Annotated in this window: 45 protein-coding genes (2 of these 45 cut by a window edge); 14 read left to right on the top strand and 31 right to left on the bottom strand. The window is 70.0% G+C overall.

Annotated features, from left to right (window positions below; translation table 11 throughout):
• Both ACFZDE_RS33330 and ACFZDE_RS33325 read left to right on the top strand, forming a co-directional pair.
• Nucleotides 1-46, top strand: the final stretch of a protein-coding gene (locus ACFZDE_RS33330; protein WP_391206415.1) for a DUF6082 family protein. The gene continues 512 nt to the left of window position 1, outside the view; only the last 46 of its 558 coding nucleotides appear in the window; its start codon lies off the left edge, out of view; the stop codon is at nt 44-46.
• Nucleotides 47-321: 275 nt separating this feature from the next.
• On the top strand, nt 322-549 hold the full coding sequence (locus ACFZDE_RS33325) for a hypothetical protein (RefSeq protein ID WP_391206647.1): 228 nt from the start codon (nt 322-324) through the stop codon (nt 547-549).
• Nucleotides 550-632: 83 nt separating this feature from the next.
• Here the strand turns inward: ACFZDE_RS33325 and ACFZDE_RS33320 are convergent, their stop codons facing one another.
• Nucleotides 633-1,793: a citrate synthase gene (locus ACFZDE_RS33320; protein ID WP_391206412.1), complete on the bottom strand. Its 1,161-nt coding sequence runs from the start codon at nt 1,791-1,793 to the stop codon at nt 633-635.
• Between the two features lie 110 nt (nt 1,794-1,903).
• On the opposite strand from ACFZDE_RS33320, the gene ACFZDE_RS33315 reads away from it, so the two are divergent.
• The 4 genes from ACFZDE_RS33315 (at nt 1,904) to ACFZDE_RS33300 (ending at nt 6,773) form a co-directional block, all read left to right on the top strand.
• The gene (locus ACFZDE_RS33315; RefSeq protein WP_391206409.1) at nt 1,904-3,172 is read left to right on the top strand and encodes a citrate/2-methylcitrate synthase; all 1,269 of its coding nucleotides are present in this window, start codon (nt 1,904-1,906) and stop codon (nt 3,170-3,172) included.
• A 53-nt stretch (nt 3,173-3,225) separates the two neighbouring features.
• Nucleotides 3,226-4,170 (top strand): sucrase ferredoxin, encoded by a 945-nt coding sequence (locus tag ACFZDE_RS33310; protein WP_391206405.1) that lies wholly within the window; start codon nt 3,226-3,228, stop codon nt 4,168-4,170.
• Nucleotides 4,171-4,419: 249 nt separating this feature from the next.
• Nucleotides 4,420-6,093 (top strand): ATP-binding protein, encoded by a 1,674-nt coding sequence (locus ACFZDE_RS33305; RefSeq protein WP_391206402.1) that lies wholly within the window; start codon nt 4,420-4,422, stop codon nt 6,091-6,093.
• On the top strand, nt 6,093-6,773 hold the full coding sequence (locus ACFZDE_RS33300) for a response regulator (protein ID WP_390994986.1): 681 nt from the start codon (nt 6,093-6,095) through the stop codon (nt 6,771-6,773). The genes ACFZDE_RS33305 and ACFZDE_RS33300 overlap by 1 nt, the downstream gene beginning before the upstream one ends.
• A 73-nt stretch (nt 6,774-6,846) precedes the next feature.
• Here ACFZDE_RS33300 and ACFZDE_RS33295 read toward each other — a convergent pair whose 3' ends face one another.
• The 6 genes from ACFZDE_RS33295 to ACFZDE_RS33270 all read right to left on the bottom strand — a co-directional run bounded on the left by ACFZDE_RS33295 (nt 6,847) and on the right by ACFZDE_RS33270 (nt 13,809).
• Nucleotides 6,847-8,439 (bottom strand): cation acetate symporter, encoded by a 1,593-nt coding sequence (locus ACFZDE_RS33295; RefSeq protein WP_391206399.1) that lies wholly within the window; start codon nt 8,437-8,439, stop codon nt 6,847-6,849.
• Nucleotides 8,436-8,996, bottom strand: coding sequence for a DUF485 domain-containing protein (locus tag ACFZDE_RS33290; protein WP_391206396.1), 561 nt, complete (start codon nt 8,994-8,996; stop codon nt 8,436-8,438). The genes ACFZDE_RS33295 and ACFZDE_RS33290 overlap by 4 nt, the downstream gene beginning before the upstream one ends.
• A gap of 68 nt (nt 8,997-9,064) precedes the next feature.
• The gene (locus ACFZDE_RS33285; protein ID WP_391206392.1) at nt 9,065-9,751 is read right to left on the bottom strand and encodes a response regulator; all 687 of its coding nucleotides are present in this window, start codon (nt 9,749-9,751) and stop codon (nt 9,065-9,067) included.
• Nucleotides 9,748-10,899 carry a histidine kinase gene (locus ACFZDE_RS33280; protein ID WP_391206389.1) on the bottom strand — a complete coding sequence of 384 codons (1,152 nt, stop codon included), beginning with the start codon at nt 10,897-10,899 and terminating at the stop codon, nt 9,748-9,750. The genes ACFZDE_RS33285 and ACFZDE_RS33280 overlap by 4 nt, the downstream gene beginning before the upstream one ends.
• Entirely contained in the window at nt 10,896-11,420 is a 525-nt protein-coding gene (locus ACFZDE_RS33275; RefSeq protein ID WP_391206386.1) for a DUF1453 domain-containing protein, read from the bottom strand. Before ACFZDE_RS33275 ends, ACFZDE_RS33280 begins: the two co-directional genes overlap by 4 nt.
• A 265-nt stretch (nt 11,421-11,685) precedes the next feature.
• On the bottom strand, nt 11,686-13,809 hold the full coding sequence (locus ACFZDE_RS33270; protein WP_390994755.1) for a DNA gyrase subunit B: 2,124 nt from the start codon (nt 13,807-13,809) through the stop codon (nt 11,686-11,688).
• 441 nt (nt 13,810-14,250) lie between these two features.
• Here ACFZDE_RS33270 and ACFZDE_RS33265 point away from each other — a divergent pair, with 441 nt between their 5' ends.
• A complete protein-coding gene (locus ACFZDE_RS33265) occupies nt 14,251-14,481 on the top strand; it encodes a hypothetical protein (RefSeq protein ID WP_031103326.1) in 231 nt (76 codons plus the stop codon).
• Between the two features lie 305 nt (nt 14,482-14,786).
• Here ACFZDE_RS33265 and ACFZDE_RS33260 read toward each other — a convergent pair whose 3' ends face one another.
• The 7 genes from ACFZDE_RS33260 to ACFZDE_RS33230 form a co-directional block, all read right to left on the bottom strand.
• Nucleotides 14,787-15,635 carry a trypsin-like serine protease gene (locus ACFZDE_RS33260; RefSeq protein ID WP_391206383.1) on the bottom strand — a complete coding sequence of 283 codons (849 nt, stop codon included), beginning with the start codon at nt 15,633-15,635 and terminating at the stop codon, nt 14,787-14,789.
• A gap of 143 nt (nt 15,636-15,778) precedes the next feature.
• Nucleotides 15,779-17,320: an RNA polymerase sigma factor gene (locus ACFZDE_RS33255; protein WP_184908320.1), complete on the bottom strand. Its 1,542-nt coding sequence runs from the start codon at nt 17,318-17,320 to the stop codon at nt 15,779-15,781.
• Nucleotides 17,321-17,747: 427 nt separating this feature from the next.
• Nucleotides 17,748-18,635 carry an FCD domain-containing protein gene (locus ACFZDE_RS33250; protein WP_390994760.1) on the bottom strand — a complete coding sequence of 296 codons (888 nt, stop codon included), beginning with the start codon at nt 18,633-18,635 and terminating at the stop codon, nt 17,748-17,750.
• A gap of 161 nt (nt 18,636-18,796) precedes the next feature.
• A complete protein-coding gene (locus tag ACFZDE_RS33245; protein WP_391206379.1) occupies nt 18,797-20,863 on the bottom strand; it encodes an ATP-binding cassette domain-containing protein in 2,067 nt (688 codons plus the stop codon).
• Between the two features lie 146 nt (nt 20,864-21,009).
• Entirely contained in the window at nt 21,010-21,768 is a 759-nt protein-coding gene (locus ACFZDE_RS33240) for an NUDIX domain-containing protein (RefSeq protein ID WP_030845456.1), read from the bottom strand.
• A gap of 129 nt (nt 21,769-21,897) precedes the next feature.
• Nucleotides 21,898-23,817 carry a glycogen debranching N-terminal domain-containing protein gene (locus ACFZDE_RS33235; RefSeq protein WP_391206375.1) on the bottom strand — a complete coding sequence of 640 codons (1,920 nt, stop codon included), beginning with the start codon at nt 23,815-23,817 and terminating at the stop codon, nt 21,898-21,900.
• 635 nt (nt 23,818-24,452) lie between these two features.
• Nucleotides 24,453-26,093: a DUF4192 family protein gene (locus ACFZDE_RS33230; RefSeq protein WP_391206372.1), complete on the bottom strand. Its 1,641-nt coding sequence runs from the start codon at nt 26,091-26,093 to the stop codon at nt 24,453-24,455.
• Nucleotides 26,094-26,234: 141 nt separating this feature from the next.
• Between ACFZDE_RS33230 and ACFZDE_RS33225 the strand changes: the two genes are divergently transcribed.
• Nucleotides 26,235-28,400: a RecQ family ATP-dependent DNA helicase gene (locus tag ACFZDE_RS33225; protein ID WP_391206369.1), complete on the top strand. Its 2,166-nt coding sequence runs from the start codon at nt 26,235-26,237 to the stop codon at nt 28,398-28,400.
• 311 nt (nt 28,401-28,711) lie between these two features.
• Nucleotides 28,712-29,323 carry a hypothetical protein gene (locus tag ACFZDE_RS33220; RefSeq protein ID WP_391206366.1) on the top strand — a complete coding sequence of 204 codons (612 nt, stop codon included), beginning with the start codon at nt 28,712-28,714 and terminating at the stop codon, nt 29,321-29,323.
• A 306-nt stretch (nt 29,324-29,629) separates the two neighbouring features.
• On the opposite strand, the gene ACFZDE_RS33215 is transcribed toward ACFZDE_RS33220, so the two are convergent.
• The 3 genes from ACFZDE_RS33215 to ACFZDE_RS33205 form a co-directional block, all read right to left on the bottom strand.
• A complete protein-coding gene (locus ACFZDE_RS33215) occupies nt 29,630-30,247 on the bottom strand; it encodes a hypothetical protein (protein ID WP_391206362.1) in 618 nt (205 codons plus the stop codon).
• Nucleotides 30,248-30,315: 68 nt separating this feature from the next.
• On the bottom strand, nt 30,316-31,017 hold the full coding sequence (locus ACFZDE_RS33210) for a ribonuclease HII (protein ID WP_391206358.1): 702 nt from the start codon (nt 31,015-31,017) through the stop codon (nt 30,316-30,318).
• Nucleotides 31,018-31,166: 149 nt separating this feature from the next.
• Nucleotides 31,167-31,787 (bottom strand): TetR/AcrR family transcriptional regulator C-terminal ligand-binding domain-containing protein, encoded by a 621-nt coding sequence (locus ACFZDE_RS33205; RefSeq protein WP_391206355.1) that lies wholly within the window; start codon nt 31,785-31,787, stop codon nt 31,167-31,169.
• A 185-nt stretch (nt 31,788-31,972) separates the two neighbouring features.
• On the opposite strand from ACFZDE_RS33205, the gene ACFZDE_RS33200 reads away from it, so the two are divergent.
• Nucleotides 31,973-33,520 carry a DHA2 family efflux MFS transporter permease subunit gene (locus tag ACFZDE_RS33200; RefSeq protein WP_391206352.1) on the top strand — a complete coding sequence of 516 codons (1,548 nt, stop codon included), beginning with the start codon at nt 31,973-31,975 and terminating at the stop codon, nt 33,518-33,520.
• Between the two features lie 352 nt (nt 33,521-33,872).
• Here the strand turns inward: ACFZDE_RS33200 and ACFZDE_RS33195 are convergent, their stop codons facing one another.
• The 3 genes from ACFZDE_RS33195 to ACFZDE_RS33185 form a co-directional block, all read right to left on the bottom strand.
• The gene (locus ACFZDE_RS33195) at nt 33,873-34,778 is read right to left on the bottom strand and encodes an ADP-ribosylglycohydrolase family protein (protein WP_391206349.1); all 906 of its coding nucleotides are present in this window, start codon (nt 34,776-34,778) and stop codon (nt 33,873-33,875) included.
• Between the two features lie 12 nt (nt 34,779-34,790).
• Nucleotides 34,791-35,450 carry a histidine phosphatase family protein gene (locus ACFZDE_RS33190; RefSeq protein WP_390994789.1) on the bottom strand — a complete coding sequence of 220 codons (660 nt, stop codon included), beginning with the start codon at nt 35,448-35,450 and terminating at the stop codon, nt 34,791-34,793.
• 193 nt (nt 35,451-35,643) lie between these two features.
• On the bottom strand, nt 35,644-36,249 hold the full coding sequence (locus ACFZDE_RS33185) for a DUF4937 domain-containing protein (protein ID WP_391206345.1): 606 nt from the start codon (nt 36,247-36,249) through the stop codon (nt 35,644-35,646).
• Between the two features lie 154 nt (nt 36,250-36,403).
• On the opposite strand from ACFZDE_RS33185, the gene ACFZDE_RS33180 reads away from it, so the two are divergent.
• Nucleotides 36,404-36,937: a TerD family protein gene (locus ACFZDE_RS33180; RefSeq protein WP_391206342.1), complete on the top strand. Its 534-nt coding sequence runs from the start codon at nt 36,404-36,406 to the stop codon at nt 36,935-36,937.
• Between the two features lie 504 nt (nt 36,938-37,441).
• On the opposite strand, the gene ACFZDE_RS33175 is transcribed toward ACFZDE_RS33180, so the two are convergent.
• From ACFZDE_RS33175 to nrdR, 5 genes are all read right to left on the bottom strand, one after another.
• Nucleotides 37,442-38,005, bottom strand: coding sequence for a hypothetical protein (locus ACFZDE_RS33175; protein ID WP_391206338.1), 564 nt, complete (start codon nt 38,003-38,005; stop codon nt 37,442-37,444).
• A gap of 260 nt (nt 38,006-38,265) precedes the next feature.
• Nucleotides 38,266-39,198, bottom strand: coding sequence for a hypothetical protein (locus ACFZDE_RS33170; RefSeq protein WP_391206335.1), 933 nt, complete (start codon nt 39,196-39,198; stop codon nt 38,266-38,268).
• Between the two features lie 113 nt (nt 39,199-39,311).
• A complete protein-coding gene (locus ACFZDE_RS33165) occupies nt 39,312-40,100 on the bottom strand; it encodes a DUF1883 domain-containing protein (RefSeq protein WP_391206332.1) in 789 nt (262 codons plus the stop codon).
• A gap of 210 nt (nt 40,101-40,310) precedes the next feature.
• A complete protein-coding gene (locus ACFZDE_RS33160) occupies nt 40,311-43,202 on the bottom strand; it encodes a vitamin B12-dependent ribonucleotide reductase (RefSeq protein WP_391206329.1) in 2,892 nt (963 codons plus the stop codon).
• 164 nt (nt 43,203-43,366) lie between these two features.
• Complete coding sequence (nrdR, locus tag ACFZDE_RS33155; RefSeq protein WP_391206326.1) at nt 43,367-43,927, bottom strand: transcriptional regulator NrdR; 561 nt, start codon at nt 43,925-43,927, stop codon at nt 43,367-43,369.
• A gap of 619 nt (nt 43,928-44,546) precedes the next feature.
• Between nrdR and lexA the strand changes: the two genes are divergently transcribed.
• Nucleotides 44,547-45,326 (top strand): transcriptional repressor LexA, encoded by a 780-nt coding sequence (gene lexA / locus ACFZDE_RS33150; protein WP_390994805.1) that lies wholly within the window; start codon nt 44,547-44,549, stop codon nt 45,324-45,326.
• A gap of 204 nt (nt 45,327-45,530) precedes the next feature.
• Here the strand turns inward: lexA and ACFZDE_RS33145 are convergent, their stop codons facing one another.
• The 4 genes from ACFZDE_RS33145 to ACFZDE_RS33130 all read right to left on the bottom strand — a co-directional run bounded on the left by ACFZDE_RS33145 (nt 45,531) and on the right by ACFZDE_RS33130 (nt 52,276).
• Complete coding sequence (locus ACFZDE_RS33145; RefSeq protein ID WP_391206323.1) at nt 45,531-47,522, bottom strand: helicase C-terminal domain-containing protein; 1,992 nt, start codon at nt 47,520-47,522, stop codon at nt 45,531-45,533.
• 226 nt (nt 47,523-47,748) lie between these two features.
• Complete coding sequence (locus ACFZDE_RS33140) at nt 47,749-48,378, bottom strand: GNAT family N-acetyltransferase (protein ID WP_390994989.1); 630 nt, start codon at nt 48,376-48,378, stop codon at nt 47,749-47,751.
• A 170-nt stretch (nt 48,379-48,548) separates the two neighbouring features.
• A complete protein-coding gene (locus ACFZDE_RS33135) occupies nt 48,549-50,495 on the bottom strand; it encodes an IucA/IucC family protein (RefSeq protein ID WP_391206321.1) in 1,947 nt (648 codons plus the stop codon).
• A 230-nt stretch (nt 50,496-50,725) separates the two neighbouring features.
• Entirely contained in the window at nt 50,726-52,276 is a 1,551-nt protein-coding gene (locus tag ACFZDE_RS33130) for an aminotransferase class III-fold pyridoxal phosphate-dependent enzyme (RefSeq protein ID WP_391206318.1), read from the bottom strand.
• A 332-nt stretch (nt 52,277-52,608) separates the two neighbouring features.
• Here ACFZDE_RS33130 and ACFZDE_RS33125 point away from each other — a divergent pair, with 332 nt between their 5' ends.
• Both ACFZDE_RS33125 and ACFZDE_RS33120 read left to right on the top strand, forming a co-directional pair.
• Nucleotides 52,609-53,832 (top strand): trypsin-like serine peptidase, encoded by a 1,224-nt coding sequence (locus ACFZDE_RS33125; protein ID WP_390994815.1) that lies wholly within the window; start codon nt 52,609-52,611, stop codon nt 53,830-53,832.
• 282 nt (nt 53,833-54,114) lie between these two features.
• The gene (locus ACFZDE_RS33120; RefSeq protein ID WP_391206315.1) at nt 54,115-55,314 is read left to right on the top strand and encodes a trypsin-like serine peptidase; all 1,200 of its coding nucleotides are present in this window, start codon (nt 54,115-54,117) and stop codon (nt 55,312-55,314) included.
• 136 nt (nt 55,315-55,450) lie between these two features.
• On the opposite strand, the gene hflX is transcribed toward ACFZDE_RS33120, so the two are convergent.
• Both hflX and ACFZDE_RS33110 read right to left on the bottom strand, forming a co-directional pair.
• Entirely contained in the window at nt 55,451-56,944 is a 1,494-nt protein-coding gene (hflX, locus tag ACFZDE_RS33115; RefSeq protein WP_391206311.1) for a GTPase HflX, read from the bottom strand.
• A 126-nt stretch (nt 56,945-57,070) separates the two neighbouring features.
• On the bottom strand, nt 57,071-57,671 hold the final stretch of the coding sequence (locus tag ACFZDE_RS33110; RefSeq protein WP_391206308.1) for a M1 family aminopeptidase. The gene runs 1,028 nt beyond the window's last position; 601 of the gene's 1,629 nt are visible here — the last part of the coding sequence; its start codon lies beyond the right edge, outside the window; its stop codon occupies nt 57,071-57,073.

Below are 57,671 nucleotides of genomic sequence, written 5' to 3'. Positions count from 1 at the left end.
GGACATCGACGAGTGGTGGGTGGTCGGGGACCCGCCGGTCGAGTAGATCGGGGCTCCGGCCGTAAGCTCCGCACCTCACGCGTCACCCTCCGGAACGGATCACACGGCTGGGCGGTAACGAACCCATAAAGCGGCGCGTTTGCCCAGGTGCCAACAAGGTTGACTACTGCGCATCCCGCGAACCGGGTCGACCACCGCCGAACCGCCGCTCCACGCCGCCCGGTTGTCGAGGCCGCGGCCCCACAGGGCCGCATCGCACCGCAGGCGCAGTGCGCACCACGCCTCGAGATCAAAAGGAACGCAAGAACAGTGAGCCACATCATCCGTCGGATTGGCACCCCTCCCAGCGCGCGGGGCAGTGCAACTGGTGCCAACTGCCCCGATATCTTCGAGCTGTCCGACGGCAGGTTCGCTGTGATCGGCACGGACCTCACCGAAGAGCTGGACGGGAAGCTCCCCGCCGACGCGTCCAGGGCGGACTACGAGCGCATCGTCGTGGTCTCACGCAGAACCCTGATCGACGCCAAGGTGGACATCCCCGACGCCTGATCCGGTCGGTCACCGACGGGATCCGGCATGAAGGCCCGGCACCTTTCCGGTGCCGGGCCTTCATGCCCCGCCGGCCTCCTCGGTCAGGCAGGCAACGGCGCCGGAGCCTCCGGTCCCACATACCGGGCCACCGGCCGGATGATCTTCGTGTCCTCCGCCTGTTCCAGGATGTTGGCGCTCCAACCCACCACGCGCCCGGCAGCGAAGGTCGGGGTGAACATCTCGCGCGGTAGACCGCACAGTTCCATGACCACGCCCGCGTAGTACTCGACGTTGGTGTGGAGTTCCCGGCCCGGCTTCAGCTCCGCCAGTATCGCCTCGATGTGACGCTCGACCTCGACGGCGAAGTCCACCCGCGGCCCGCCGAACCCCTGGGCGACCTCGCGCAGCATCCGGGAGCGCGGGTCCTCCGTGCGGTAGATCGCGTGCCCGAAGCCCATGATGCGCTCACCGGCGAGCACTCGCTGACGCACCCACGCGTCGATACGGTCCGGCGTCCCGATCGCGTCCAGGGTGTCCAGCGCGCGACTGGGCGCACCCCCGTGCAGCGGCCCCGACAGCGCCGCCACCGCCCCGGCGAGGCACGCCGCCACGTCCGCACCCGTCGACGCGATGACCCGGGCCGTGAAGGTTGACGCATTGAATCCGTGATCAATGGTGGAGATCAAGTACTGCTCGATCGCCCGCGCACGCGGTTCGGAGGGCTCCGAACCGGTCAACATGTACAGGTAGTTCGCCGCATAGGACAGGTCCTCGCGCGGCTCCACCGGATCCCGCCCCTCGCCCAGCCGGTGCAGCGCGGCGAGCAGCGTGGGCACCGCCGCGGCCGCCTCGATCGTGTCCTGCCGACGCCGGTCCGCGTCGATGTCGTACACGGGCCGGAACCCCTTCGCCGCCCCCAGCAGCGAAAGGGCCGTCCGCATCCCGGCGAGCGGACCGGAACGCCCGCCGGCCGCGGCGACGGCCGGCAGCGCCGCCCGCACCTCGTCGGGCAGCCGTCGCAGCGCGGCGGTCTCGGCCGCGAAGGCCGCACCGCGCGCCGGGTCCGGCAGTTCGCCGTGGACGAGGAGATGCCAGACGTCCTCGAAGCTGCGGGTCCGCGCGAGGTCGACGGCCGAGTACTGCCGGTAGTGATAGAAGCCCTCCAGACCCCGGACGTCACCGATGCGGGTGTCGGTGACGACCACACCGGCGAGCCCCCGAGGCACTTCGAGAAGAGTGGCTGCTGACCTGTTCACGGACATAACTTCCTCCCTGGACTTGATTCGACTGTCCATGATTGACTCAATGTCTGTCAATATTGATTGAATCAATACATCGGTCAATGGACCAGCAGACGGATACGGTGACCCCCATGCGCGATCAAGAGCCCGCCCCCTTCGACGCGGAACGGCGGTTGAGCACCCGGGAGGCCGCCGAGCTGCTCGGTGTGAAGCCGGAGACCGTGTACGCGTACGTGAGCCGCGGGCAGCTCACCAGCCGACGGGTGAGCGGCGGGCGGGGCAGCACCTTCGACGCCGGGGAAGTCGAGGCGCTCGCGCGGCGCAACCGGCGGGACGGCTCGGGCGGTTCCGGCGGGGGAAATGCCGGGGGCGAGCTGTCCGTCCGTACCCGCCTCACGCTCATCGAGAGCGACCGCTTCTTCTTCCGCGGCGTCGACGCGGTCGACCTGGCCACCCGGCACACCTACGAGGAGGTCGCCGAGTGGCTCTGGACGGGCCGGATGGTCCCGGGCATCACGTTCACCGCGCCGCCCGGCTCCGTGTCCGTCGCCCGCCGCGCCGTCGAGGCGCTGCCCGAGCACACCGCGCCCGCCGACCTGCTGCGGGTGGCGACGGTCGCCGCCGCGACAGCCGACCCGCTGCGGTTCGACCTGTCCGAGGACGCCGTGCTCGGCACCGCGCGCACCCTCATCCCCACACTCGTCGCCGCCCTGCCGCCGAGGGGACACGACCGCCGTGACGAGGGCCCCCTGGCCCACCGTCTGTGGACCAGGCTCTCGATGCGCAAGGACCCCGACGAGGCGTCCCTGCGCGCCCTGGACGCCGCGCTCGCCCTCCTCGTCGACCACGACCTGGCCGCCTCCACCCTCGCCGTGCGCGTCGCCGCCTCGGCCCGTGCCCACCCCTACGCGGCGGTCTCCGCCGGGCTGGGCGTGATCGAGGGCCCGCTGCACGGCGCGGCCAGCGGGCTCGCCCACCGGCTGCTGCAGGACGTACTCGAACAGGGCGACGCGGCCCCCGTGATCGCGGACGAGCTGCGCGCGGGCCGGCGCGTCCCGGGCCTCGGCCACCGGCTCTACCCCGGCGAGGATCCACGCGCGCGTGCCCTGTTCGCCCTCCTGGAGCGCATCCCGCGGGCGGAGTCCGCTCTGCTCGCGGCCCGCGACATCGTCGAGACCACCGCCCGGCACGCCCCGCTGCACGCCAACGTGGACCTGGCGCTCGCCGTGCTGACGGTGACCTGCGGCATGGCGCCGACCGCGGGCGAGACGATCTTCGCCGTGGCGCGCACGGCGGGCTGGATCGCCCACGCCCTTGAGGAGTACGGCGAACGCCCCCTGCGGATGCGCCCGAGTGGTCTCTACGCAGGTCCGAGGCCTCCGCAGCCACTGCCGGAGTAGCGCGGGGCGGGGCCGAAATTCGCGGCGGCCGAAGTCAGGTTAGGCTCACCTCTGTGAGTACGTGCTCAAGCGTCTCCCGGGACTTCGACGAGCCTGTTTCGGGAACCGCGGCCACCGCGAGGACCTGGCTGTTGATCGAACAGCCCGGTCCGTGGGGTGCCAAGGCGCTCACTTCGAGCCACCTGGACCCCGCCCTGGGACGTGCCCTGGAGGCCGCCGCCCAGGACACCGGCGTTCGGATCGCGCTCATCCGCCGCCCCGGACGCCACGCGGACCGCCGCATGCCCGCCACACGCCGCGTGTACGTCGCACACGTCGTCCCGGGGAACGTGTGGCTGCACAGCGCCTCGACCTCCGACCCGGGACAGCTGCTCGGCCTCGACTTCGCCGCACTCGGCCGGGGCGACCACCGCACGTTCGACGCCCTGCTCGGCGGCCGGCCCCACGACGGCGACCCGCTCGCCCTCGTCTGCACCAACGGCAAGCGCGACCGCTGCTGCGCACTCCTCGGCAGGCCCCTCGCGGCCGAGCTGGCGTCGTCCGGGGTCGAGGGCGTCTGGGAGGTCACCCATCTGGGTGGTCACCGCTTCTCCCCCACGGTGCTCGTGCTGCCGTACGGATACGCGTACGGCCGGGCAGAGGCCCACTCCCTCAAGGAGGTCCTGCACGGCGCCCGGGAGGGGCGGATCGTCGTGGAGGGGTGCCGGGGCAGCTCCGCCTGGGAACGGCCCGGTCAGGCCGCCGAGCTCGCCGTGCGCACCAGGACGGGCGAGTACACCGCGCAGGCGCTGAGCGTCGTCCGGACGGTCGGTTCGGCCCCGCGCTGGGAGGTGACCGTCGCCCACACCGACGGACGCCGCTGGCAGGTCGACGTGGCCCAGAGCGCGGCGCTGCCGGCCCGCCCGGAGAGCTGCGGGGCATCGGTCCTCGGTTCGCCGGCGCGGATGAACGTGGTGGCGGTGCACGGGGTGAGGATGGCGACGGCGCTGGCCGGCTGACGGTGCGGCTCGCCCTGAACGGTGTCGGCGGCGTGGCGCTCCTTTCCGAAGTGTCCCGGATCTCGTGGCGACGGGGCGCTCCCGTCCGGAGGGTTCCGGATCTCGTGGCGGTGCCGCCTCCCCGACGCCCTCACCTTGGACTGCGCTCACCTTGCATTTCGCGCCCCTTGGAATTTCGCTCACATTGCTCGAGAGATCCACGCCACACCCGTCTAGGGCAGGCAGCCGGCCGCACGTACCGTCTTGGGTATGAGCCCCACTCCCCCCGCACGCCGCCTGCGCCTCGGCCTGCCGCGGCGGGTGTTCTCGCAGGTGCTGCTGATGCAGGTGGCTATCGCCGCGGGAGTCGCGGTGCTCGCGACCGGGCTGTTCCTCGCGCCCCTCGGCAACCAGCTGGACGACCAGGCGATGCGCCGCGCGCTCGCGATCGCGCAGACGACCGCGCAGCAGCCGGGGCTCGCACGAGAGGTGCGGCAGACGCCGCCGTCGCCGAACGGTCCGGTGCAGCGGGAGGCGGAGCGGATCCGCAAGGCCACCCAGGCCGAGTACGTCGTGGTGATGGACTGGCGGGGCGTGCGCTGGTCGCACACGGACCCGAAGCAGATCGGCGGCATCGTCTCCACCGACCCCGGCCAGGCCCTGGCCGGCAAGGAGGTCATGGAGATCGACAGCGGCACCCTGGGCCGCTCCGCCCGGGGCAAGGTGCCGCTGCGCGACAGCGACGGCACCGTCGTCGGCGCGGTCTCGGTCGGCATCGCCTACGACAGCGTCCGGGCCCGTCTGATCCACGCGATCCCGGGGCTGCTCGCGTACGCCGGGGGCGCCCTGGCCGTGGGGGCGCTGGCCGCGTGGGTCATCTCGCGGCGGGTCCAGCGGCAGACGAGGGACCTGGCCTTCTCGGACATCGCGGCGCTGCTGTCCGAACGCGAGGCGATGCTGCACGGCATCCGGGAGGGGGTCGTCGCCCTGGACCGCACCGGCCGCATCCGCCTCGTGAACGACGAGGCACAGCGCCTGCTGGGCATCGGGGAGTCGGTGGTGGGCCGCTCCCCCGACGAGGCGCTCGGCGCGGGCCGTACGGCCGATGTGCTGGCCGGACGGGTGACCGGGACGGATCTGCTCACCGTGCGCGGGCAGCGGGTGCTGGTCGCCAACCGCATGCCCACCGACGACGGCGGCGCCGTGGCCACCCTGCGCGATCGCACCGAGCTGGAGCAGCTGGGCCGCGAACTGGACTCCACGCACGGTCTGATCGACGCCCTGCGCGCCCAGGACCACGAGCACGCCAACCGTATGCACACGCTTCTGGGGCTGCTCGAACTGGAGATGTACGACGACGCCGTCGAGTTCGTCGGCGAGGTGGTCGGTGACCACCGGGCCACCGCGGAACAGGTCACGGAGCGGATCGAGGACCCGCTCCTCGCCGCCCTGCTGGTCGGCAAAGCGACCGTCGCGGCCGAACGGGGCGTCACCCTGTGGGTGTCGGACCGGACCAGGCTGCCCGACCGGCTGGTCGACCCGCAGGGACTCGTCACCGTCGTCGGGAACCTGGTGGACAACGCCCTCGACGCCGTCGCCGGCACGCCGCACGCGCGCGTGGAGGTCGAACTGCTCGCCGAGGGGCGTACGGCCGTCCTCAGGGTGCGCGACACGGGGCCCGGGATCCCGCCGGAGCACCGGGAGTTGATCTTCACCACGGGATGGTCGACGAAGAAGCCGCCGTCTCACCGCGAGCGGGGTATCGGGCTCTCCCTGGTGCGCAGGCTCGCCGAACGGCAGGGTGGCAGTGCGACCGTCGGGGAGGCGCACGGCGGGGGCGCGGAGTTCACCGTCGTCCTGCCCGAGGCGCTGGCCGAGCCGGGCCCGGAGCCGGCCGTCCTGACCGCGCCGTCAGCTCCGCAGACCACCGAGGAGAAGTCGTGATGATCGAGGTCCTGGTCGTGGACGACGACATGAGGGTCGCGCGGGTCAACGCCGCCTACGTCGAGAAGGTGCCGGGCTTCCATGTCGCCGGCGTGGCCCACAGCGCCGCGGAAGCACTCCACCGGCTGGAGACGCTGCCCCGGCTCGACCTGGTTCTCCTGGACCACTACCTCCCGGACGCGACGGGCCTCGCGGTCGTCCAGGAGATGCGGCGACGCGGCGACCAGACCGACGTGATCATGGTCACCGCAGCCCGGGACGTCTCCACCGTGCAGGCCGCGATGCGGCACGGCGCGCTGCAGTACCTGGTCAAGCCGTTCGCCTTCGCCGGCCTGCGCGCCAAGCTGGATGCCTACGCCGAGCTGCGCCGCACCCTCGACGGCGGTGGAGAGGCCGAGCAGGCCGAAGTGGACCGCATCTTCGGGGCGCTCTCGGCCCCGTCGGAACCCGACCTGCCCAAGGGCCACTCGCCCACCACCGCCGAACTGGTCCGCCAGTCCCTGATGAACGCGGGCGGGCCCCTGTCCGCCCAGGAGATCGCCGAGCGGACCGGAGTGAGCCGCCAGACCGCCCAGCGCTACCTGAAGCTCCTGGAGCGCACGGGACGGGCCAGACTCACCCTCAAGTACGGTGACGCGGGCCGCCCGGAACACCGTTACGTATGGGCGACCCGCAGCTAGCGCGACAGCCGGCCGGCTCCCCCACCAACGGGTGCCGAGCGCCCTCCTGTCATGACACTGAAGTCACCCGCCCCTACGCCGCTCCGGCACCCGTCAGCGAGCGCACCTCGGTCTCCGCGTGCCGGGCCTCGTCCGGGACCTCCGCCGAGGTGACCGTGCCCAGCCAGCCCGCGAGGAAGCCGAGAGGGATCGAGACCAGACCCGGGTTCTGCAGCGGGAAGCACTGGAAGTCGGCGCCCGGGAAAAGCGAGTCCGGGCTTCCCGAGACCACCGGGGACAGCACCACGAGCACCACCGCCGGGACCAGACCGCCGTACACGGCCCACACGGCGCCCCGGGTGGTGAAGCCGCGCCAGAACAGGGAGTAGAGCAGGACCGGCAGGTTCGCCGACGCGGCGACCGCGAAGGCCAGGCCGACCAGGAACGCCACGTTGAGATCCCGCGCCAGCAGACCGAGAGCGATCGCCAGCACACCGACACCAACGGCCGCGACACGGGCCACGGCCACCTCGCTGCGCGGCTTCCCGCCCCGGCGCCGCAGGGAGGCATACAGGTCGTGGGCCACGGACGCCGAGGACGCGAGCGTGATCCCCGCGACCACGGCGAGAATCGTGGCGAAGGCGACCGCGGCGACGATCGCGAACAGAACCGTCCCCCCGGTGGAACCCGCACCCCCGCCCAGATCGAGCGCCAGCAGCGGAACCGCGGTGTTCCCGGCCGCGTTCGACCCGCGTACCGCGTCCGGCCCCAGGATGGCGGCCGCACCGAACCCGAGCACGATGGTCATCAGGTAGAAGCCGCCGATGAGACCGACGGCCCAGACGACCGAGCGGCGGGCGGCCCGCGCGGTGGGCACCGTGTAGAAGCGGGACAGGATGTGCGGCAGCCCCGCCGTCCCCAGCACCAGGGCCAGCCCCAGACTGATGAAGTCGAAGCGGGCCGTCCAGTCCCCGCCGTACTTCAGCCCCGGCGCCAGAAACGCCTCGCCGTGCCCGCTGCGCTCCGCCGCCGTGAGCAGCAACCCGTCCACATCACCGTGGAAACGCACCAGGACGAGCACCGTCAGCACGATGGTGCCGCCGAGCAGCAGAACGGCCTTGACGATCTGGATCCACGTGGTCGCCCGCATCCCGCCCAGGGACACGTAGATCACCATGAGCGCGCCCACGCCGACTACGGTCCAGTCCCGCGCCGCGTCGCTCGTACCCCCGAGCAGCAGCGCCACCAGGCTGCCCGCGCCGACCATCTGCGCCACCAGATACAGCACGGACACCGTGACGGAGGAGGTTCCCGCCGCGATGCGTACCGGCCGCTCCCTCATCCGCGCCGCCACGACATCGGCCAGTGTGAACCGGCCGCAGTTGCGGACCAGTTCGGCGACCAGGAACAGCACCACCAGCCACGCCACGAGGAAACCGACGACATACAGCAGCCCGTCGTAACCGAACAGGGCGATGAGCCCGGTGACCCCGAGGAAGGAGGCGGCCGACATGTAGTCGCCCGCGATGGCAAAACCATTCTCCATGGGTGAGAACAGCCGCCCGCCCGCGTAGAACTCCTCCGCCGAGCCCCGCCGGTTGCGGCTGACCCACGTGGTGATCCCCAGCGTGACCGCGACGAACGCGCTGAAGAGCAGCAGTGCCAGCGTCTGGTGTTCCCCCGTCACGACGTACCCCCGTTCATGCCACGCGTCAGTTCCTGTGTGTCCCATCGCAGTTCGAGCGCGGCCCGGTCCCGGCGCAGTCGCGCGTGCCGCGCGTACGCCCAGGTGAGCAGGAACGTGGACAGGAACTGCCCGAGCCCCGCCACCATCGCCACGTTCACCGCCCCCGCCACGGGCCGCGCCATCACATCCGGCACCGTCGTGGCGGCCACCACGTAACCCACGTACCAGGCGAAGAAGGCCACGAAGGCCGGCACCACGAACCTCCGGTACCGCCGCCGCACCTCCTGGAAGGCCGCACTGCGCTGCACTTCCAGATACACCTCGGCCGCGGCGGCCCCCGCACCGCTCGTCGTCCGTGCCGACGGGACCACCGCGGGTCCGTACGCCCCGTCACCGGCCGACTCTCCCCACCCCGAGGCGAGGGCGTCGTACCAGGGATCGTCGTACCTGAGCTGTCCGGCCTCCGCGGACGGGACCGGGTCATGACCGTCGAGAGGCTCGGCCCAACTCTCCTGGCCGGCCCCGCCGCCACGGGGACGGCCCTTGCTTCGCTGCATGCCCAAGGATGGACAGAACGGGAAGATCCCCGACTCTTCTTCCCCTCGGTCTTCACCCCTTCAGGTGACTAACCCGCTGGTGGCCGCACGAGTCTCTTCGCGTAGGCGTAACGCACCGCCTGCGCACGATCCTTGAGCCCGGTCTTGGTGAACAGGTTGTTGATGTGGGTCTTCACGGTCGCCGTGGAGACATGCAGCCTCCGGGCGATCTCCGGGTTGCTGAGCCCCTCCGCGATGAGGAGCAGCACCTCCATCTCCCGGGCGGTGAGCCCGTCGGGCGGCTCGGGCGGTGCGATCGGTCCGCGCTCGGCCCTCGCGAGGCGCTCCAGCAGGCGTCTCTGGATGCCCGGTGAGAGGCCCGCGTCTCCCTTCAGCACGCTGTGCACGGCCCGCACGATCTCGTCCCCGCCCGCGTCCTTGGTGAGATAGCCGCGGGCCCCCGCCTCCAGCGCCGGGAACAGCGACTCGTCGTCCGCGAACGTCGTGAGCACCACGACCTGTGTCCCGGGGTACTCCGAGCGGATCCTGCGGGTCGCCTCCACACCGTCGCAGCGCGGCATTCGCAGGTCCATCAGCACCACGTCCGGGGTGAGGTCCTCGACGAGCGCCACTGCCTCCTCCCCGTCCCCCGCTGCACCCACGACCTCGATCCCGGGCAGCAGACCGAGCAGCATCACGATGCCCTCCCGCACCACGGTCTGGTCGTCGGCGACCACGACGCGAGCGGTCTTCGGCTCGGCGGTCTCCTGTGTCATACCGGCACCTTCAGCGTCACCACGAACCCCTCCTCGCCCGGCCCGGCCTCAAGGGAGCCGCCCAGCAACTCGGCCCGCTCCCGCATGCCCAGCAGACCGTATCCGGCGCCCGTCCCGGTCAGTTCGCCCGGCGATCCTCCCGAGTCCCGTACGTCCAGGGTCACTTCGTGGGGTCGGTAGTCGAGCCTGAGGTGCACCTTGGCGCCCGGGGCGTGCTTGCGGACGTTCGTCAGTGCCTCCTGTGCCGCTCTGCGCACGGCCTGGGACGCCTCGGTCGGCAAGGGCCTGCGTTCACCCGTGACGGTGATCTCGGCGCCTGCGGCCGTGCTGACCAGCTCGTTCAGGAAGTCCTCCAGAGGGGTGTGCTCTCCGCGCAGGGCGGAGAGTGCCTGCCGGGTCTCGGCAAGGCCGCCTCGCGCCATCTCCCGCGCCGCGACCACGCGTTCGTGGATCCGCTCCCGCTCGCCGCCCCTCTCGATCAGCAGCCGAGCCGCCTCCAGGTGCACGAGTTGGGCCGAGAGACTGTGCGCCAGCACGTCGTGGATCTCCCGCGCTATGCGGGCGCGCTCCGCGAGCGCCGCCGTCTCCGCCTCGGCGGCACGCGCTGCCCGCTCCTGGGCGAGGAGCCGCTGCGCGCTGCCGCGGGCCTCGGCGTCGAGGCGCAGCGTGTAGCCGGCCAGAATGAAGCCGATGCAGGTGACCACGGTCGTCAGCACGTCGTCGTTCTGGGCGACCCCGTACGCGCCGAGTGCCACTCCCGCAGTGCTCAGGGCAGCCACGGCCGGCAGCCTCTCCAGCGCGGAGACGGCGCAGCCGCACCACATGACCAGCGCGGCGACATCGAACCCGGACAGCTGGGCTGCCAGAGCGACGGTCAGCAGCAGGCCGAGCGAGGCCAGTGACGGCCACAGCCGGTGCTCAAGCGTGGTGCGGAAGAACGCCCAGGCGAGAAAGGCCGCCACCAGAACTCCCACGGCACCGCCCGCCGCCTTCCAGCCGCCCGCGTGGCTGTCGGAGAAGGCACCCCACAGCAGCAGTCCGAGAACCAGCGTCCGCGCTGTCCAGGCCAGCACGCACCGGGAACGTGAGAGTCCCTCTCGGCTGAGCGCCTCCCGGGAGGGCCAGCGCGTCCAGACGTTGCCCTTCACAGGCGTTCCCTCCCCACGGACCAGGCCGTGCCGTCACCGTACGCCCCGCTCGGCGTCACGGCGGGGCGCAGGGACTGCCCGCGCCAGGCGAGGATCCCGGCCCGGACGAGCAGGGTGCCGGCGAGCCCCAGCAGCAGGGCGGAGCTGTCCTGGTGCACGCCGGTTGCTGCACCGACCGCGAAGAGACCGGCGCGCAGACCGATTCCGACGGCCCAGACGGCGAGGCTCGCCGCGCTGCTGCTGCTCCAGACCGTGCCGTCCGGCTCCGCCCAGAGGCGAGTGGTCCAGGCCCAGCCGGCTCCGGTGGCCAGACTGACGAGCAACTCGGCGCCTAGCAAGAGCACCGAGGCCGTGTGGTGGTGGACGTCGAGCAGACCGGGCTCGCGCAGCGCGAGGACGAGCAGGACCGCCGGGAGCAGCCACCAGCGGCGCTCGCTGTCTATCCGGCGGGCACGGAACTGCCGGGCTGTCACCACGACGGCAACGAGCACGATCAGCAACGCGTCGACGAGCCCGGACATCACAGCCTCCGTGAGCGAGAGGGGGGTACCGGCAGCGGGTGCTGCCGACGCCTTCGACGCTACGGAAATCTCCAGGTCACGGGATCGGAGCGGGGGTGGATCACGGGTGGATCCTCGGCTGTGCGTCTCTCCACCCGAGGGTGGAGAGACGCTGCGAGGCGGCCGGGGCGGTGGTGTCCAGGCACCTCGAAGTGCCTGAGCGCCGCGAGACGGGCGGGGTCTCGAAGCCCACCCGCCCCGGCGAACAGCCCGGGCGCCGCCGCTGCTACGCGTCGATCCGCGAGCGGTCCAGCGTCGCCGCCGAGTTGGAGATGAACTCCTTGCGCGGCGCCACGTCGTTGCCCATCAGCAGATCGAAGACCTGCTCGGCGGACTCCAGGTCGGAGAGGTTGATGCGGCGCAGGGTGCGGTGACGCGGGTCCATCGTCGTCTCGGCCAGCTGGTCGGCGTCCATCTCGCCGAGGCCCTTGTAGCGCTGGATCGAGTCCTTGTAGCGGATGCCCTTGCTCTGGAACTCCATGAGCTTGTCGCGCAGTTCGCGGTCCGAGTACGTGTAGACGTACTTGTCCTGGCCCTTCTTCGGCTGAACGATCTCGATGCGGTGCAGCGGCGGCACCGCCGCGAAGACCCGGCCGGATTCGACCATGGGCCGCATGTAGCGGTGGAACAGCGTCAGCAGCAGCGTGCGGATGTGCGAGCCATCGACGTCGGCGTCGGTCATCATGATGATCTTGCCGTAGCGGGCGGTGTCGATGTCGAAGGTCCGGCCTGAACCGGCTCCTATGACCTGGATGATCGCGCCGCACTCGGCGTTCTTCAGCATGTCCGTCACGGACGACTTCTGGACGTTGAGGATCTTGCCGCGGATCGGCAGCAACGCCTGGAACTCGGAGTTCCGGGCGAGCTTGGCCGTACCGAGCGCGGAGTCACCCTCGACGATGAACAGCTCGCTGCGGTCGACGTCGTCGCTGCGGCAGTCGGCCAGCTTGGCGGGCAGCGAGGAGGACTCCAGGGCCGTCTTGCGCCGCTGTGCGTCCTTGTGCTGCCGGGCGGCGATGCGCGTACGGGCCGCGGCGACGGCCTTCTCCATCACCACGCGGGCCTGCTGGGCGGCGTCCCGCTTCGTGGACGTCAGGAACGCCTTCAGCTCCCTGGAGATCACCGTGTTCACGATGCGACGGGCCGCCGAGGTCCCGAGGACCTCCTTGGTCTGCCCCTCGAACTGCGGCTCGGCCAGGCGCACGGTCACGACCGCCGTCAGGCCTTCCAGCGCGTCGTCCTTGACGATGTCGTCCTCGGCGACGCGTAGCAGCTTCTTGGCGCGGAGCACCTCGTTCATCGTGGCGGCCACGGCCTGCTCGAAGCCGGCGACATGGGTGCCGCCCTTGGGCGTGGCGATGATGTTCACGAACGACTTCAGGGTCGTGTCGTATCCCGTGCCCCAGCGCATCGCCACATCGACGTCGAGCTCACGGGTGACCTGGGTGGGCGTCATCTGACCGTGCTCGTCCAGGACCGGGACGGTCTCCTTGAAGGTGCCCTGGCCGGAGAAGCGGAGGACGTCGCACACCGGCTTGTCGCTGGCCAGGTACTCACAGAACTCGCTGATTCCGCCGTCGAAGCGGAAGGACTCCTCGCCCTTGCTGCCGCCGTCGCCGAGACCGTACTCGTCGCGCACGACGATGGTCAGGCCGGGCACCAGGAACGCGGTCTGGCGGGCGCGCTGGTGCAGCGTGTCGAGGTTGAGCTTGGCGTCCTTGAGGAAGATCTGGCGGTCGGCCCAGTACCGCACGCGCGTACCGGTGCGGGTCTTCGGGATCTTCTTGGCCTTGCGCAGTCCGCTCTTGGCCTCGAACTTGGCCTCCGCGCCGTTCCCTGTGAAGGCGCCGGGCACTCCGCGCCGGAAGCTGATCGCGTGCGTGTGGCCACCGCGGTCCACCTCGACGTCCAGCCGGGCGGACAGCGCGTTCACCACGGAGGCGCCCACGCCGTGCAGACCGCCGGAGGCGGCGTAGGAGCCACCTCCGAACTTGCCGCCGGCGTGCAGCTTGGTCATGACGACCTCGACACCGGACAGGCCGGTCTTGGGCTCGACGTCGATCGGGATGCCACGGCCGTTGTCCCGGACCTCGACCGAGCCGTCGTCGTGGAGGATCACCTCGATGTGATCGCAGTACCCACCCAGGGCCTCGTCGACGGAGTTGTCGATGATCTCCCAGACGCAGTGCATCAAGCCACGGCTGTCGGTCGACCCGATGTACATCCCCGGGCGCTTGCGTACGGCCTCGAGCCCCTCGAGGACGAGCAGGTGCCGCGCGGTGTAGTTGGAACCGTCCCGGTCTGCTCCTGCCAGCAGAGCTGTGGACGGCACGGACGTTTCGGCGGTCACGCGGTTCGCTCCTCGCTGAATTTCAGATGGGGCCCTCATGGGTAAGGGCGCGGCTTCAGTCACCGGTGAGAGGGTACCGAGGCCTGGTAGAGCCGTTGTAACGCCACCCTCGTCGGAAACTCACACTAGTCCACACTCGCATGCGTGTTCGATCCCTCGATGGAGTGAAGTACACATCACGTTCCCTTCCAGGCATGAACCATTTAGGCTCCGGGCACGTCCTCATGAACAACCGGCAACCCAGCCGGGAGGACCGACCACCGATACAACGCGAAGCCCCGTAAGACACATAGACACGCAATACGGCACATTCGCCGCCAACCGGCAGCAGACAGCCGCCTCGCAAGATTGTTTCGAGGAAAAGCCACGAGCGGGAACGTTTTGGGGCTGGTTGGATGTTGACCCTGGTACGACAGCTCGTCGAGCTAGAGAAGAGGCGACGTGACTACTGTTCTGACCCCCGCGAGCCCGCTGACGGCCGCTGATCGCTGCGACCGCTGCGGCGCCCAGGCGTACCTGCGCGTCGTCCTGCTCAGCGGCGGAGAACTGCTCTTCTGCGCCCACCACGGCCGCAAGTTCGAGCCGGAACTCAAGAAGATCGCCGCTGAGATACAGGACGAGACGGAGCGGCTCACGTCCGCTCCCGCGAACGCCTCCGAAGAAGAGCGCTGAGACCTCGCGTCCGACGACGAGCCAGCCCGGCACAGGCCGGTGAGCGGGCGGTTGCCCCGAACCAGGGGCAGCCGCCCGTCCTCGTGTGTGCAGTCGGTTCCGCCACGCAGTGGTTCGAGCACGCAGCGCTTCCGGCGGACAGCGGTCCAGGCGGACAGCCGTCCAGGGACCCAGCCGCTCAGGCGCCCAGTCGCTTCAGGGCTCCGCCGGAGACATCACGGCATCTTCGAGACCCTTACCCCGTGCCCCTGGGGCCACCGGGTGTCAGGCCCCGCCCGAGCATCACTCCCGTGACTCAGCCCGCCTCACGCAGCGCCTGAGGCCCGCGCCCAGCCGAGTGTCCGCATGATGTCGGACACCCGCATGTACACGCCGGGGCTGCCGGCCCGGCCGCAGCCGATCCCCCAGGACACGAGCCCGATCAGGCGCCCTTGGGCCACCAGCGGCCCTCCACTGTCCCCCTGACAGGCGTCGCGGCCCCCTTCGGCCTCGCCGGCGCACAGCATGCTCGTGGCGTCGTAGGTGCCGTTGGAGCCGCCCGGGTAGGCCTCCTCGCACAGGGCGTCGGGGAGTACCCGCACACGCGCCGCCCGCAGGCTGTCGGGGTACTCACCGGCACCCGAGGTGTCGCCCCATCCGTATACCGTGGCGGTCTCGCCCGCCGTGTACGCGGGGTCACCATCGGCCGCCATGCCGATGACCGGGTCGCCCCGAAGCGGTGCCGCCAGGGTGAGCACGGCGAAATCTCCGGCATTGCTGACACCGTCGTAGGCCGGGTTCACCCAGGTGTCACGCACAGTGACCTCCTGGCCGTCGCGGCCCGTGAGCAGGTCTGTGCGTCCGGCTATGACCTTGAGGTCGCGTACCCGCCCGGGCGGACCGCCCAGGACGTCCTCGTCCAGGCAGTGGGCCGCCGTGAGCACGGTCGAGCGACCGACCGCGACGCCTCCGCAGAACTGCCCCGCGCGCGTACCCCCGAACCGGTCACGACTGGACAGTGCCACCGTCCACGGACTCTGGGACGCCTCGACGGGGAAACCGCCTATGACCACGCTGTCGGCGGCCACAGGGGCACTGGAGCCCATTACCAGGGCCGGTACCGCGACTGCCAGGACCAGCGGCAGGACCAGAGCTCGTGCCCGACGTCGACGCATACGCGCTCCTCACTCCGTGGTGTCCGTGGGACACCCAGAGTGATCCATCCCTCGAAACCCCGCACCCGCGGCAGGACGGCACGGCACCACGAAGGCCCGGCCCCCCCTCGGGGGACCAGGCCTTCGGTGTCGTACGGCCTCGCTCAGTCGAGGTAGTCGCGCAGCACCTGCGAGCGGGACGGGTGGCGCAGCTTCGACATGGTCTTGGACTCGATCTGGCGGATCCGCTCGCGCGTGACGCCGTAGACCTTGCCGATCTCGTCGAGGGTCTTCGGCTGACCGTCGGTGAGGCCGAAGCGCATCGAGACGACGCCGGCCTCGCGCTCGGAGAGGGTGTCCAGGACGGAGTGCAGCTGCTCCTGCAGGAGCGTGAAGCTGACCGCGTCGGCCGGAACGACGGCCTCGGAGTCCTCGATGAGGTCACCGAACTCGCTGTCGCCGTCCTCGCCCAGCGGGGTGTGCAGCGAGATGGGCTCGCGGCCGTACTTCTGGACCTCGATGACCTTCTCGGGGGTCATGTCGAGTTCCTTGGCCAGCTCCTCCGGGGTGGGCTCGCGGCCCAGGTCCTGGAGCATCTGGCGCTGCACGCGCGCGAGCTTGTTGATGACCTCGACCATGTGCACCGGGATACGGATAGTGCGGGCCTGGTCGGCCATGGCGCGGGTGATGGCCTGACGGATCCACCAGGTGGCGTACGTGGAGAACTTGTAGCCCTTGGTGTAGTCGAACTTCTCGACCGCGCGGATCAGACCGAGGTTGCCCTCCTGGATGAGGTCCAGGAAGAGCATGCCGCGGCCGGTGTAGCGCTTGGCCAGGGAGACCACCAGACGGAGGTTGGCCTCCAGGAGGTGGTTCTTGGCACGGCGGCCGTCCTCGGCGATGATCTCCAGCTCGCGCTTGAGCTTGGGAGCCAGCTTGTCGGCGTTCGCGAGCTTGTCCTCCGCGAACAGACCCGCCTCGATGCGCTTGGCGAGCTCGACCTCCTGCTCGGCGTTGAGCAGCGGGACCTTGCCGATCTGCTTGAGGTAGTCCTTGACCGGGTCGGCGGTGGCACCGGCGGCCGCGACCTGCTGGGCGGGTGCGTCGTCCTCGTCCTCGTCGGAGAGCACGAAGCCCGCGTTCTCGGTGGTGCCCTCGGGCTCCTCACCGGCCTTGCCGGGGGCTGCCTCCTCGAGCACCTCCTCCTCGATGATCTCGGCGTCGTCCTTCTTGGCGCCGGTCTTCTTGGCCGCCGTCTTCTTGGCGACGGTCTTCTTCGCTGCCGCCTTCTTGGCGGTCGTCTTCTTGGCAGCCGCCTTCTTGGCGGGTGCCTCCTCCTCGGCGGCGGGCTCGGTGGCGGGCGCCGCCGGCGTGGCGGTGGCAGTGGCCTTCCGGGTGGTCACCGCCTTGGCCGCGACCGTCTTGGTGGCGGTGCGCTTGGCGGGACTCTTCGCTGCGACGCTCTTTCGGGTGCGCTTGGGCTCTGCGGCACTGACCATCAGCGTCACACCCTCTTCCTCGAGGATCTGGTTGAGGCTGCGCAGTACGTTCTTCCACTGAGTGGCCGGAATCTGGTCAGCTTCGAAGGCCCGACGCACGTCATCGCCGGCGATCTGCCCCTCAGCCTTTCCCCGCTCAATGAGCGCCATGACAGAGACGGACTCGGCGATCTCCGGCGGGAGCGTACGGGATGTGCTGGCCGACACGAACAACCTCTCGGAACGTTGGAAAACGGCTTCCGGCCCCGCCCATAGTGGACAGGAGCCGACCACCGGCTTGGGGATGGGCCGACGGCGCGGGCGGGGGCCGGGAAGATGCACAGCGCCGTGAACGACGTCCGTATTCCCTCCGCGGCTGTCACCTCTTAGGTCATCGCGTTCTTCCCACGAGCGTTACGGCCAATCCGCGTGGCCCGAGTCACACCCCGTAAGCGAACAAAAACGGTCAGACAGTGACAGACAAGGTCACATTCAATGCCGACCTGGCTGCCCGTCGGGCCCCGACCCCCTTTGCGCCGTCGGACCCCGCAGGATCTCAAGGATCCCACGGGGTCCGACGGGGAGGCGGATCACCGAACCGGCACTGCCACAGGAGGGGGGTGGCACACCCGGCCGCGCCGCCCGCGGAACGCGGTCAGTGCTCGCGCGGGGCGGGCACGACCCGTTCCACCTCAGGGTGGACCGTCAGGAGTTGGCGCATGGCCGCCTCGGCCGCCGTACCGTCGCCGGCGGCGAGGGCGTCACAGATGCGGCCGTGGTGGGCCAGGGACGCCTCATTGGGCCGGTCACAACCCGTGACCGGGCCGCCGGAGACCTGCAGGGCCGCGGAAACGATCCCGGAGAGGTGCTCCAGCATGCGGTTGCCCGCGACCTGGATGAGCAGCGAGTGGAACTCGGCGTCGGCACGGGAGAACGTGAGCGCGTCACCCTGGGTCATCGCATGCCCCATGATCTCGACCATGTCCACGAGGCGCTGCTGGACGTCCTCGCGCCCGTGCCCGGCGGCGAGGCGGGCGGCGAGCGGCTCGATCGTCCACCGCAGCTCGCTCAGCTCGCGGCGCTGGTCGTCGCGCTGCGGCCCGAAGGCCCGCCACTCGATGATGTCCGGGTCCAGGAGATTCCAGTCGCTGACCGGGCGCACACGCGTGCCGACGTTGGGACGGGCGCTCACCAGACCCTTGGCCTCCAGAACCCGGAGCGATTCACGGACGACGGTGCGGGAGACCTCGAAGCGCTGGCCGATCTCCTCGGGCACCAGAGGGCGGTCGGCGCCCAGGTCGCCGGACACGATCATCTGACCCAGCTGTTGGACGAGTTGGCCGTGCAGCCCGCGCCCGCGGCTGCCCGCGGCGCGGCGGCCCACGCGGCCCAGCTCGGGGTCCCCGCCGTCCCAGGCGGGGATTCCGACACGGTCGACGGCGGGCGCCTCGGCGTACGGGTAGCGGTCGAGTTCGCCCGGGCTCGCGAGGCCGGAGTCAGCGGAGCGGGCGGCGGTCATCATGGTGTGCGCAAGGGTACTCACGCATCCTTTGTCGGCGTCGTCTCCAACTCCCTTAAGGTCTTTGGTGAAAAGCACACGAAAGGGTGATCGCTCACCCCGTCGCAATTGACGCCTTATCGGAAAGAAATGGGCGTGCTGCGGGGAGTTGTGCGCATGGCCGGACTAAGGGTTACGGACAGTCGTCACCGGAACCTGCTCCGCAGGGTGGTGAGCAGATACGCGCAGAGCAGCGTGGTCAGCGACAACGTCAGTGCCCCGCCTACGGGTTGGGAGACGATCTTGAGCGCGGCCTCCAGGTAGCGCTCGCCCCCGAAGGGCCACTGCGGCAGAAGGGCCTCCCGCAGCCGCGCGGGGAGTCCGGCAGCTGTTCGCACGGACGGCCCGTTCACGAGCTTGTGCACGACAGGCACGACGAGGACGGGGACGGCACCTACGGCGGCGAGTCCGGCCGAGGTGGACCGGAAGACGCCTGCGGCCAGTACACCGGCCCAGGCGCAGCCGACCACGAGCCCGATCCAACTGACACCCAGGGAAAACCAGTCGACGGGAACCTGGGCGAGTTCCCGTCCGTAGACGAGATAGAGCACTTCGGCATCGCAGCCGACGGTGAGGACGGCCAGCACCAGCGCGGTGGCCGAGGAGACGAGCAGTTTGGCGGCCAGCAGCCCCAGCCGGCGGGGCACGGTGCCACGGTCCGCAGCCAGGGCGGGGTGGCGGAACTCGTCGCCGAAGGACAGCGCGCCCAGCAGTCCCGCGCCGAGCGCTGCGGGCGGCAGCGGAAACTCCTGCGGCCAGGCGGCCAGCAGGCGCGGCTGCGGAGTGTGCCCGATGCGTGCGAGCACCACGGCGATCACGGCGGACAGGGCGAGCGTGACGGCCCCGGTCAGGAACCCGGTGCCGATCCCGGTGGCACGGCGGATCTCGTAGCGAAGAGGACGCAGGGGGCTGGGGCCGGGACGGACAGCGATGGGGGGCGGCAGAGGAGGCAGTGCGTCGAGCGTTCCGGCGGCGCGCGCACGGGCTGGGCGTGGCGCCCTGCGAGCAGAGGTCGCGAGCGAGGTCGCCGACGGACAATCGCCGCTCGGGCGACCGGCTGACGAGGCACTCAAGGACTCATCTGGCTCGGCATCGGGCAGCTGCGGTTGCCCGAACGACAGTGAGGGTGTGTTCGCGACGGGCTGCGGAGCGTCAGGGTGCGGTTCCAGGGCGGGCGTGTGCGCCGACTCTGGCCCATCGAGACTTCGGTCAGGGGTCCCGTCGGAGATGCGTCCCGACTCCACCTGGTCCCGGTCACGCGAGGCAACAGTGGCGGCGCGCCCTGCGTCGTCGCGGCACCCACCGGAGGCTCCGCTTGCCTGAGTACTCCCCGCACCGGGCCCCATGTCGCCGATCTCGTCGGCGAGTTGGTGAACGACGATGCCATGACGGAACGCGATCTCGCCGATGTCCGCGCACGTACCGCCGTACACCGAAAGGCGGTTGCCGTCCTCTCTGACGACTTCGAGAGAGCGCTGCGCGGTGCGGGCCTGCTTGGCCAGGAGAACCGCCAGACGGGCCGCGTGCGGGCTGCGTACGGCGACTCGGGGGCGGAGGCGGGTGCGCGAGAACTCCGCGGCCTCCTGGTCGGCCACGAGCCTGCCCTGCTCCAGGGTGACGACCCGGTCGGCCGTGCGCGCGGCCTCCTTGGGGTCGGACATGGTGAGAAGAACCGTGCCGCCCTGGGCGGCGTGGGCGCGCAGCATGCCGTGCAGCCAGGTGGCCTCACGCGTGGAGAGCCCGTCGGCCGGGTCGTCGAGGACGAGGGTGTGCGGGTCGGCCAGGAGGACGCCGGCCAGCCCGAGGCGTCGGTCCATGCCGCGGGAGAGGGTGCCGAGGCGTTCCTCGCGCAGGCTCACGAGCCCGACAATCTCCAGGACTTCGTCGGCACGCCGGGCCGGGACGCCCGCGGCGGCACACAGCATGCGCAGATGTCCCCGGACCGTGCGGGCGGGATGCCCGGGCACGTCCCCCAACAGGACACCGACTTCACGCGAGGGATGGGCGATGCGATGCAGCGGACGGCCCCGGAAATGGGTGAGGCCGCGCCCCTGTTGCAGTTCGAGCATCAGTCTGAGAACCGTCGTCTTGCCGGCGCCCGGCGCTCCGAGCAGCGCGGTGATGCGACCCGCCCGTGCCTCGAAGGAGATGTCGTCAACCGCGGGCGGAAGCTCTTTGCGTGGGTTGCTGGTCAGTCCGAAGGCCTGGATCACTCGCAGCAAGATAGCGCGCTATGTCCGGTTTTTCGGGCACCCCGAGATCCGCCCCGGGCGGGACCGTCACCCGCGACCGGACTGCGTGCAGGTCGAGTTCCGGGCCCGGCGAGGCCCGTGACAGGCGCGCCCGGCAGGCCCGTCGGTCACACCTCGGGGCGCAGCATCGGGGGGTTGAGCAGCGTCGCGCCACCGGCACGGAAGAGCTGAGCCGGGCGTCCACCCTGCCGGGTCGTCGTCCCGCCGGTGGGAACGAGGAAGCCGGGCGTCCCCGTGACCTTGCGGTGGAAGTTGCGCGGGTCGAGCGCCACGCCCCACACCGCCTCGTAGACACGGCGCAACTCCCCGACGGTGAACTCGGGCGGGCAGAATGCGGTGGCCAGCGACGAGTACTCGATCTTGGATCTGGCGCGCTCCACTCCGTCCGCGAGGATCTGCGCGTGGTCGAAGGCGAGTGGCGCCACCGGCTCGGCGTCCCGCCCGTAACCACCCTGCTGCAACAGTTCCTCGACCGGGGCCCAGCGCGCGTTGCTGGCGTCTCCGCCGGCCCGGGGTGCGGGCAGGTCGGGGGCGAGGGCGAGGTGGGCGACGCTGACGACCCGCATCCTGGGGTCCCGCTTGGGGTCTCCGTAGGTGGCGAGCTGCTCCAGATGTGCGCCGTTGTCCTGAGCCGGGGCGGACGGGTCGTGGACGCTCAATCCCGTCTCCTCGGCCAGCTCCCGAGCCGCGGCCTGCGCCAAATCCTCGTCGGCCCGTACGAAGCCGCCGGGCAACGCCCAACGTCCCTGGAACGGCGGTTCGCCCCTGCGTACCGCCAGCGCACACAGAGCATGGCGGCGCACGGTCAGTACGACCAGGTCCACGGTGACGGCGAAGGGCGGGAACGCTGACGGGTCGTAGGGCATGCGGCGATCATAGTCGTCTGCTTGACGATAAACACTCCCTTCTGAGGTCCCATCCCCTACTGATCCACTTCGGTCGGGTTCGAACTCCACTGCCTCCCACTTGGTCCTGAATTCGCACGTCACCGCACGTCAAACCCCTAGTTGCAGTCCGTCGGCCGCCTCCTCGACCATGGCGAGGCCCAGCCGGCTCACCCGCACGGAGAACGGGGCACCCGCCACGCGCAGCCCCGTGAAGCCGATCTCCCCGAGGGGTGCACCACGCAAGGGGCGCAGGGTGACCGTCCCGGCCGGGGCGTCGGGGCGGATGCCGGCCAGGGCGGTCAGAAGCAGCACTCCGGCTGCCGCCGCCGTGGCCGCGGGGCGGCACGCGGCCGGATGCGGGAGCGGAGCACTTCCCGCGGTGCGTTGCTCCCCCGCGTACATCTCGGGCAGCCGGTGGTCGAAGGTCTCTGCGGCCGCGAGTACGCCGCTCAGCAGCGAGCTCGCCTCCTTCTCGAAGCCTGCGGCGGCCAGTCCGGCGACGGCGAGTGCCGTCTCCTGGATCCGCACGGCTCCCGCTCGGTGGCCGAACGGATTGAATCCGGGTTCCTTCGCGCCCAGGCCGCGCAGGCCCCATCCGGAGTCCATGGCAGGGCCGCCGAGCAGCCGGGCGAGCTTCTCGGTCCGGACCTTGTCGAGCAGACCGGGTGCCGACTCGCCCCCGCCCAGCAGGCCGGTGTCAAGGAGGTGCACGGCGGCCGCACCGAGGTGGGGAACGAGGCTGCCGTCCGGGGCACGGGCTGCCGCGGGCCTGCCGCCCCCGCGGTCCTCCACCCAGAAATCCCGTGCGAACGCGGCCCGCAGGGTCTGTGCCCATTCCCGAAGTGCCCCTCCCCCCGGCCTGCCACAGGCGTCGAGCAGGTCCGCGCCCAGCAGGGCGGCGCGGTGGGCGTGAGCCTGCGTCTCACAACGGACAGGCCCGCCCGGGTTCGGATCGCGCAGGTACGAGCCGTCACCCACGCTGGTGCGCAACCATGCCAGGCAGCGCTCAGCGGCGGGCAGCAACTCTTCCGTCTCCTGGTCGGGGAGACCCCAGCGGCGGGCCTCGGCGAGCAGGGCGGGGAACAGCAGCGTGGCCTCGGTACCGGTGCACTGCGGCGGCAGGTGCGGCCCTGCGTCCCGTCTTGGGCCGGGGATCATCCCGGACCGCGTTCCGGGGCCGGTGAGTTGGGTCCGGGCGATGATCCGCATCGTCCCGGCTGCGAGGCCGGTGCCTAGCGGCAGCGCCATCCGGGCGGCGACGAGCGCGTCGGCGGGGGCCAGACCGCAGCGCCAGGGCGCGCCGGCCGCGAGGTGGGTGTCGGCGGGGTTCGCGGAGTCGCGCAGGAGGAGTGCCTGGAGATCCTCGATGCTCGTCCGCAGCAGGGCAGGGGGGCTCGGGTCGTCGCCCTCAGCACGCGCCGCGGCCAGGGGGCTGGTCGCGGCTCGTCCCGCGGCTCGCAGCGGCCCCGCGCCGTCCGGCCGCACCCGCAGTTCCAGGGTTCTGCTGCCGCCGGGTGGCAGGTCGAGCTCCCAGCGCAGCAGCCCGGTCGAGGCGACGGCGTCCGAGGGAGGCGGTTCGGCCGTGACGGACGCGTTGCCGGTGGCGCAGGACCAGCGCAGGCCCGAGCCGTGAACGCTGGCGGAGAGTTCGGGGCCCGCGCCGCCGGAGGCGATGGCCCCGAGGTCGGCCAGGTCGGTGCCCAGGACGATCTCGACCGGCAGCCGCAGCGGGCGGGGAGCCGCGCTGTGCAGTGTGATCCGCTCGGTGCCGTCCGCGAAACGGTTGCGCTCCACGATCACGTCCGGGTCCGGACCCGCCTGCGGTGACGCGCGGAGTGTGCCCACGAACCTGGCGCGGTCGGCCGAGGCCATCCGGGCCTGCACCGCGAGGGGTTCGCGCCCGGCGACGCGGATCTCACACCGGGAGAGCACGCGCCGCCCGGCACGGTAGAACCCCTCCAGCCCGCGACCGGTCAGCTGCCCTTCGTCCGTCGAGATGGCCAGCCCGGGCAGAGCGACGCAGATCATCGCGGTGTGGACGGGTGGTAAGTCGGTGGACCAGCGCAGTCCAGGGAGCGTGGCACCCCGGGGCGGGGGCGATGGCGAGTACCCCGGAGGCGCCGGTGTCCGTCCTGAGGCGGAGGACGGTGGGACCGCGCCGTACCCCGGACCCGTACCAGGGCGACGATCCTGGGCCGTCCCTCGGAGAGAAGATCGGCCCGGGCCAGGGCCCGGTGACGACGGCGAGCACGAGTCGAGACCGGTGAGGGCAGAGGCGGTCGACGTACCGCCGGGGAACCTCGGTCCATACCCGTCGGGCCGTGCGGTCGGCCGCGGAGGGGCAGCCTGCTCCCCCGCCCTGGCCCCCGGTGCTCCGGCATCGGGCGGGCCCAGCCCCGACGCGAGGCGTTGCGGGGACCCGCTCTTGGGGCGGCGGTCATCGGCGGCCGCGGGCGGAGTCGGCTGTTGCATGGGGAGGCTTCCTCTGCGCTCGGTGCGCCTCGATCGTGTTCGGCGTCGGGGCCGGAGGGCTCCGGCGGAGTGGGGGCGGTGCCGCGTCACGGCTTGTCCAGCCGCTCCGCCACTCAGGTGAACGGTGAGGGCGTCCTCCGAGTCACGCCCGTCGCCCGTCGCCTTGCGCGTCGAGGTATCCCGGCGGCGGCTCACTCCTGATCGCCCCCGCCGTGCCCGGGCGGTACGGCCTCCTGGCCCATGTCCTGGCAGGGCATGGCCGGTTTCCTGGACGCACGCGTACGCGTACCGGTCGTTCGCACGCTGCCGGGCCGCGCAGAGCTCGCCGTTGTGGGACGGCCCGGTCGAGGGCCGGTTTTGGCAGCACCGGCAGGGTGTGTGCTGCTCGCCGGCGTGCACCGCCGGGGCGCCTGAGTGCCCTTGTCAGCCCGCGATCGCCCGCCGTGCGGCGCGATGCCGGGCGCCGGGGTCGTCCCGCCCCCAGCAGACTCGTCCCCGGCCGCCCGCGACTCCGAGAGGTCACCCACCGCGCGCCCCCGGTCCTCACGCTCCGATCGCAGGCAGCTTCGGATCGACTCCGGGTCGAGGCCTTCATTGCAGGCCTGGTGCAAAAGGCGGGCGAAGAGGTAGTCGGGATCGGCACCCAGGGCCATGGCCAGGGCTTCTCGGGCCTCCAGCTCGTCGCCGGTGGACCACGCCACCCAGCCGGCCAGGGTCAGCGGCGCGGCGGCATGTTCACCGTAGGGCCCGACGCAGCGGCGAGCCAGTGTCCTCCAGAGGCGAAGGGCGTGTCCGGCCTCGTCGCCCTCCATCCATTCGGCGGCACGGTCGCGGGTCGCTCGGTCTTGAAGGCCGAGGATCAGCCGGGCGGCCTCGTCGTGTCCGAGCAGTTCGTCGTCTCGGAGATCCGCCAGGAGTGTGCCGGAGGCAGGCTGTGCATCGGCGAAGCGGCCCAGGATCTTCCTGGCCAGTTCCAGTGTCTCGTCGGCCACGGCTACGCGACCCGTTTCGTCCAGGATCTTCGGCACCAGGGCCATGCTGGCGGCGTCCAGAGCGGCTTCCTGCTCCAGTGCCGCGGCGCTCTCCCAGGGGAGGAGCCGGGCCCGGAGCTCCCGCAGCGAGCCCCGCACCTGGATACCGGCGTAGGTGGCCGCCGCGGCCAGCACCGAGGTGCCGGGCAGGCCCATGGGTGCTCCCTCGGGGGAGCAGCATGCCGCGTTGTCGCAGCAGTACGACCAGTAGCGGCCCTCCGAGATGCACAGCGCCTCGACCACCACCACGTCCATGGCGCCGCACTCGACACGCAGCCTCTGGGCCAGAGGCCTCAGCCGCTCCATCACCTGCCGGCCGGTCTGTCCCTTCTCCGGTTCCTGACACAGGAAGGCGACCATGGACTCGGGCCGGGCCCCTCGGCGCTCGCTGCCCGTCACGAGGCCATGGGACAGCTGCCGCGCTGCGGACGGCCAGTCGTCCGCGTTCGCTGGGATACCGAGCCGGGCCCGGCCTCCGAACCGGCCGCGCCCGCCCCTGTCGTGCAGCGCGACCAGGACGATGCTGTCCTCGGGGCGGTATCCGAGCAGGTACGGCAGGGCATCTGCCAGTTCGGCCGGGGTGCGCAGGGTGACCTGGTGTTCGTCGCCGTGACGGCCGTACGCGGGGCCGGCGGCGGTCAGTCCGGAGGTGCCGCTCCCCTTCTTCTCCTGATCGCCCTGCTCGTGCCCGCCCTGCGCCGTGGGCCCAGTGGTGTCGCCCCTTTTGTGCCCGCCCTGCGCCGCAGGCCCGGTGATGTCACCGTTCTCGGAGGGTCCGGTCGTTTCGCTGTGGTTCGTCATGCGAAGACGATCTCGCGGAATCCAAACCTCCGCTTGAGCCTGTGGATAAGTCTGATCAGGGACACGCCACCCCGGGTCGCTGCGTCCACAGGTTCCGGTCCGCGGCTCCGGATGTCAGTGCCGTCCTGTTGTATGGAACACATGGAGCACACGAGCAACGCGGAACTCCGGGCAGCGGCCGACGCGGTCCTCGCCCGCCTCGTCGGTGACGTATCGGGGGAGGCCAGGCTGCGCGAGGACCAGTGGCGGGCGATCGAGGCGCTGGTCGCCGACAGACGCCGTGCTCTGGTCGTCCAGCGCACCGGTTGGGGCAAGTCCGCGGTGTACTTCGTGGCGACCTCGCTGCTGCGGGCGCGGGGCAGCGGCCCGACCGTGATCGTGTCGCCGCTTCTCGCCCTCATGCGGAACCAGGTCGAGGCCGCGGCTCGGGCGGGCATCCACGCCCGGACCATCAACTCCTCCAACACCGAGGAGTGGGACGCCGTTCAGGACGAGATCGCCGCGGGCCAGGTGGACGTGCTCCTGGTGAGTCCTGAGCGGCTCAACAACCCCGACTTCCGGGACCAGGTGCTCCCCCGGCTCGCGGCCGCCACCGGACTCCTGGTGGTGGACGAGGCCCACTGCATCTCCGACTGGGGACACGACTTCCGGCCGGACTACCGCCGACTGCGCACGATGCTCGCCGATCTCCCTCTTGGTGTGCCGGTGCTGGCGACCACCGCCACGGCCAACGCGCGCGTGACGGCCGACGTCGCGGAACAGCTCGGCACCGGCGGCAGCTCTGACGCCCTCGTGCTGCGGGGCCCGCTGGACCGGGACAGCCTGAGCCTGAGCGTGCTGCGGCTGTCGGACGCCGCCCACCGGATGGCCTGGCTCGCCGAGCACCTCGATGAGCTTCCGGGCTCCGGAATCATCTACACCCTCACGGTGGCCGCCGCCGAGGAGGTCACCGCCTTTCTCCGGCAGCGCGGGCACACGGTGGCGTCGTACACAGGCAAGACGGAGAACGCCGATCGCCAGCAGGCCGAGGAAGACCTACTCGGCAACAAGGTGAAGGCACTGGTCGCCACCTCGGCGCTCGGCATGGGCTTCGACAAGCCCGACCTGGGCTTCGTGGTGCACCTGGGCTCGCCCTCCTCCCCCATCGCCTACTACCAGCAGGTGGGCCGCGCCGGGCGCGGTGTGAAGCATGCCGAGGTGCTCCTGCTCCCGGGCAGGGAGGACGAAGCGATCTGGCAGTACTTCGCGTCGCTGGCCTTCCCCTCGGAAGACCTGGTGCGCCGCACGCTCGACGTCCTCGGGCATGCCGAGCGGCCCCTGTCGCTCCCCGCCCTGGAACCTCTGGTGGAGCTGCGCCGTTCCCGCCTGGAGACCATGCTCAAAGTCCTCGACGTGGACGGGGCGGTCAAGCGGGTCAAGGGCGGCTGGACCGCGACCGGGCAGCCGTGGACGTACGACGCCGAGCGTTACGCGTGGGTGGCTCGTCAGCGCGAGGCCGAGCAGCAGGCCATGCGCGCGTACGCCTCGACGACCGAATGCCGCATGGAGTTCCTGCAGCGCCAGTTGGACGACGAGGCCGCCAAGCCGTGCGGACGCTGTGACAACTGCGCCGGTCCGCGTTTCGCCGCCGACACGTCCGAGGCGGCGCTCGACGCCGCGCGCGTGGATCTGGGCCGGGCCGGTGTCGAGGTGGAGCCCCGACGGATGTGGCCCACCGGGCTGCCGGCGATCGGAGTGGACCTCAAGGGACGGATCCCGGCCGGCGAACAAGCCGCTTCGGGACGCGCGCTGGGGCGTCTGTCGGACATCGGGTGGGGCAATCGGCTGCGCCCCATGTTCGCGCCCCAGGCACCTGACGGGCCGGTGCCCGATGACGTGGCGAAGGCCGTGGTGGATGTACTGGCCGACTGGGCCAAGGGCCCCGGCGGCTGGACCCCGGGCGCTCCGGAGAGGGTGCCCCGCCCGGCCGGCGTCGTCACCGTCGCCTCGCGAACGCGTCCGCAGCTGATCAACTCCCTGGGGGCGCGCATCGCCGAGATCGGCCGGCTGCCGTTGCTGGGCGCCGTCGAGTACATCGGCGACGCGTTTCCGGGCTCTCGGAGCAACAGCGCCCAGCGGCTGAAGGCGCTCGACGGGGCTCTGGCCGTGCCGCCCGCCCTCGCGTCCGCTCTCACGGAGGCCCAGGGCCCGGTCCTCCTGGTGGACGACTACACGGAGACGGGCTGGACTCTCGCGGTCGCGGCCCGCATGCTCCGACGCTCCGGCGCGCAGGGGGTGTTGCCGCTGGTGTTGGCTGTTCAGGGCTGACGTCGTAAGGCGGCCGGAGGCAGTCGCCCTGGCACACCTCTGGACGCCGCACACACCCGTGACGTACGAACGTGTCGTGCTCGAACGCCCCATGGGTGGTCCGGCGACACGCACGGTGGGGATATTAGCCGCGCATCATCTGATAACGGTCGGCAGCCTCAATTGCTCGTTGCCGCATTCAAGTTCGACAGGAAGAATTGAAGTCCGCTCCCGCACGGCTCGCCGGCCGCTCCGGTAGGGCTCTGCTGCGGTGCGCGCTCCCAGGAATCCGACCCCGCCCGCAGTGTGGGCGCGTAGCCGAAGGGAGGACCGTGACCTTCGGATTCGCTCCGGCCTCGGCAGCGGCGTCGACATCCGCCGCCTCCGCCAACCGCCTGCTCGAACCCGCGGAATGGGCCGCCGCCGGGATCCCACTCCTGCGCAGCCCCCGTGAGATCGTCAGCGGACTGCACGCCCGCCACCACCCGCAGCCGACGACGGCTGTCGTCGCCGTGCTCGACCCGGACGACCGGCTGCGGGCGAGCGCCTCGTTCGTGCGCCGTGCGGCCCCTGCCGACGGCTGGATGTTCCGCAACGCGCTGCTCGCGCAACTGCGCCGCGTCATCCCACACGATCTGCGCCGCCGCACGCCGGTGCGCACCGCGGTACTGCTCTACTGCCGTGAGGGTGACGCGCGTTGGACGGAGGAGGACGGCGCGTGGATGTGGGGGCTGCGCGACGCGTGCACCCTGCACGGACTGCGCTGCGGGGCGTACATCACGCTGACCCGTGACGGATGGCAGGTCCTGGGCGAGGGCCGCGGCGGACGCCGCCCTCACTCGGCGTCCGCGCCGGAGCCGTTCGCCACGTCGGAGGCACCGCCACCCATACCGCGCACCGGCGGCGCCTCCGAGGTACTGCGCCGCGCAGCGGCGGCACGCTGAGTCCCGGGCAGGCCTGTCCGGGCTGATCCGGGACCGTACTTCGCCACACGGCACACCACGGCTTCGAGGACGGGCCGGAATGGACCGTCCGACCCCTGCCAGGTATGGGCCGCAGGCACGGCGGTCCGCCGCGGCCGCAGAAGCGCTCCTCGGGCCGGGCCGGGGCACCGCACGGGCACACTCCCCCACCCGTCGGGCATGGTGAGCAACCCGCCGGGCGGCGCCGTGACGACGGCGGCCGGGCGGCGCCGTGACGACGGCGCCTGAAGGCATCCCCAGCACCCTGCCGGGCGCTACCGCACAGGCTCAGACACCCGCGCCCAGCACCGAGTTGATTCGCTGTGGGTCTCCACAGACGATCAGCAGGGCACCGGCCCGGGAGTGAGCCAGGGCGAGGGCGTTCGCGGCAGCGTCCTCGGGACCGCCGTTGACGGCGACCACGGCCACCGGGCGCGACGCGGCGCGGGCAGCGATGGTGACGTCCGTGTAGAAGACGTCATCGCCCGCGTCGTGCTGGGCCCAGTAGGAGGCTTCGCCGAAGGACAGCTCGTGGGCGGCCCACGGGTGCTGCTCCCCAGTCGTGATCACCAGGATGTCGCCGGGGGCACGACCGGAGTCCAGCAGCAGGTCCACGGCCTCCTCGGCGGCGTCGAGCGCCCCCTCCACGGAAGCCGGGATCAGCTGGATCTGCGGGGTGGCCGGAGCGGCGGGGCCCGACGGAGCGGGCTTGGCGGCCACATCGCGCGGAGTCCGTTGCACGGGCGGCGCCGGCCGGAGAGGGCCGGGACGACCGGGACGCGACGGAGCCGCGGGACGGGGGCCGGGTACGGGACGGGGGGTCTGCGCGGTACGGCCGCTGGCCGGAGTGGCGCGGGGACCCTGGGCACTCTCGTGAATCTGAGGCTCCTCGGGAATGAGAGGCATGAGTTGATATTTATCAAACGTTGGTACGACCCGCGTCGGCGGGTGGCGCATGTGCGCGAACGAAACCGTCAGAAATCGAAGCCGAGCTGCCCCTCGATCTCCGGAACACTTCCGTCCGCCCAGCTGCGGACCTTCTTGAGGTGCCGCCACTGGGGCAGCGCATCAAGATACGCCCACGACAACCGGTGGTGGGGGGTGGGGCCCCGCTCCGCCAGTGCGGCCTTGTGCACGGGTGATGGATACCCGGCGTTGTCCGCAAAGCCGAAGTCTGCATGGTCGATACCCAGTTCGGCCATCATTTTGTCGCGCTGGACCTTGGCGATCACCGAGGCGGCCGCGACCGCCACACAGGACTGGTCGCCCTTGATCACGGTGCGGACCCGCCAGGGCGCACCGAGGTAGTCGTGCTTTCCGTCGAGGATGACCGCGTCGGGACGCACAGGCAGTGCGTCCAGCGCACGTCCCGCGGCGAGCCGCAGCGCGGCTGTCATCCCCAGAGCGTCTATCTCCTCCGGGGAGGAGTGACCCAGTGCGTACGACGTCACCCAGGTGCGCAGTTCTTCGGCGAGGGTGGTGCGTCGCTTGATGGTGAGCAGCTTCGAGTCCGTGAGCCCCTCGGGCGGGCGGCGCAGTCCGGTGATCGCCGCGCAGACGGTGACGGGACCGGCCCACGCGCCGCGGCCCACCTCGTCGACACCTGCAACGATCTTCGCTCCGGTCGTGGCTCGAAGGGAGCGCTCGACGGTGTGAGTAGGCGGTTCGTACGGCATGGCGCCCCTAGATTACGCCGCCAGGAACGGCCCGCGACACCCCGGTCCACCACGGCCGTCTCGACACCCTCGAGAACCTTCGAGGAACATCGCCCGGCGGCGGCGCGGGATGTGGCTCGACTCGAACTCAAGCCTCCTCGCCGTGAGCGTCAGGCACCGTGCGGCCGCAGCAGTGGGACCATCAACTGGTCGATCATCTCCTCGACTTCACCGTCCCGCCATTCACAGCCGCACATCTTGGAGCGGTACATCATCATGGCCGGCATGGCGTCGAAGACATAACTGTTGGCAGCCCCGGGGCGCACCTCACCGCGCTTGATACCGCGGTCGACGACCTCCTGCAGCATCTTCATGGTGGGCTCCACGACCCCGTTGAAGATCACGCCATGGAAGCGTTCGGCCTGCGCCGTGTCGCACTCGTGAATCACCGAGCGAAGCGCGAGACCGGGGCGGGAGAACATCGCGTCACGAGCCAGCAGACACAGCGCCAAGAGGTCCTCGCGGACGCTCCCTTCGTCCGGAGCCGCGTCGAACTGCGGCAACCCGGCACGCAGGGCGTCGGCAACGAGATCCTCCTTGGACGGCCAGCGTCGGTAGACGGCGGCCTTGCCGGTCTGGGCGCCGGCGGCGACACCCTCCATCGTCAGGCCGTTCCAGCCGACAGTGCTGAGCTGATCGAGAGCGGCGTCGAGGATCGCGCGTTCAAGGACGGCGCCGCGGCGGCGGGCAGCAGTCTGAGCGGGGGCATCCGCCCAGCTGGGGGTAACCATCGGACTCTCTCCAACGAGCAGAGGAAGCGGACATTCCGGGATGGAGGACGCGCCGGACGGCCCTACGGGGGACGTACCGACCGACGGCGTCTTTAGTGAACGCTTGCGTCCACTGTCGGGAACTCACTACCGTTGTCGCGGCAGTGAACGCCAGCGTTCACTAACGCACTCGTGGGGGACCCATAGTGACAACCTCTCCATTGCTCCAAGATCAGAAGCCAGGCGCGGCACGCCGACAGGGACGCCCCGGCATAGCACTCACCGTCATCGCGGCCTGCCAACTCATGGTGGTACTCGACGCGACGATTGTGAACATCGCACTCCCGCACATTCAAGAAGCGCTCGAGTTCAGCACGACCGACCTCACCTGGGTCGTCAGCTCCTACACCCTCACCTTCGGCGGCCTGCTGCTCCTCGGCGGCCGTGCCGGTGACATCCTCGGACGGCGCCGGGTCTTCATGACCGGCATCCTCCTGTTCACGCTGGCATCGCTGCTCGGCGGGCTGGCCCAGGAACCCTGGCAGCTGCTGGCCGCCCGGGTCCTGCAGGGCGTCGGAGGCGCGATCGCCTCGCCCACCTCGCTGGCACTCATCACCACCACATTTCCCGAAGGACCGGAGCGGAACCGGGCCTTCGGTGTCTTCGCCGCGGTCTCCGCGGGTGGTGGCGCCATCGGCCTGCTCGCGGGCGGCATGCTCACCGAGTGGCTCGACTGGCGCTGGGTGCTCTTCGTGAACGTGCCGATCGGCGTGCTGATCGCCGTACTCACCCCGCTCTACATCAACGAGTCCGAACGGCACTCCGCCCGCTTCGACATCGCGGGCGCCGTGACCTCGACGGCCGGCATGGCATCCCTCGTCTACGGCTTCATCCGCGCCGCGGACGAGGGATGGAAGGACCGCCTCACCATCGGGTCGTTCGCCGCCGCCGTGCTGCTGCTGCTCGCCTTCGGGATCATCGAGTCCCGGGCCAAGGAGCCGATCACCCCGCTGCGGATGTTCGCCGACCGTAACCGATCGGGCACGTATGTGATCATGCTGAGCCTCGCCGCGGCGATGTTCGGCATGTTCTTCTACATCGTGCTGTTCGTGCAGAACGTGCTCGGGTACAGCCCGATCCAGGCAGGGCTCGCCTTCCTGCCGGTGACGGTGGTGATCGCGCTCGGCGCCGGTCTGTCGCAGCGGTTCCTGCCGGTGCTGGGTCCCAAGCCCTTCATGCTCGTGGGCTCCGCCCTCGCGATGACCGGGCTGGCCTGGCAGGCACTCATCAGCTCCGGCAGCTCGTATGTCGGTGGTGTCCTCGGCCCGATGCTGGTGTTCGGCTTCGGCATGGGTCTGAACTTCGTGACGCTGACGCTCACCGCCGTCTCCGGTGTCGCCCCGCACGAGGCGGGCGCGGCCTCCGGGCTGCTCAACACGACACAGCAGGTGGGCGGATCGCTGGGCTTGTCCATCCTCACGACGGTCTTCGGCACGGCGACGAAGAACGAGGCCGAGCAGCAACTTCCGCAGTTCATGGCCGATGGGACAGCGGAGCAGAAGGCGGAGTTCGCCAGGACGCACCAGCTGCCCGCGCCGTGGGGACACGAGGTGCTGGCCCACGGCATCTCGACAGCGTTCATCCCGGCCGCGGCGATGGCCGTTCTCGCCCTGGTCACGGCCTGGTTGGTGATCCGGGTCCGCAAGAGCGACCTGGAGGCGCTCTCCGGTTCTGCCGGGCCGGGACTCGGCTGACACACGAGCTCCGCGAATCGGCTCCGGCACCTCGCCGACGGGTGCGGCACAGGCCCCTCGGCGGATGCCGGGCCGGTTCGTGCCTGGCTTCGGCCGAGCAGGTCGCGGGCGATGGGACGACGAGACCGGCAGCACCACCACCCTCGAGCGACCCGCACGACGCGCGACAGCGCCCCACCAACGGATCAGAACTGCGAGCAGAACCTCCATGACACCCCCTCTCCACGAGCACAGACGCCCGTCGTGTGCACGCCCCGACCGCTGACACAGCGGCTGCCGGAACAACGCACGGCCGACTACGGAGAGTTCCCAGGATGTACGGAGAGTTTCCGAATGGGGCGCAAGGCCAGTGTCAGGCCGACGTGGGTACCCAGTCCGGGAGCGGCTCAGTCCGCTCGACCCACTCGGCGGGCGGCGCCCCGGCCTTCCCCGCGGCGATGACGCCCCCGACGATGGCGCACGTGGTGTCGACATCACCGCCGACCTGGGCGGTCGTCCAGAACGCCCGCTCGTAGTCGCCGAGGCTCCTCGCCGCCGACCAGAGGGCGAAGGGCACGGTGTCGTGGGCGGTCGTCCGCCGTCCGCAGCCCAGCACCGCCGCGACCGTGCCCGGGTCGCCGTAGTCGAGCATGTCCCGCGCCCTGCGCAGCCCGGCGCCCACGGCACTCTTCGGTACCAGGTCGATGACCCCGTCGAGGAGGGCTTCGGCACCGGGCGGCCCCTCGGGGGCGGCGGCGAACGCGGCTGCCGCTGCGACGGCCATGGCCCCGACGACGGCCTCGCGGTGCTGGTGGGTGGGGTAGGCCGAGATCTCCGCCTGGTGGGTCGCCTGCTCCGGATCGTCCGCGTACCAGGCCCCCAGCGGAGCGATCCGCATCGCGGCGCCGTTGCCCCAGGACCCTTGCCCCTTGAAGAGCGCGGCGGCCAGCTCCCGCCAGTCGCCGCCCTCCCGGACGAGCCGCAGCAGACGGTTGACCGCAGGCCCGTAGCCCCGGTCGAAGTCGTGGTGCTCGGCGAAGGAGTGGGCCAGGGCGTCCTGGTCGATGCGGTGGTGGGCGGCCAGGACGGCGACGACCGAACCGGCCATCTCCGTGTCGTCCGTCCACTGCCACGGCCCGGAGGGCACCTCGCGGCGCTTCAGCAGCGGGTAGTTCACCGGCACGAAGTACTGGGAGCCGAGGGCGTCCCCGACGGACAGTCCGCGCAGGCAGGCCAGGGCGCGCTCCAGGCGCACGTCGGGGGAGGAATCAGCGGTCATCGCCCTGCCACTCTATCCGGTGATCCCGTACGGCTCGGGATCTCGCCAGCGGTCGAACGGCCGGTCGAGCGTGTACTTGCCGTCGTCCCCCAGAACGAGCATCCGCACCTCGCCGTTCCCGGGGTTCGACAGTGACTCGAACTCCGCGACCGTCCAGTGGAACCACCGCATGCAGAACAGCCGCATAGCAAGGCCGTGAGTGACGATGAGGACGTTCGGCGGGTGGTCGGGGTCCTCGAAGCTGCGGAACAGGCTCTCCAGGAAGCCGCCGACCCGGTCGTAGACGTCGGCGCCGGACTCGCCCTGGGCGAATCGGTAGAAGAAGTGGCCGTACGCGTCCCGGTAGGCCTTCTGGAGGCGGACCTCGTCCCGGTCCTGCCAGTTGCCCCAGTCCTGCTCGCGCAGCCGGGGTTCCTCGCGCACCCGTATGAGATGGGGATCGAGATGGAACGCGCGCAGGGTCTCGTGCGTACGCCGGTAGGGGGAGACGTACACGCTGACGCGCTCGTCGCCGAACCGCTCGCGCAGCCGCTCTCCCGTCGCCTCGGCCTGCCGCCGGCCGCGCTCGGTCAGCGCCAGGGCGTGGTCGGGTTCACGCTCGTATACGGAGTCATCAACATTGCCCGTTGATTCGCCGTGCCGGACAAGGACGATGCGCCGTGGTCGTGCCATGCCAAGACCCTAGATCGGGTGAGGTCCGGTCGAGCACTCCCCCTGCACCCATACGGCGTACATCACACGATTACTGCACCACAGGTCACACCGGTCGCACATTCATGCGAGCGGAATGGCTCAGTCCGCTCGTATCCCTGGGTGCCACGCCCCGTGTCGCAACATCCGGAGAAGCCGAAGAGACGGGTCGGAATCAGACCGTCCAGCTCGGTTCCATATCCACGACGTCCCCGGTGAGCGCCGCCACGTCCGCCTCCGTCTGGGCCCTCAGGGCGAGCCGCTCCACACGTTCCGTGCGGTACTTGCCGTGCTCGGCGGCCGAGCGCCACATCGACAGCACCATGAACTCGTTCCCGGGGGCCTCGCCGAACAGCCCGCGCACCATGCCGGGCGATCCGGCCATCGCCGGGTTCCATACCTTCTCCTGCATCAGCACGAAGTGCTCGGCCCTCTCCTCGTGGATGCGGCAGAGCGCCACCCGGAGCAGGTCGGCGTCCGTGAAGCGCGGTTCGAAACCGGTCTTCACGTCGAAGCGGTAGTCGAACAGTCGGACCTGGGCGTCCTTGAACGTGCCCGCCTGGGTCGACGCGAGACGGTCGTGGGAGCGTGCCATGAAGGAGTCGTAGAAGGCACGGCTCTCCCAGAACGCGAATATGTGCGCCACATCCGGCCGCCCCCGGCTCCAGCCACCCCCCTGCCCGCGAAACCCCGGCTCCCCCAGAAGCCCCGCCCACTTCCGCTGCCCCCGTTCGAAACCGCGGCGGTCCACCACGGTGCAGCGAATCCACTTGACCAGCACCGCGCCATGGTAAGGCCAGGAAGCGTGGCGTCGGTCACTCTCGGCTGGACCGCTCCGCCCCGCGCGCACCCCCTCGCGTGGCAGGATGGACAAACAGTCATGCGCGCCCGGCAGTTGGGGCCGACGGACAGGTCGTACGGGGAAGGGGACTCTGGTGGACGGGCTCAGCAAAGGGCTTCGCAAGGTCGAGATCGCGGTGCGATGGGATCCCAGCCCGGCGGGGCAGCCGTCCACCGACCTGGACCTGATCGCGGCGACCTATCCGGCCGGCGACTCGCACGGCGACCCGGCGTACCTGGTGCACTTCGACAGCCGCTCCCCGGACGGCACCATCACGCTCAACCGGGACAGCAAGGACGGTCAGGGCTTCGGCTACGACGAAGTCATGACGCTGGAGCTCGACCGGCTCGACGCCCGCTACGCGCGCGTGCTGGTCGGTGTCGTCATCCAGCAGCACCCGGCGGAGCGCACCTTCGTCAGCGTGCGCAACCCCGGGCTGCGTATCCGCGAGGGGTACACCGTCCTGGCGGAGGGCGACTTCGGCGACGTTCTGGGAGCGACGGCGGCGACGGTTGCGGAGTTCGTCCGGGACGGCTCCGGCCCGTGGGAGTTCCGCTCGGGACTGCGTGGTTTCGAGGGCGATCCGGTGGACTTCGCCAGGACCATGGGCGCGGCGCGCCGGCCCTGACCCGGCCGCGGACGAGGCACTGCGACGAGAGGGGCACCGCCCGCAGGCGGTGCCCCTCGTCATCGGCTCAGGCGTTCGGCGTACTGGCGGAGAGCACTTATTCTCGACGTGCCGTATGCCTGCGGCTCTCGACGTAGCTGGCCCAGTCTCGCTTCACGTACTTAACCCAGTGCACGGCTGTGTTGATGTGCACCCCGAGGATCTGACTGAGCACAGGAGCTGGCAGATCAGATGCGAGTGACAGAACCGCAGTGTTCTTGGCCGCACGAACACCAATTCCATGATTTGCGAGTCTTTGCGCCAATGGAGTGGCGCCAATTGCCTTGCCAGCCAGATTTCCCGGGAATAGCCAGTGCATTCCCGGGTTGCTTCGACTCACTACTGATCTTGGGATGCGAGATGCTTGTTCAATGATCAGCTTCGCGACGGCGGGGGGCAGCAATACCGGATGCTCGCCAAGAGTCAGATAGGTACCGTCGCTCCGCTCATTGAGATGATCCACGGTTAGTTGAGAAATCCGACTGACGGGAACCCCATATAGCAGCACCAACGCGCCTGCTGCCCGAACATCCATCGGGATACGACCTTCAGAATTGCTGAATCGCGCATCGCAGCCAGCGCACCTTTTCTGCGCCGCGCTCGGATCTCTTCTACCCGTCCATCGGCCGCATCGAACAGCGCCTGGATTTCGTCATATGTTAGAGGTCGCCGCCCCGGATTACCCTCGTACTCGCTGACGTGGGTAACAGCATTCCACTCGTGAAAAATTTGGGCCGGCACTTGCCCGAAGGAATCCAAACACTTGGCAGCCCAGCCGTACCGAGCATCCGTGACGTAGTCGCAGAACATCCGCAATGCGTTCTGGTACCCGCGTGCCGTCGAGTAGGCAAAATCAGGCTTCCGCGATCTGAGGTGGTCGAGAAAGGCCTCGGCTTCAGTCGGCTGCCACTGCCACGGGTACTGATTCGTGAACTCTACGAATCTCCTGACCAGTCGCAGTCGCGGCACGATGGTGGCTTCATAGTTCAGAAACCGTGCCCGCTGCTGCAACACCCATCCGTCCAGCATCGCTTGAAAGATCGCTGGCTCAGGATCAAGGTGCACTACCTCGCCGACAAGTACCAGGTGCGCAGCTCCTGGCAGGTTCGCCCCACCGCTCATGTTGCGTTTAACGCAACATCGTTGAGTTGGTTACGGTCACGCTCAACCACGGACTGCGTGCATGGCTGGGGTCGTACGGGGCGCTGTTGCCCAGGGCGAGGCCCTGGGCAACAGCAAGGGGTCACCTCAAATTTTTCCTCTACCTCTGGCTTCGGCCCGGTGCGACCTCAAGCGCTCTCATCGAGTCTGGCGACTGCCACGGCACGTTGCAGCCTTGCGTGACAGACGTTGTCGCTCACTACTCTGCGGAAGGAGAATCCGTTCCTCTCCGAGGCATATCGGAATCCGATCTTGCTGAGCAGCGCTTGTTCCTGTCTGCCTGTTTCCTGAAGAAGTTCGTTCAACTCGGAATCGCGCATGGGCTCCGCGGACGTCGGCGCCTCTTGGTACAAAGCCACCCGCCCTCCCCACGTCGGGCCAACATAGTCATCCCATTCCAACTTCGCTTGATCAGGCAGGATTGCGAGCCCGGCCCCAACTCGGTCTGAGCGGAAGGCAGCGAAGTAAGCGAGGCGCTTGGAGAACCAGTCGTGAGATTTCATCACTGCGCTGGCTAGCTTCTCCACGTCGGAGCTGGTTGGATCCAGAAGTGTCGTTACGACTTCAGCGTTGAGTTGATAGAGCGAGTCGACCAGATGATCGACTGTTCCAGCCCCGGAGACTGCATACCCGAGCTCTGCCAGGCGGCGTTCGATTCGCAGCTCGTCCAGAGCAAAGCCGCCGAGGCATAGGAGCCACCACTCCCAGTCTGGCCCTACAAGGTCACGGCGACCTACAACTCCCTCAGCTCGCTCAATGAGTTGAATATGGCCAGCCTCATGGGCAAGAAGTCGCTCAACATCATATGGAGGGAGGTTACTGACCTCCGGTCTGTTCACGACGACTACGGGTCCACCGTCAAGCGAAAGGGTCCGTGCTGCAACTATGCTGGCACCACGGTCCGTTGAGTAGCTTTCGTGAGAAGTCAGCCTGCGGACCGTTCCCACAAAATCGTCGGTAACAATGACGGCGGCGTCAGGTTTTTCCATCCTGGACAAGCCGGCTTGCATCGCGTCAACCTGATTGTCGGTCAGGCCTCGCCCGTTCACGCTGAGTTCCATGGCATGCTCACCTTTTCATTCCGTGCCAACTTGCGTTGCAGCTCAGAACGTGATGTCATGCATGCCTGCATTCCGGCGGCTTTCCGTCGGAAGTCTCAACTGAGAGAATCGGGTCACCCAACGTCGCTTTGGGTGTCACTCTCTCCCACCACGTCAGCAATCTCACGGGCGATCTCCTCGACCGTGTACTGAGCGGTGCTTCTGGCCAACTTGTCAGCCAGTGATGGGCTTTGTGCCATCACTTCGTCTTTGGTGATGTTGTGCCAGATTGGCAGCAGGTTCTGCTGCCCCGTCACGTACCGTGTCACCAAGCCGTCAAGTTCATACTGGGGCCACCCCTTTTCGAAGAAGGGGCGGGAGAGAATCACGATGCCGAATCGACTGTTAGCCAAGCCTTGGTCGATCTTGCGGCGGAGGCTGTCGCCGATCCTCAATTCGAGGACGTCGAGCCACACAGAGATGCCGGCCTCTTGCAGATACTGCGCGAGCGGGCGGGCCACTGCCTCTTTGTCCTCACTGGCATGAGAGATGAAGACATCTCGTACGGACTCGGCCCGGCCGATGGAGTAGGGCGGCGGCTCATGTCTGATTTGGGTCAGGGAACCAGCATTACTCGGGCGTAGCACCGGCAGCGGCGGCGGCTCGATGGAAGCCGAGGACCTCACTCTTCCTCTGAGGCCCAGCATGTCAACGGTCACGTACCAGTGTCCGCTCCGCGGAATCGCAAGACGCACCGGAGAGTGTTTTGCCAGCCCACCTGCAAAGCGGGCGTTTCTTCCGGCCTTGTACTTCTGATAGTTGCTGGAGTCCATCAGGCGCACATTGGCTGCACTGCCGGACAGTTTAATGACTGCGGTCGCGCCCTTGGGCTGACGGCCGAGATCGTGGACCACGTAGTCCATGATTTTTCCTCTGTATCACCTTCACAGGGGACCTGTAGGGGCGGTTGCGCTGGATGCAACATTGTTGCGGGCGCTAGAGCGGCGGGTGTATCCCCAGGCCAGCCGCTAGGCGGGAGGGGCGTCAGCGCGAGGCTGACGCCCCTCTCATCAGGGATTACTTGTCAGATGAGCGTTTGCCGAGTGTTGCACTCGATGCAATTCCGCCCAGTTTCAGCTGCAGCCGCTCGTCGAGCCGCAGCCCTCGCAGATGTAGCAGGAACCGGCGCGCTGCATCTTCGTACCGCAGGAGAAGCACAGCGGGGCGTCGGCCTGGATGCCCAGCTGCATCTCCACCAGTTCGGCGCTGGTGTGCGCCTGCTGCGGAGCGGGCTTGACCGCTTCTTCGGCCTTCGGAGCGGCGACCGCCTTCAGCTCCTGGGCGCGCGGGGCGGACTGGGCCAGCCCTTCCACGTCGACCTCGTCGTCGGACGGCTCGTACGACCCGGTCTCGAGGTGACGCTGGCGCTCCTCGGCGGAGTGGATGCCGAGCGCGGAGCGCGTCTCGAAGGGCAGGAAGTCCAGCGCCAGGCGGCGGAAGATGTAGTCGACGATCGACTGCGCCATCCGCACGTCCGGGTCGTCCGTCATACCGGCCGGCTCGAAGCGCATGTTGGTGAACTTCGAGACGTACGTCTCCAGCGGCACGCCGTACTGGAGGCCGACGGAGACCGCGATGGAGAAGGCGTCCATCATGCCCGCGAGGGTCGAGCCCTGCTTGGACATCTTGAGGAAGACCTCACCGAGACCGTCGTCCGGGTAGGAGTTGGCGGTCATGTAGCCCTCGGCACCGCCGACGGTGAAGGACGTGGTGATGCCGGGGCGTCCCTTCGGCAGGCGCTTGCGGACCGGGCGGTACTCGACGACCTTCTCGACCGCGGTACGGATGGTGTCCTCGGTCTTCTCAGTGATCTCCGCCTTCTCCTTCTCCTTGGTCTTGGCGGAGAGGGGCTGGCCGACCTTGCAGTTGTCGCGGTAGATCGCGAGGGCCTTGACGCCGAGCTTCCAGGCCTCGAAGTAGATCTCCTCGACCTCTTCGACGGTCGCCGACTCCGGCATGTTGACCGTCTTGGAGATGGCGCCGGAGATCCACGGCTGGATGGCGGCCATCATGCGGACGTGGCCCATCGGGGAGATGGCCCGCTCGCCCATGGCGCAGTCGAACACCTCGTAGTGCTCGGGCTTGAGGCCGGGGGCGTCGATCACGTTGCCGTTGTCGGCGATGTGGGCGACGATCGCCTCGATCTGCTCTTCCAGGTAGCCCAGGCGGCGCAGGGCCTGCGGGACGGTGCCGTTGACGATCTGCATCGAGCCGCCGCCGACCAGCTTCTTGAACTTGACCAGCGCGAGGTCGGGCTCGACACCCGTGGTGTCGCAGGACATCGCCAGGCCGATGGTGCCGGTCGGGGCGAGCACGGACGCCTGCGAGTTACGGAAACCGTTCTTCTCGCCGATGCGGAGCACGTCGCCCCAGGCCTCGCTGGCGGCGGCCCACACCGGGGTGTCCAGGTCGTCCATGCGGACGGCCTTGTCGTTGGCGTCCGAGTGCTGCTTCATCACGCGCTTGTGGGCGTCGGCGTTGCGGGCGTAACCGTCGTACGGGCCGACGACCGAGGCCAGTTCGGCGGAGCGCCGGTACGCCGTGCCCGTCATCAGGGAGGTGATGGCTCCGGCGAGGGCGCGGCCGCCGTCGGAGTCGTAGGCGTGACCGGTGGCCATCAGCAGGGCTCCGAGGTTGGCGTAACCGATGCCCAGCTGGCGGAACGCGCGCGTGTTCTCGCCGATCTTCTGGGTCGGGAAGTCTGCGAAGCAGATCGAAATGTCCATCGCGGTGATGACCAGCTCGACGACCTTCTGGAAGCGCTCGGCCTCGAAGGACTGGTTGCCCTTACCGTCGTCCTTCAGGAACTTCATCAGGTTCAGCGAGGCCAGGTTGCAGGACGTGTTGTCCAGGTGCATGTACTCGCTGCACGGGTTCGACGCGGTGATCCGGCCGGACTCGGGGCAGGTGTGCCAGTTGTTGATGACGCCGTCGTACTGGATGCCGGGGTCGGCGCAGGCCCATGCGGCCTCGGCGATCCTGCGGAAGAGCGCCTTGGCGTCGACCTCCTCGATCACCTCTCCCGTCATCCGCCCCCGCAGGCCGAACTTGCCGCCCCGCTCGACGGCCTGCATGAACTCGTCGTTCACCCGGACCGAGTTGTTGGCGTTCTGGTACTGGACGGACGTGATGTCGTCGCCGCCCAGGTCCATGTCGTAGCCCGCGTCGCGCAGGACGCGGATCTTCTCTTCTTCCTTGACCTTGGTCTCGATGAAGTCCTCGATGTCCGGGTGATCCACATCGAGGACGACCATCTTGGCGGCGCGGCGGGTGGCACCACCGGACTTGATCGTTCCTGCGGAGGCGTCGGCACCGCGCATGAAGGAGACCGGGCCGGAGGCGTTGCCACCGGAGGACAGCAGCTCCTTGGAGGAGCGGATCCTGGAGAGGTTCAGGCCGGCGCCGGAGCCGCCCTTGAAGATCATGCCCTCTTCCTTGTACCAGTCGAGGATCGACTCCATGGAGTCGTCGACGGACAGGATGAAGCAGGCGGAGACCTGCTGGGGCTGCTTGGTGCCGACGTTGAACCAGACAGGGCTGTTGAAGCTGAAGATCTGGTGCAGGAGGGCGTACGCCAGCTCGTGCTCGAAGATCTCGGCATCGGCGGGCGAGGAGAAGTACTTGTAGTCCTCACCGGCCTTCCGGTACGTCTTCACGATGCGGTCGATCAGCTGCTTGAGGCTGGTCTCGCGCTGCGGGGTGCCCACGGCACCACGGAAGTACTTGCTGGTGACGATGTTGACCGCGTTCACCGACCAGAAGTCGGGGAACTCGACGCCGCGCTGCTCGAAGTTGACCGAGCCGTCGCGCCAGTTGGTCATGACGACGTCACGGCGCTCCCAGGCCACCTCGTCATAGGGGTGGACCCCAGGCGTGGTGTGGATGCGCTCGACACGCAGGCCCTTGCTCGCCTTGACGCTCTTGGCTCGGGAACTCCGTGCCGGACCGCTCGCCGTCTCTGTCATGCCGCCTCCCTGTACGGGCGAAAACGCCCTGAAGTGCCCCGTTGTTCCCGTGGCACGGTGTTCTGTCTGGTGTTGCGGGCACCCACTCACGTCGCCCGCAACAGGTCTTCTCATCGCCGCCGCCCGGCCGGGCCCGGAGCTGCCTTCCGGGTCCGGCCCGCCGGTCAGTCGGCGGCGCCTGCGGGCTGGGGGACCTGTTCCGCCCCTCCGGACCCGCGGTCGTCTTCCTGGCCCCCCGCGGCCGCGTCCTCGCGGTCCTCGTCGTCCGCGCCGGGGCGTCGCGTCTGCCCCCTGAGTTCCTCGATGGCCGCCTCGAAGTCCTCGAGCGAGTCGAACGCCCGATAGACGGAGGCGAATCGCAGGTAGGCGACGAGATCGAGCTCCTGCAGCGGGCCGAGTATGGCCAGCCCCACGTCGTGGGTGGTCAGCTCGGCGCTTCCGGTTGCCCGCACCGCCTCCTCGACCCGTTGGCCGAGCTGGGCGAGCGCGTCCTCGGTGACGGGCCGGCCCTGGCACGCCTTGCGCACTCCGTTGATGACCTTCGTACGGCTGAAGGGCTCGGTGACTCCGGACCGCTTCACCACCATGAGCGAGCACGTCTCCACGGTCGTGAAACGACGGGAGCAGTCAGGGCACTGGCGGCGCCTGCGGATCGATGTGCCGTCGTCGGTCGTACGACTGTCGACGACACGGCTGTCGGGGTGCCTGCAGAAGGGGCAGTGCATGAACTCCCAACCCTCCTCACAGCAGACTCAATAGCCTCGCCGGGCCTCTTGCGCCCCACGAAGCAGCCCCAAGCATAGGCGATGACCATGAGCCTCGAGACCCGGGGGACCACAACTTCTGGGCTACTGATGCAATCCAACCACTAGATGTGGGGATTGGCTCATACATCGACACCACTCCCGCGTGTCGCACGCGTAGGCGCCGGTGGCGTACGACCGGCCGGATCCCACCGGCCCCGCGCACCGGCGCAGGCGCCGCCGCGACGGCTTCCCGGGGACACGGGCAGATCCGTTTCTGCACAGCCGTATCGCCGCAGCACATGCGGAGATACCGTGGGCGCCGCGGGGAGGGGACGTGGGACTCCCGCACAGATGAGGGCTGGTCCCGGGGCAGGGGAATGCCGGATGGCAGACTGGGGCACCAGTCCACGAGTGATCACCCCGGCGGTGAAGAGTACAGCAATGGGCCCTTTTGCCCGCCAGGTGGCGCGGCCGCCAATACACCCGGACACATGATCGCGTCCGGTGATTCGCGATTTTTCACTCGAACGTGTGTTTGGCGCAACCTTTCGAAAGCAACTACCGTTGTCCAGCAGGGAGACCATCGAGAGGGGCCGACGTGACCACCACCGCAGACAGTGCCGCCATTACTGCCCAGGACCGCTCCCAGGGCCGACTAGAGCCGGTGCATGCGATGAACGAAGCCACGAACCCTGAGGGGCACAAGCGCTCCCTGCCGGGCCGACCTCCCGGCATCCGGGCGGACAGCTCGGGACTCACCGATCGCCAGCGCCGCGTGATCGAGGTCATCAGGGACTCCGTGCAGCGACGGGGCTACCCGCCTTCCATGCGCGAGATCGGTCAGGCCGTCGGCCTCTCCAGCACCTCCTCCGTCGCCCATCAGCTGATGGCGCTGGAGCGCAAGGGCTTCCTGCGCCGCGACCCCCACCGCCCGCGCGCCTACGAGGTGCGGGGCTCCGACCAGGCCGCCTCGGTGCAGCCCACGGACACCACCGGCAAGCCGGCCGCGTCGTACGTGCCGCTGGTCGGCCGCATCGCCGCCGGTGGCCCGATCCTCGCCGAGGAGTCCGTCGAGGACGTCTTCCCCCTCCCCCGCCAGCTCGTCGGCGACGGTGAGCTGTTCGTACTGAAGGTCGTCGGTGACTCGATGATCGAGGCCGCGATCTGCGACGGCGACTGGGTCACGGTGCGCCGTCAGCCGGTCGCCGAGAACGGCGACATCGTGGCCGCGATGCTCGACGGCGAGGCCACCGTCAAGCGCTTCAAGCGCGAGGACGGCCATGTCTGGCTCCTGCCGCACAACGCGGCCTACGAGCCCATCCCGGGCGACGACGCGACCATCCTCGGCAAGGTGGTGGCCGTTCTGCGGCGCGTCTGACAGCGCGCACCGCGTCGGGCGGGCCCACTCGGGCCCGCCCTCTGACCGGGCCCCGGGACCTCTGCGCCGGTTCCGGGGCCCTGCGCTGTTCGGGCCCTGCGCTGTTCGAAGGCTTGCGTTGCTCGAGGGCCGAATGAGATCGCGTGTTCGTGCGGGTGAGCTGTGGGGTTGGCCTGCGACCGAGCCGCAGGCCAACCCCACGGCTCATACGTCGTCCGGCTGCCCGGCTGCCGCCTGCTGGGCAGAAGCGTCGATCGCGGCCAGCGATTTCCGCACCTGGTTACGGTCCGTCGTGAACCAGAAGTCGGGCAGTGACGCCTTCAGATAGCTCCCGTACCTGGCTGTCGCCAGACGCGGGTCGAGGACGGCCACCACACCTCGGTCCCCCGACGCCCTGACGAGCCGGCCGGCGCCCTGCGCCATGAGGAGCGCGGCGTGAGTGGCGGCGACCGCCATGAAGCCGTTGCCACCCGCGTCCTCCACGGCCTTCTGCCGGGCACTCATGAGCGGGTCGTCCGGACGCGGAAACGGGATCTTGTCCATGACGACCAACTGACAGCTGGATCCGGGGACGTCGACGCCCTGCCAGAGCGACAGCGTGCCGAAGAGGCAGGTCTTCGGATCGGCCGCGAAGTTCTTGATGAGCTCGCCCAGCGTCTCCTCGCCCTGGAGGAGGATCGGGTACTCGGGGATCCGGGACCGGAGCTCTTCGGCGGCCAGCTGGGCTCCCCGCATCGAGGAGAACAGGCCGAGGGTTCGGCCTCCCGCCGCCTGGATCAGCTCCGTCAGTTCGTCGAGCATGTCCGCACGGTCGCCGTCCCGCGCGGGGCGGGCGAGGTGCTTGGCGACGTAGAGGATGCCCTGTTTGCGGTAGTCGAAGGGCGAGCCGACGTCGATGCCCTTCCACTGGGGGACGTCGTCGCCCTCGGTGCCTTCCGGGGACAGCCCCAGAGAGGCACCCACACCGTTGAAGTCACCGCCCAGCTTGAGCGTCGCGGACGTGAGGACCACGGAACGGTCCGCGAAGAGCTTCTCCCGCAGCAGGCCGGAGACGGACATGGGGGCGACGCGCAAGGAGGCACCGAAGCGGTCGTGGCGCTCGTACCAGACGACGTCCCACTCGGAGCCGTTCGTGATGCGTTCCGCCACGTCGTGCACGTTCTCCACGGAGGCCAGGGCCTGCTTGCGGACGGCGTCCTCGTCCTGGACGGACTTGTCGCGGGTCGCGCCGATCGCGGAGATGACAGTGCGGCACGCGTCGCCCAGTGCCATGAGGGCGTATCCGAGATCCTCGGGGATCTCCTCCAGACGGCCTGGCAGCGCCAGCTCCATCAGCCGCTCAAAACCCTCGGCTGCGGTCTGAAGCTGGTCCGCGGCCTTCTCGTTGACGAGTTTGGCGGCGCGACGCACCGCGCGGTTGACCTGGCCAGGAGTGAGCTCGCCGGTGGCGACTCCGGTGACCCGGGAGACCAGCTCGTGCGCCTCGTCGACGATCAGCACCTCGTGCTGCGGGAGGACCGGGGCCCCCTCGATGGCGTCGATCGCGAGCAGCGCGTGATTGGTCACGACGACCTCGGCGAGCTTGGCCCGCTCGCGAGCCATCTCGGCGAAGCACTCCGCGCCGTACGCGCACTTCGAGGCGCCCAGGCACTCCCGCGACGACACAGACACCTGGGCCCAGGCACGGTCCGAGATGCCCGGCGTGAGGTCATCACGGTCGCCGGTCTCGGTCTCGTCGGCCCAGTCACGCACCCGGAGCAGGTCCTGGCCCAGCTTGCTGGTGGGTGCGGCGGCCTCGAACTGGTCGAAGAGGCCTTCTTCCTCGTCCTGCGGAACCCCCTCGTGCAGACGGTGCATGCACAGGTAGTTCGACCGTCCCTTGAGCATCGCGAACTCCGGGCGTCTACGCAGCAGGGGATGCAGCGAGTCGACCGTTCTCGGCAGGTCACGCTCCACCAGCTGGCGCTGCAGGGCCAGGGTGGCGGTCGCGACGACCACCCGCTCCCCGTGCGCGAGCGCGGGCACCAGGTAGCCCAGCGACTTGCCGGTGCCGGTGCCGGCCTGGACCAGCAGGTGGGAGCCGTCGTCGATCGCTTCCTCGACGGCTTCGGCCATGGCCACCTGACCGGGGCGCTCCGTACCGCCGACGGCAGTGACGGCAGCATGCAGGAGTTCGGAGAGTGAGGGCTTCGTCATAGCGCGACCACCCTACGACCCTGCACTGACAAACGGGCGATCACGCCGGGGCCAGCAGGCGGGGGCGGGGACGGAGGCGGGGACGGAGGCATGATCAAGATCGCGGTCCTCGGTGAGAATCGGAGCGGCCATGGCTGTGAGCAAACTGCTCAGAAATTTCGGACGGCGAGCGGGAACTGCGGCGGGACGGCCCGCGTTCAATGAGTGATGGCGCGGTGACACAGCGCTACAGCAGATGCCGGAGTGACCGGTCTCGGACCATGAGGGCGGCCCGCTTGGCGGGCAGGTCGACCTCGGCGGAGAACCGGAAGCCGGCGGTCAGGAATGCGGCTACGGAGGGGGTGTTGCGCATGTCGGGTTCAGCGACGACACGTGTGCAAGAAGGGCGCTGCGCGAGGACGAGATCGGTCACGGCCCTGAGCAGCAGACCCCCGAGACCGCGCCCACGATGCGTGACCCCACCGAGCAGAAGGTGGATTCCCGTGTCGTGAGGCCGGGCCGGGTAGTGACGGGCCAGCGGGTCCAGATCCGCCCGGTAGATCTCCCAGTAGCTCATCGGCTGTCCGTCCAGCACACCGATGCACGGCACGCTGCGCCCGTCGCCGGCGAGCTGAGCCCGCAGGTGGTTCCGCGTCACCGCCGACGGTCCGGCCAGTTCCCAGAACGCCGCGGCGGCGGGGTCGTTCATCCAGCGGCAGATGAGCGGAAGGTCGCGTTCGAGGCGCACGGGGACGAGGTGGAACCCTCCCGCGGGTGTGTCGACAGGGCCCCATTGCGCGACGTGGTCAAGGAGGTCGTCACGACAGAGAACCGGGGAAGAGCGTGGCGCCGAGTCCTCGTCGCCACCCCTGCCGATTTCCGGCGAGCCGGATCGGGACCCGGCACCGCGAGGCACGTCGGCCAGAGCAGGGACGGCGATACCGGTTTCGGCGATCGGGTCGGCGGGAGGCACCGAACGCTCCTCTCAAAGGGGGTGGGGCTTGTCCTCAGGGAGAAGGGAGACAGGTCAGCTACGGTCCGGGACGATCAAGGTGTTCGGGAATGCAGGGGGTTGGCGATGGTGACGTAGACGGACTGGGTGTCGACCGGGCCTACGAGTTCATCGAGGCCGTACATCCGGGTCAGCAGGTTGGCTTTGCAGCGCAGAACGGGCGAGTCGAGCAACCGGGCCGGTAGCGAGGTGCGCAGCGGTGCCGGGCCGGAGGCCACGTCACCCAGGAAGCGGCGGAAGGCGGCGAGCAGCAGCCGCTCGTCCGCCAGCCCCTGGGCGCCGAACGCGCCGATGAGGCCGAGCACGTTGTTGACCGCCAGGTAGTACGCGAGCCGCTCGTCGGCGACCTCGTCACGGACGAACGTGTCGCTCCGTTCTCCGATGCCGGGCAGTCGGGCCTCCAGCTCCGCGCGCCGGGACTCACGGAAGTAGTAGCCCTGGTTGTCGCGGTAGCGACCGCCCGTGGGCCAGCCCTCGGGGTCCAGCAGGAGCAGGGTGTTCTGCTGGTGCGCCTCCAGGGCGATGCCGGCCTCACCGTCAAGCCAGAGGACGGGTCGCACCACGTGTGCGAGATAGCGCAGGAACCACTCCGCGGCGACAGCGCCGCGGGGCCGACCGGTACGGCGGGCAAGGCGGGTGACGACGTCGGCGAGCCGGGACCGTAGGGCCGGGCCGTGCGTCCCCGTACGACCCGGGGCACCCTCCAGCGGGGTCGGGGAGCACGGGCGCGGCGAGAGGAGGCCTGCGACGCAGGAGACGTCGTCGGAGGGGAAGAACGGGTTGTGACGGATCACCACGTCGAGTCCGGGCATCGGGACACCGTCGGGGGTGTCCACGGCGAGCCAGGCCGGGTCCCGGACGACGTCGAAGCCCGGGTGCGCGGCTCGCCACTGCTGGGCGAGGCCGCTTCGGAGGAGGCGGTGGACCTCGACGCCGCGGTGGAGCTCCTTGCGGAGGTTCTCACGGCGGGAGTTGGTGATGCGCAGGCCGAGCGAGAGCTTGAGCATCGCGGGGGCATGGGGGCGGTAGACGGTTCGAACGGAGGAGGTGGGGTGCCAGGGAGGACCATGGCTGCCGAGGTCACGGAGCAGCCCGGCGTCCAACAGGGCAGCGGTTTCCGCACGGTGACGGATCTCGTGTGCCTGCCAGGGGTGCAGGGGCAGGAGGGCGTACCCCTCTGGCAGCGCCGGTGCGGTACCGGCGAGGCGGGCGGTGAGCCGGGGCGCGGCGACGGGGCGCCCGCGTTCGGTCCAGCAGGAGTCGGTGGCGAGAACGGAGGAAGCGACAGCCATCCAGTGCAGGGGAAAGGAGCCGTGCAACTCAGGTGAGTACGACAGGGCTTCGGTGTCGGAGAGGCCTTCGCGACTCTTGGGGCTCGGATGCAGGGGGTGTCCGAATACCAGCGCCTGTTCCGCGGACAAGAAGAGGTCGGGTCCGTCGGCCGGGGCTTGCCGGCGGGCTTCGACGAAACCGGCGACCCGGCGGACCGAGTCGGCAACGCCGGCGACGAGGAGGGAGTTGTGAGCAGGGCTGACGGCCGAGCCGTCTGAGGACGCCTCCCGTGTGAGCAGGGCGGCGATCGTGACGGCGTCGGCAGGTGGGGCGTGGTCGGGCGCATCAGCGAGACGAGGAGGGTCGAAGCGGTGCCAGCCCGTCGGGGACCAGTAGCGGACCGGCGCGAGGAGAGCCGTGCCGCTGGCGGGCAGGGGGATGCGCAGGACGCCGTCAGCCGGGGCGGGCTGGTCCGTCTCGCGCACCCAGCAGCGGAGCAGATTCTCCACGGCGGCGGCCTGGGCGACGGTGTGGGGGTCGGGATGCTCCAGAGGGTCGCTGTCGGGGCCTTCGGACAGCCCGTGGAAAGGTTCCAAGGCCGGCCGCTGCTGAGGGATTCGCTGGTCCGGCGACGTCCCCGGCGACCGGGTACCGACGGAACCTTGACCATCCGTCGGTGTGTGGTGCTCGGGGTGGGGCGTGGCGTTCACGACAGGTACCTCATGGGGTGCTCCGGATCAGGCGGTTAGGGGGGTGGCGGACCGAGGGGGCTTCACTCGGCTCGGCAGGGCCCGAGAGGGCGGCAAGTCGCGCAGCGGGCAGACGTGTTCGGACCGGACTTGGGCGTTCGGCCACCGGCGGGGCGAGGAGTCGGCCAGTGCCCCGGCGCTCCCCCCCCCAGCACGGCGTGGAATCCCACGCCACCGCCCGCTCTCGCCGGTCACGGTGCGGTTGCCGGGCCACCCCCTCGGCACCGGACCGCTGCCCGGATCGCGTCGGCGAGGCGTTCCAGTATGGCCGCAGCCTGTTCGTCTGTGATGGTCAGAGGAGGGAGGAGTTGCACGACGCTCGCGTGACGACCGCCGAGTCCGACGATGAGGCCGCGCCGCAGGCACTCCCGCTGCACCGCGGCAGCCAGTTCGGGGGCGGCGGGGAGCGGCCGGTGCCAACTGCCCGGCGTCACCGACCCCACCGACCCTGGCACGCCGCCCTCCGCAGCCCCCGGAGCCCCGGGAGCTGCGGCAACATCGGCAATGGCGGGAGCCCCGAGCGCCCCCGCGGAGCCCCACTCCCCCTCCCCGTCCGGATCCACCAACTCGACCCCGATCATCAGCCCCCTCCCCCGCACATCCCCTACACACGAGAAATCGGAGGCCAATTGGCGGAGTTGACCCAGCAAGCGCGCTCCCAGGGTGGCCGCGCGGTCGGCGAGGGCGTTCTCGCGGACGTGGGCGAGGGTCGCGGTGCCGGCGGCCATGGCGAGCTGGTTGCCGGGGAAGGCGTCGGCGGGGCTGCCGGGTTCCCGGGTGACGAGGTCGTCGCGATAGACGACGACGGCCAGTGGGAGGCTGCCGCCGATGGCGTTGGAGAGGACCATCACGTCGGGGGTCACGCCGCTGTGCTCCACGGCCCAGAAGGCGCCGGTCCGGCCCACGCCCGTCTGGATCTCGTCGACGATCAGCGGGACGGACCGGTCGGCGGTGAGTTGTCGCATGCGCCGCAGCCAGGAGTCCGGTGCGGGGATCACGCCACCCTCGCCCTGGACCGGCTCGACGAGCATCCCGGCGGGCAGCGGCATCCCGGACGACCCCGGGTCGCCGAGGAGGGACTCCGTCCAGCGGGCGGCGAGGTCGGCTCCGTGCTCGCCACCGACGCCGAAGGGGCAGCGGTAGTCCTGCGGGTAGGGCAGGCGGGTCACCCGAGTGTCATGGGAGTTCACGGACGGGTCGTCGAGGACTCCTGTGGTACCACCACAGCCGACTCCGGCGGTACCACCGCGTCCCGCTCCGGTGAACGTCAGGAGGCCGCTCCGTCCGGTCGCCGCGCGCGCCAGGGCCCAGGAGGTCTCGACGGCTTCGCTGCCGGCCGGTCCGCAGAACCGCACCCGCGCCCGCTCGGCGAGGCCCGGCGGCAGGGTGCGGAACAGCTCGTCGAGGAAGGCGTCCTTGACGGGTGTCGCGAGGTCGGGGGCGCTCAGGGGTGCGCCGGAGTCGAGGACCGTGCGGATGGCTTCCAGGACGACCGGGTGGTTGTGGCCCAGGGCGAGAGTTCCGGCGCCGGAGAGGCAGTCCAGGTAACGCCGGCCATCGGCGCCCTCGATGGTCAGTCCCCGGGCCCGCACCGGAACGATCGGCAGGGCGCGGGCGTAGGTCCGGGCGGCGGGTTCGCGTGCGCCCTGGCGGCGTGAGAGGCCCTCGGGCGTGGAGCGCGGGGCGGGGGCGGTGGGGTCGGCGGCAGCGCCGACGGCGGGTTTCACCTGCGTACACCCCACAGCGGCCTCCTCCGACGCACGACCCCCATAGGTGGATTCCGCCACGGCTTCCAAGACCTCCCACTGGGCACGGGCACAGAGGACCGCATCCAGACAGCAGGCCCCCCATCCGCTACCAACCCCGGATCACTCACGGGGTTACGGGTTGCCTCAAGATCCTTTCCGTGACGGAACTGTTGCTGATCCGTCGGATCGCCCCCACAGGCACCGCATAGTGTGTGGTGCCGTTCCCGGACGCCGTGAGGTCGCCCCGAAGTTCCCGCGGGACAGCGGGAATCGGGGGCGAAAGGCCGGTTCGTCCACGTTCGTTCCGTACCAGGGGGAGTCAGATCATGCGACCCACACGACCGTCGTCCCATACCGGCCGAGGAGGCGGGGCGCGACGCCGGAACTCCCCCGTGCTGGCAGCGGTGGCCCTCGCTTCGGCGCTCGCGCTGACCGCCACCGCCTGCGAGTCGGGCGACGCCGAGGCGGGTGGTGAGGCCTCCGCGTCGGCCACCGCCTCCGACGACGGCAAGCTCAGGATCCCGGACGACATCCGGGACCGGCTCCGCGAGCACGGGATCGACGTCGACAAGTGGAAGGACGGCGCCTGGAAGAACTGGGACCGGGACGACTGGCTGCGCGAGGCGAACGAGTACATCAACCCGATCATCGAGGGGCTCTGGAACCCGGACCGCATGCGGGAGGCCGAGGAGCCCGACCAGGGCGTCGACGACAGCGACCTCTCCGGTGACCAGGGCGTGACCGACCCGACGCCCGAGCCGGTCCGGGCGCAGGCCGTGCCGCCGTCGTACCACGCCAACGCGCCCACGGCCGGGAAGGTGTTCTTCGACTCCCCCGGGGGCTCGGCGGTCTGCTCGGCGACCGTCGTGAAGGACCCGGCGCACCCGGGCAAGTCCAACCTGGTGTGGACGGCGGGCCACTGCGTGCACGCGGGCAAGAAGGGCGGCTGGTACCGCAACATCGCGTTCGTGCCGTCGTACAACGACGACGGCAAGCCGGTGGCGGAGCTGGAGAACGCCACCCGCGAGGACGTCGCCCCCTACGGTGTCTGGTGGGGCGACTGGGCGCAGACCTCGGACCAGTGGATCGAGCAGGGCGGTTCGACGGGCGGTGACGGCGCGCCGTACGACTTCGCGGTCATCCATGTGACCCCGGAGAAGGGCAGCGGCGGCAAGTCGCTGGAGGAGATGGTCGGTGCGGCGCTGCCGGTCGACTTCAAGGCGCCCGCGGTGCCGCAGATGAAGAGCGTCACGGCGATCGGCTACCCGGCCGCGCCGCCCTACGACGGGCAGAAGCTGTTCCGCTGCCAGGACCGGCCGGGGCGGCTGTCGGTCACCGCGTCGGACCCGACGATGTACCGCATCGGCTGCACCATGACCGGCGGTTCGAGTGGTGGTGGCTGGGTCGCTACCGGGCCGGACGGCAAGCCGGCGCTGGTGTCCAACACCTCGATCGGCCCGGTGACGTCGGGCTGGCTGGCCGGACCGCGTCTGGGCGACGTGGCCAAGGGTGTGTACGACTCGGTCAGCAAGAAGTACGCCAACCGGTGACCGTCCGCTGAATCGCGCCGCCGGTGGGGCGGCACCCCGGGCGGCTCCCTCCTGAGTTCCGGTTCGGGGGCTCTCGGAAACCTTCACCGCCCCACCCCGGTTCGCCCTCAACTCCACGGGCATAGTGGGGAGTCGCGTGGGAGCACCGGCGCGCCGCACCCATGGCATGCACACGCGGCGCCCCGCACCGGCGCACCGCACGAGCAACACCAACCAGCACCGCACCAGCACCAGCACCAGCACCAGCACCACACACGTACGCACAACGGGGGTCATCGCACCATGCGTTCCACACGTACGCCCGCATCCAGGCGCGGGCGGCGCACCGTTCTCGCCGCCACCGGGCTCGTCGCCGCCCTGGCGCTCACCGCGACCGCCTGCAACGGCTCCGAGAACTCGGCGAGCGACAAGCCCGACGCCGGCAGTTCCCAGGCAGCCGCGGACGGCGGCAAGGCCAAGATTCCGGCCGATCTCGCGGGCAAGCTCAAAGAGCACGGCATCGACGTCGACCGCTGGAAGGACGGCGGCTGGAAGGACTGGGACAAGGACAAGTGGCTCAGTGACGCCAAGGACTTCGTCAATCCGGTGATCGAGGGCCTCTGGAAGCCGGAGCGGATGCAGTCCGCCGAGGAGGCCGACAAGACGGTCACGACGAAGGACGCGTCGGCCGGCCAGGGGGTCAGCGACCCGGACCCGGCACCCGTCAGGGCCCAGGCCGAGAAGACGCCGTACCACCGCAACGCGGCGCCCGTCGGCAAGGTCTTCTTCGACTCCCCCGACGGCCCGGCCGTCTGCTCCGGCACGGTCGTCAAGGACGTCAACCACCCGGGCAAGTCCAACCTGGTGTGGACGGCGGGCCACTGCGTGCACGCCGGGGGCAACGGCGGCTGGTACCGCAACATCGTCTTCGTCCCGGCGTACAACGACCTCGGTAAGTCCGAGGCGGAGCTGGGCAACGCCGGCCAGCGCGAGATCGCCCCGTACGGCAACTGGTGGGCGAACTGGGCGTCCACGTCGAACCAGTGGATCCAGGGCGGTTCGGAGACCGGTGGCGACGGAGCCGCATACGACTACGCGGTGCTGCACGTGAAGCCGGAGCAGGGCGCGAAGTCCCTGGAGGAGACGGTCGGTGCCGCGCTGGACGTGGACTTCTCCGCCCCGTCCGCGGCCGAGTCCCGCAAGATGGGCGCCTGGGGCTACCCGGCCGCCCCGCCCTACAACGGCCTGAAGATGTTCAAGTGCGTCGACGTGCCCGGCCGGTTCTCGCTCAGCGCGTCCCTGCCGACGATGTACCGCATCGGCTGCGACATGACCGGCGGTTCGTCCGGTGGCGGCTGGTTCCGGGTCCTGAACGGCAAGTCCGTGCTGGTCTCCAACACGTCGATCGGCCCGGCCGACAACACCTGGCTGGCCGGTCCGCAGCTGGGCCGGGACGCCGAGGCGCTCTACCAGAACATGAGCAAGAAGTACGGCGGTCAGTGATCCACACATGCTGAAGGCCCGCCCCCAGTGACAGGGGGCGGGCCTTTCGCGTCCTTCTCGCGCCGTACGAGAGCCGCTACCGGCTCGGGCCGAGAGGCACTACCGGCTCGGGCTCAAAGGCACTACCGGCGCGGGCTCAGAGCGCGGACGCCGGGACGTACGGCGTGAGTTCCGCCGCCAGTTCCTCGTGTACCCGCACCTTGAGCAGGGTGCCTTCCGGGGTGTGCTCCTCGGAGATCACCTCGCCCTCGTCGTGCGCGCGGGCGACCAGCTTGCCGTGCGTGTACGGCACGAGCGCCTCGATCTCGACCGACGGGCGCGGCAGCTCGTTGTCGATGAGCGCGAGCAGCTCTTCGATGCCCAGGCCGGTACGGGCCGAGACGGCGATGGACCGCTTCTCGACGCGCAGCAGTCGCTGGAGCGTCAGCGGGTCGGCCGCGTCGGCCTTGTTGATCACGACGATCTCGGGCACATCGGTGGCGCCGACGTCCCGGACCACCTCGCGCACGGCGGCCAGCTGCTCCTCCGGGAACGGGTGCGAACCGTCGACCACGTGCAGGATCAGGTCGGACTCGCCGACCTCCTCCATCGTGGAGCGGAACGCCTCGACCAGGTGGTGGGGCAGGTGGCGCACGAACCCGACGGTGTCGGCCAGCGTGTACAGCCGACCGCTGGGGGTCTCGGCCCGGCGCACGGTCGGGTCGAGCGTCGCGAACAGGGCGTTCTCCACCAGCACGCCCGCGCCCGTGAGGCGGTTGAGCAGCGAGGACTTGCCGGCGTTGGTGTAGCCGGCGATGGCCACGGACGGGACCTTGTGGCGCTTGCGCTCCTGGCGCTTGATCTCGCGGCCGGTCTTCATCTCCGCGATCTCCCGGCGCATCTTCGCCATCTTCTCGCGGATCCGGCGCCGGTCCGTCTCGATCTTGGTCTCACCGGGACCACGGGTGGCGAGGCCGCCGCCCTTGCCGCCGCCCATCTGACGGGACAGCGACTGACCCCAGCCGCGCAGTCGCGGCAGCATGTACTGCATCTGCGCGAGGGCGACCTGCGCCTTGCCCTCTCGGGACTTGGCGTGCTGGGCGAAGATGTCCAGGATCAGGGCCGTGCGGTCGATGACCTTGACCTTGACGACGTCCTCGAGGTGGATCAGCTGGCCGGGGCTGAGCTCACCGTCGCAGATGACGGTGTCCGCTCCGGTCTCGACGACGATGTCGCGCAGTTCCTCGGCCTTGCCGGAGCCGATGTAGGTGGCCGCGTCGGGCTTGTCGCGGCGCTGGGTGACTCCGTCGAGCACCAGCGCGCCGGCCGTCTCGGCGAGGGCGGCGAGCTCCGCGAGGGAGTTCTCCGCGTCCTGCACGGTTCCCGAGGTCCAGACGCCGACGAGGACGACCCGCTCCAGACGGAGCTGGCGGTACTCGACCTCGGTGACGTCCTCGAGCTCGGTGGAGAGGCCCACCACACGGCGCAGGGCCGCGCGGTCGGAGCGGTCGAACTGGTCGCCGTCCCGCTCTCCGTCGATCTCGTGGCTCCAGGCGACGTCCTCTTCCATCAGGGCATCGGCCCGAAGACCCTCGGGGTGGCTGTGCGCGAAGCGCTTGGAGTCCTGGGAAAAGGAAGAAGAGGAGGTCATTGGATCCTTACGTAGGTGGGAAACCGTTCACTGTCTGCAACGCACGGGCGGTCCGGGAGATTCCCGGCGTTCCGTGCCGCGCCGACCTGAAGATGGTCGCACGGCACGGGGCGTCTCGTCACTGTGTTATCGCGCGGGCGTCAGCGCCCTGTTCCGGGCGGGCGTCAGCGCCCTGTTCCGGGCGGGCGTCAGCTCCGTGTGCCGGGCGGGCGTCATCCCGGTCCGGTCCTGCTTCCCGGGGGCCTTCGTGGCGGGAGCCTTCGGCTTCCAGTCCGGGTGCCCCGGCATGGGCGGGGTCTTCTCGCCGTACAGCCAGCCCTGGAAGAAGCCGTCCAGGTCGCGCCCGGCGATCTCGGTGGCGAGCCGGACGAAATCGTCCGTCGTGGCCGTGTCGTCCTGGTGGCGACCGACCCAGGCGCGTTCCAGGCGTTCGAAGGCCGGGCGGCCGATCTCCTGGCGCAGGGCGTACAGGACGAGCGCGGCGCCGTCGTAGACGTTGGGCCGGAAGATGCTGGTCTTGCGGCCGGGGTCGGGTGCCTTGGGGGCGGCGGGCGGTCCGCCGGCGGCGCGCCAGCGGTCGGAGGCGGCGTAGGCGGCCTTCATCCTCTCCCGCATCGGCTTGTCCGCCTGTTCCTCGGCGTACAGGGCCTCGTACCAGGTGGCGTGTCCCTCGTTGAGCCACAGGTCCGACCAGGTGCGGGGGCCGACGCTGTTGCCGAACCACTGG

Origin of the sequence: Streptomyces sp. NPDC007929 (genome assembly GCF_042959065.1) — a bacterium.
Classification (GTDB): Bacteria; Actinomycetota; Actinomycetes; order Streptomycetales; family Streptomycetaceae; genus Streptomyces.
Note: the sequence above shows the minus strand (reverse complement) of the source record. Positions and strands in the feature narration are given on the sequence as shown.

Coding starts and splice junctions, on each gene's coding strand:
- ACFZDE_RS33320 (WP_391206412.1), bottom strand. CDS start 1,793: ATGTCCGTGAACAGGTCAGCAGCCACTCTTCTCGAAGTGCCTCGGGGG.
- ACFZDE_RS33315 (WP_391206409.1), top strand. CDS start 1,904: ATGCGCGATCAAGAGCCCGCCCCCTTCGACGCGGAACGGCGGTTGAGC.
- ACFZDE_RS33305 (WP_391206402.1), top strand. CDS start 4,420: ATGAGCCCCACTCCCCCCGCACGCCGCCTGCGCCTCGGCCTGCCGCGG.
- ACFZDE_RS33300 (WP_390994986.1), top strand. CDS start 6,093: ATGATCGAGGTCCTGGTCGTGGACGACGACATGAGGGTCGCGCGGGTC.
- ACFZDE_RS33290 (WP_391206396.1), bottom strand. CDS start 8,996: ATGCAGCGAAGCAAGGGCCGTCCCCGTGGCGGCGGGGCCGGCCAGGAG.
- ACFZDE_RS33285 (WP_391206392.1), bottom strand. CDS start 9,751: ATGACACAGGAGACCGCCGAGCCGAAGACCGCTCGCGTCGTGGTCGCC.
- ACFZDE_RS33275 (WP_391206386.1), bottom strand. CDS start 11,420: ATGTCCGGGCTCGTCGACGCGTTGCTGATCGTGCTCGTTGCCGTCGTG.
- ACFZDE_RS33260 (WP_391206383.1), bottom strand. CDS start 15,635: ATGCGTCGACGTCGGGCACGAGCTCTGGTCCTGCCGCTGGTCCTGGCA.
- ACFZDE_RS33240 (WP_030845456.1), bottom strand. CDS start 21,768: ATGCCCTACGACCCGTCAGCGTTCCCGCCCTTCGCCGTCACCGTGGAC.
- ACFZDE_RS33235 (WP_391206375.1), bottom strand. CDS start 23,817: ATGATCTGCGTCGCTCTGCCCGGGCTGGCCATCTCGACGGACGAAGGG.
- ACFZDE_RS33230 (WP_391206372.1), bottom strand. CDS start 26,093: ATGACGAACCACAGCGAAACGACCGGACCCTCCGAGAACGGTGACATC.
- ACFZDE_RS33225 (WP_391206369.1), top strand. CDS start 26,235: ATGGAGCACACGAGCAACGCGGAACTCCGGGCAGCGGCCGACGCGGTC.
- ACFZDE_RS33215 (WP_391206362.1), bottom strand. CDS start 30,247: ATGCCTCTCATTCCCGAGGAGCCTCAGATTCACGAGAGTGCCCAGGGT.
- ACFZDE_RS33210 (WP_391206358.1), bottom strand. CDS start 31,017: ATGCCGTACGAACCGCCTACTCACACCGTCGAGCGCTCCCTTCGAGCC.
- ACFZDE_RS33205 (WP_391206355.1), bottom strand. CDS start 31,787: ATGGTTACCCCCAGCTGGGCGGATGCCCCCGCTCAGACTGCTGCCCGC.
- ACFZDE_RS33195 (WP_391206349.1), bottom strand. CDS start 34,778: ATGACCGCTGATTCCTCCCCCGACGTGCGCCTGGAGCGCGCCCTGGCC.
- ACFZDE_RS33190 (WP_390994789.1), bottom strand. CDS start 35,450: ATGGCACGACCACGGCGCATCGTCCTTGTCCGGCACGGCGAATCAACG.
- ACFZDE_RS33175 (WP_391206338.1), bottom strand. CDS start 38,005: ATGCTGGACGGATGGGTGTTGCAGCAGCGGGCACGGTTTCTGAACTAT.
- ACFZDE_RS33170 (WP_391206335.1), bottom strand. CDS start 39,198: ATGGAACTCAGCGTGAACGGGCGAGGCCTGACCGACAATCAGGTTGAC.
- ACFZDE_RS33165 (WP_391206332.1), bottom strand. CDS start 40,100: ATGGACTACGTGGTCCACGATCTCGGCCGTCAGCCCAAGGGCGCGACC.
- ACFZDE_RS33160 (WP_391206329.1), bottom strand. CDS start 43,202: ATGACAGAGACGGCGAGCGGTCCGGCACGGAGTTCCCGAGCCAAGAGC.
- nrdR (WP_391206326.1), bottom strand. CDS start 43,927: ATGCACTGCCCCTTCTGCAGGCACCCCGACAGCCGTGTCGTCGACAGT.
- ACFZDE_RS33145 (WP_391206323.1), bottom strand. CDS start 47,522: ATGACGAAGCCCTCACTCTCCGAACTCCTGCATGCTGCCGTCACTGCC.
- ACFZDE_RS33125 (WP_390994815.1), top strand. CDS start 52,609: ATGCGACCCACACGACCGTCGTCCCATACCGGCCGAGGAGGCGGGGCG.
- ACFZDE_RS33120 (WP_391206315.1), top strand. CDS start 54,115: ATGCGTTCCACACGTACGCCCGCATCCAGGCGCGGGCGGCGCACCGTT.
- hflX (WP_391206311.1), bottom strand. CDS start 56,944: ATGACCTCCTCTTCTTCCTTTTCCCAGGACTCCAAGCGCTTCGCGCAC.